Raw genomic sequence first — 54065 nt, forward strand, 5'->3', positions numbered from 1 at the left:
AACACCATCAATGTGAGGGACGACCGCCCGCCTTCCAGGCAGGTCGCGCGAAGCGCGCCACCCAACACCGCCGTAGCAAGCGCGGCTTGCCTGGAGGGTGGACCGGGGCCCGTTACCCCATCTACGGAATCATCACGCCAACGCCCGCTGCCCGATGATGGCAAAGCGCAGTTTGCCCGAGATCCAGTCGATGGCGGACACCGCGATCAGGATCATCAGGATCAGGAAAGAGACTTTCTGCCATTCCAGCACACGGATTTGTTCGGCAAGCTGAAGTCCAATTCCGCCTGCCCCGACGATTCCGATAATCGTCGCTGACCGCGTATTCGATTCAAAATAGTAGAGCACCTGACTCAACAAGATCGGAAAAACCTGCGGCAACAATCCGAACCGGACGCTATGGAGATGGTTGCCGCCCGACGATCTGACCCCTTCAGCGGGGTTCTTGTCGGCAGCCTCGATAGCTTCCGAGAATAACTTCCCAAAAGTCCCAAAATCGCTGCAGATGACCGCAAGGATACCTGCAAACGGACCCAACCCTACGACGCCGACCCAGATGAGGGCCCAGATCAAGGTATCGACACCACGGATGGTATCGAGGCTGCGGCGTGTCAAAAGGTGGATGATCCGGTTTGCAACTACATTGCGCGCCGCCAGCAGGGATACCGGTAACGCCAGCAGTGCCCCGCCCAGCGTGCCGAGAAATGCAATCGAAACCGTCTCTCCGAGCGCATGCAGATATTTCAATACTTCCGCCCAGGAACCAGCATTAGGCGGCAACATGAGCCGAACGAATTCACCCAGCCGGACCATTCCGTCAGAGAGTCGGTGAAAGGGAATGTCGAGCTGGACAATCCCGAACAGAAAAAGCGCTATCGCCCCGCCAAAGCCGATTGCGATTTTTGCTCGGTGCCACCAGTCCGGGCGGAAAATGTCCGGATAACGTTCAACGATGCCGGCTCGGTTTTCAAAACTGAAGGAGTTCATGTCGCGGAGCCCTCCAGCCCGAGGAGGCGGTGGCGCACCCGCTCCGTGATAAAGTCGATCAACATGACGGTGACGACAATGAGCAAAAGGATGGCGCTGACATCGGTGTAATAGAATTTGCGGACGGCCTCGATCAAATCCTGCCCGATCCCGCCGGCGCCGACAAAGCCCATCACGGCCGCGCCGCGGACGTTAATCTCGAATCTCAGCAGGGCATAGCTTACGAAGTTCGAGAGAACCTGAGGCACCGCGCCAAACCGGACAATCTGAAGCCAGCTTCCTCCGCTTGCCGCCACCCCCTCGATCGGTTTGCTATCGATATTCTCAACAACTTCGGCGAACTGCTTGCCCAGCGCTCCAGTGGTATGGATTGCGACGGCGAGAACGCCCGGCAGCGGCCCCAGACCAAACGCCAGCACAAAAATCAGGGCAAAGACGATCTCCGGCACGGTCCTGCAAAATTCGAGAACGCGCCGCGTAACAAAAACGGTCGTGCGGGACTTCACGAGGTTGGCCGATGCGAGGAAGCAGAGAACGAAGCCGCATATCGCTCCAGTGAGCGTTCCCATATACGCGATCAGCAACGTGTCTCCGAGAAGTCGCGTCCAGCGAGGCAGTCCCCAAAGCCACTCCGTGAGATCAACCCACGCAGTCGAGAACGAAAATTTAGGGGCGATGCTGGCAAAATAGGCCGGGAAGCGCCAGAAATTCTCGACGAAATTCCCAAAGTTGACATCGCCCATCCAGCCAGCAGCAATCGCCGCGGCGATCAGGACCGCCGAACCTAGCCAAACGCGCCGCCGCTTGGCGGCAACCGCAGCCGCATAGCGATCAGCGAGCTCTCGCAGCCTGGCTTCCGGAAATTCGGGGACTGCTGTTCGCATGGGATGTTCAGGAGAGAGAATGGGCAGATCTCGCGATCTGCCCAATCCATCTGGTCCCTTCGTTCCCCTCAGGATTTCTGCTTGCGAATGCTGTCGACAAACTTAGTCAGATCGATCACAGCCTCATAGGCCTTGTGATCAACCTCCACGAAGGGCAACTGCTTCCCCTCGTAGATCTTGTCGAAAGCGGCTTTGTCCTTCACCGCAATTTCCAGCACTGCCTTCTTGATCGCCGCCTTGAGGTCGGCGGGCAGGCTGCCGAGATACGCCATCGGCGAATTCACAATCTGTTCGGACTTCATGATGATCTTGAAATCGGCGGCCTTCGCCATGCCCTTCCGTTCCATCCGGAGCAGGTTCGACTCCTTCTCATCATTCCACCAGTTGAACGCCGCGTCGCAGGTACCCTGCGCAAGTCCGATCACCGCGTTTTCATGGCTTCCCGAATAGACTACTTTGGAGAAGAATTTTTCCGGGTCGATACCCATCTTGTCCATCGCGAAACGCGGGACGTTGTTGCCTGACGTTGAATTGGGATCGACAAGGCAGAGATTCTTGCCCTTCAAGTCCTTGATGTCCTTGTAGCTCGAATCGCTTTTGACATAGAGGACCGAATAATAGCCTTTGGTTCCGTCGCCATTCACCTCGATCGCGAACGGCTCGACCTTCGCACCGATGATGTAAGCGCGCGCGTAGGACGCCGGGCCATACATCGCTATGTGGATGTTCCCTGCCCGCTGGCCTTCGATGACCGCGGCATAATCGTTTGCGATCCGCAGCGTGACTTTGGTTCCGAGCTCGCGGGACAGATACTCCGCCAAAGGCGTCCATCGGTTGGTTGTGCCCGAGGCATTCTCATCAGGAACTTTTGCGAACACCAATTCAGGATATTTTGCCTTCCAGTCCTGAGCCGTGGCAGCCGAGGCAGAGAATACCAATGCCGCCGCTGCGGCGAAAATCATATGACGGTCTATCATGACGTCTCCTGTTTCGCAGTGATGAAGCTGGCGAGATTTCAGTCCCGCGCCACTCTTGATTTACAGACGCAGCACTCAGGCTGCGGCAACCGTGCCGAGAGCAGGAATCGCCGCGCTGGCCGGCACATGCTCAGGCGCAACGCCCATCACCTCATCTGCCTCAAGATCGTAGAGTTCGCGCGCTATGCGATCGGTCAGCGCCGCGGGCGCGCCGTCGAATACGATTCGACCCGAGGCCATACCGATCAGGCGATCGCAGTAGCTGCGCGCCAGATCCAGCGAATGCAGATTGCAGACCACCGTGATTCCGAAGTGCTTGTTGATGCGCAGCAGCGCATCCATCACGATCCGAGTGTTGCGGGGATCGAGCGAGGCGATCGGCTCGTCGGCGAGTATCATTGCGGGCTGCTGAACCAGCGCACGCGCAATCGCGACGCGCTGCTGCTGACCGCCCGAGAGCTGGTCGGCGCGCTGCGCCGCAATCGAGGCCATGTCGAATTGCTCGAGCGCCGACATCGCAATTGCCTTGTCCTCTTCGGGCCAGAGCTGCGCCAGCGACCGCCATGTCGGCACTGTCGAAAGCCGCCCCATCAGCACATTGGTCAGGACATCGAGCCGGCCGACCAGATTGAACTGCTGAAAGATCATCGCCGAGCGCGCACGCCACTGCCGCAACTCCCTGCCGCGCAGCGCGGTCACGTCAACGCCTTCGAACAGGATGCGGCCTTCGGAAGGTTCGGCGAGACGGTTGATCATCCGAAGCAGCGTAGACTTTCCGGCGCCGGATCTGCCGATCACGCCGACGAAGCTGCCGGGCTGAATCGAGAATGACGCATTGTCTACCGCGGCCTTGGTGCCGAACCGGCACGTCAAACCTTCTACCACCAGCATGTAGTGCTCCAGAGTTCCGGTCGTGGAGCATCGCTAGCGGCTCGATCTTACAGTTGTGTGACACGACTGCTGCGGTGCGGCGTTCGTCCACAGCAGCGGTCGGCGTCATGCATCCGTCATGATCCTGTCATCAAGCGCATCGAAGACGAGCGCACCGCCCTTCCCCGATTGCTGATGGACGTCCACCGATGGCCGGCAAGTTGCTTTCCACTGAACCAACGATCGACCCCACCGCGTCAGTGCGCAACTGCCGGCTCGGCGCCTATACCGAGGTCGGCGCCCGGACCATTCTGCTCGAGGTCACGATGGCCGATTATTCCTACGTCGTGAACGACTCGCAGATCACCTACACGACGATCGGGAAGTTCTGTTCGATCGCGGCCATGACGCGGATCAACCCGGGCAATCATCCGATGCATCGGGCCTCGCAGGCGCATTTCACCTATCGCGCCAGCAGCTATTTTCCGGGCGAGAGCGACGATGCCGAGTTCTTTGCCTGGCGGCGCGAGCATCACGTCCATATCGGCCATGACGTCTGGATCGGCCACGGCGCGGTCATTCTGCCCGGCCGCTCGATCGGCACCGGCGCCGTAGTCGCAGCCGGCGCCATCGTCACCAAGGACGTGCCCGCCTACGCCATCGTTGCAGGCAATCCAGCCCGGCCGGTCAAGCGGCGGTTTCCGGAATCGATTGCCGGGCGGCTCACGGAGCTCGCATGGTGGGACTGGGACCACGAGACGCTTCGCCGCGCCCTGCCCGATTTCCGCAAGCTCGATGTCGAAGGCTTTCTCGAAAAATACCAATCGGCCGAAGCATCCCGCTATCAGCAATTCAATCAGAGTGCCGCATCGTGACCGAATTGTTCATTGAAGGTGGCCGGGCCCTGCTCGGCAATGAAATCGCCGAAACCGGCTTGCGGATCGCCGGCCGCGAGATCGCAGCCATCGGTACGGACAACAGCCATGGCGCACCCGGGATCGACGCTAACCGGCTGCTGGTGCTACCGGGCATTGTCGATCTGCATGGCGATGCCTTCGAGCGGCAGATCATGCCGCGTCCCGGCGTCGATTTTCCGATCGATGTAGCACTTGTCGATAGCGACAGGCAGGCGGTCAGCAACGGGATTACGACCGTCTACCACGCCACCACATGGTCGTGGGAGCCCGGCCTGCGCAGCGCAGACAATGCGCGCAAATTGCTGGAGGCGATCGAGCAGATCCGGCCGCAACTCGCCGCCGACACCCGTTTTCATCTACGCCACGAGACCTACAATCTCGACGCCGAAAGCGAGATCATCGACTGGCTTTCGGAAGGACGCGTCGACCTGTTCGCGTTCAACGATCATATGGACTCGACCGTCGCCAGCCTAGCCAAACCACTGAAACACAGCCGAATGGTTGAGCGCACGGGGCTCACCAATGAGGCGTTCGACCGCCTGGTGGAAAGCGTGGTCTGCCGCGGCCACGACGTGCCGGCGTCGATCAGCCGGCTGGCGCAGGCGGCCCGCGCGGCTGATGTCCGGATGCTCTCGCATGACGATGAAAGCCCGGCGATGCGGCAGGCTTTTCGCGCGCAGGGCGTTGCCATCGCCGAATTTCCGGTCAACGAGGAAACTGCCCGCGACGCTGCCGAAGCCTCCGACTTCATCGTGTTCGGCGCGCCCAATGTCGTGCGCGGCGGCAGCCACACCGGCTGGACCAGGGCATCCGACATGATCGCCAAGGGCCTGTGTTCGGTGCTGGCGTCTGACTATTATTATCCCGCGCCGCTATTGGCGGCCTTCCGGCTTGCGGCCGACGGCGTGCTGCCGCTGGCCGCGGCGTGGCAATTGATTTCATCGGCGCCGGCGCGCGCCGCCGGCCTCGCCGATCGCGGCACCCTCGCCGCGGGACAGCGCGCCGACATCATCCTCGTCGATGACGCGGTGCCGTTGCGGCCGCGGGTAGTCGCCGTCATTGCCGCGGGTCGGCTGGTGCATCTGACGGAGGCGAACCGTCTTGTCCGTTCATCCGTCGTTCCGCGCAAGGCGGTTGCAGCCGCGTAAGGCGGCTCTATTCTGGCGCAATGGCAAAATACCCCCGTTACGCAATCTACTACACCTCGGCACCCGACAGCGCGCTCGACCGCTTCGGCGCCTCCCTGCTCGGCTACGACGCCCATAGCGGCGAAGACCTTCCCTTTCCGGATGGTCTTCCAGCGGACTGGTGCGGCCTGACGCGCGAGCCGCGCAAATATGGCTTTCACGCCACCCTGAAGGCCCCGATAGCGCTGGCCGACCGCAAGGACGAAATGCGGCTTGCCGCGGCATGCGAGTTGTTTGCCGATCTCGCCCGGCCGGTGCCGGTGATTCGGCCGGTCGTCGATTCGATCAGCGGTTTCATTGCGATAATTCCCGCCGAACCGTCGGCAGATCTCGACCTGCTTGCCGCCGAGGCGACCAAGGCATTCGATCCGTTCCGCGCTCCCCTCAGCGCGGAAGATCGCGCGCGGCGAAATCCGGCAGCGCTGACGCCACGGCAACGCGACTATCTCGACCGCTGGGGTTATCCTTATGTCTTCGAGGAATTCCGCTTCCACATGACGCTGACCGGACGACTGCCCACGGAACGGCGCGAGCAGGTCGTGGCGATGCTGTGCGAGAGGTTTGCGACAACCTGCATCGAGACGCTCGCGATCGACGCCATCGCGCTATGCCGTCAGGACGATGCGAGTTCGCGGTTTCGAGTCATCGGCCGCTGGCAATTGCACGATTGACACCGCCGGTATTCACTCCGCCAGCGCTTCCTTGCGCGTTTTCAGGATTGCCGGCGACAGCAACGCCAGCAACAGAATGGCGACGACGCCGAGAATGACCGCGCTGATCGGCCGCGACAGAAAGACGGTGAAATCGCCGTCCGCGATCAGCATCGCGCGCCGGAAATTTTCCTCAAGCTGCGGCCCGAGCACGAGGCCAAGCAGAAGCGGCGCCGGCTCGACGCCGATCTTGATGAAGAAATAGCCGAGCAAGGCGCAGCCCATCATCAACCAAACGTTGAACGGGCTGTTGGCAATGCCATAAGTGCCGATGCAGCAGAACAGGACGATAGCGGGAAACAGCAGGCGATAGGGAATCTTCAGCATCGAGACCCAGAGGCCAATCAACGGGAGGTTGATCACCAGCAACATCAGATTGCCGACCCACATGCTGGCGATGACGCCCCAGACGAGCTTGGGCTGCTCGGTCATGATCTGCGGGCCGGGCTGGATGCCCTGCATCATCAGCGCGCCGATCATCAGCGCCATCAGCGCGTTGGCGGGAATGCCGAGGGTGAGCAGCGGAATGAAGCTGGTCTGGGCGCCGGCATTGTTGGCGGCCTCCGGACCGGCGACGCCCTCGATGGCGCCCTTGCCGAACCGCGAGGGATCGCGCGCGAGCTTCTTCTCCAGCGCATAGGAGGAGAACGGCGGAAGCGCGGCGCCGCCGCCGGGCAATACGCCCAGCACGGAGCCGAGCGTCGTGCCGCGCACCATCGCCGGAAAGGCTGCCCGCAGATCCTCCCGGCTCGGAATCAGGCTGCGGATTGACTGGCTGACGACGCGCCGCTCGGCGGGTCTCTCAAGGTTGGCGATGATCTCGCCGAGCCCAAACAGGCCCATCGCGATCGGCACGAAATCAAGCCCGTCCGAAAGAGCAGCAATGCCGAAGGTCATGCGCGCGACGCCCGAAGAGATGTCGATCCCGACGAGGCCGAGCAACAGCCCCAGCAGCACCATCGCCAGCGATTTGGCGACCGAACCATGCGCGAGGACGACCGCGGCGATCAGGCCGAGCACGAGGAGACTGAAATATTCGACCGCGGTGAATTTAAGCGCGAGCACCGACAACGGTACGCTCAGGACGGCAATCACGATCGTCGCCATCGTGCCGGCAAAGAACGAAGCGATGGCCGCAATGGCGAGCGCGGTTCCGGCCTTGCCCTGCTTGGCCATCTAGTGACCGTCAATACAGGTGACGACCGACGACGTCTCGCCCGGCACATTGACCAGGATGGCGGTGGTCGAGCCGCCATACTGCGCGCCGTAGAAGATGCCGGCCAGCATGATCATGGCGCTCGGGGGCGACAGGCCGAAGGTGAAGGGTAACAGCAACGCCACTGTCGGAATCGGACCGATGCCGGGCAGCACGCCGATCGCGGTCCCGATGACCACGCCGATCAGGCAGAACAGGAGGTTGTTGAGTTCGAGGGCCGTCGAAAGGCCCATCAGCAGATTGTTGAAGAGATCCATATGCGTTGCCTGAAATCGCGCCGGCCTAGCGGGGCCAGATCGGGATCGGCAGGCCCAGCAACTTGACGAACAGAAGCACCGCCGCACCTGAAAGCAGGACGGCAAACGCCACCGTCTCGACGACCCGTCCTTCTCGCGTGGCGAGGCTGGCGAGGATCACGGTGACGACGGAAGCGATGGCGAGGCCGAGGCGCTCGGCTGTCAGCGCGAAAACGCCGACAGACGCCAGGATCGCCAGCAGCGGCCGCAACTGAATCGGCGCGATGCCGACGCGCATGCGCCAGAGTCCGCGCCCCGTGAAGAACAGACCGAAGCCCATCAGCGCGAGCACGACAACGCGAGGCATGTAGCCCGGCCCCATATCGGCGGCGTGGCCGACCGTCAGGTTGCACGTGGCGACGAGCGTACCCGCCGCCACCGCCACCAGAAACAGGCCGAACAGCAGATCCTGAAGGTCGATCCGGGAACGCGTCATCGGCCCGCCTCAGCTACCCTTGATGCCGGCCTCACGGATGATGGTGCCCCAACGAGCCGTGGCATCCTTGAGCCAGTTGCGGAATTCCTCCGGCGATTGGGCCTTCACGACGCCGCCCTGCTCGGCGATCTTCTGCTGAATTTCGGGCTCTGCCAGGATCTTGCGGATTTCAGCGCTCAATCGCGCGACCATGGCGGGCGGCGTTCCGCCCGTCGTCAGGATGCCCTGCCAGGTCCCGGCGGCGCCGCCGGGCAGGCCCGCCTCCTTGAAGGTTGGCAGATCGGGAGCCGACGCCAGCCGCTGCTCCCCGGTGACCGCAAGTCCGGTGAGTTGCTTGTTCAACACGAACGGCATGGTTGCAATAGCGCCGTTGATAATCACGCCGCTCTCTCCGGATACGACGGCGCGCGAGGCGGCAGCGCCTCCCTTGTAGGGAACGTTCTTCCACTGAATCCCGAGTTGCTTCGCCATCGCCACTGCCGTGATGTGGGTGGCGCCACCGACGCCCGAATTGGCGATGGTAAGCTTGTTCGGGTTGGCCTTGGCGTATTCGATCAGTTCCTTCGTTGACTTCGCCGGCACCGATTCATGGACGGCCAGGACGTAGGGGCCGAACATCACCATGGAAATGGGCGCGAGGTCCTTCTCAACGTCGAAAGTGAGATCGGAGAACAGGCTCGGCGCCGTAGCCAGCGATCCGACATCCATCAGCAACAAAGTGTGACCGTCAGGCTGCGCCTTGGCGACGGCGTCGGCGCCAAGATTGCCTGCGGCACCGGGCTTGTTCTCGACCACAACCGACTGCCCGATGGCAGCGGATAGCTTCGGGCCGATCAGGCGGGCCAGGATGTCCGAGGTGCCACCCGGAGCAAACGGCACGATCAGCCGCACCGGCCGCTCGAAATTCTGAGCCACGGCCCCGCCTGGCGCCAGGACACATATCGACACTGAAAGGACAACGGCGGCGATCGCCCGGGCGAGAGATGGCATAGACATCGGTATTTCCTCCGTTTCAAAGCGCAGTTCAGCGCGATCCCGCCGTTTCACCGGCAGGCTGCAGGCCTTCGAGGCTGCGTTGGGAGAATGATAGGTCATGGGCTAGCTCGCCCATGAACTAGTCTGCGGATAGGTCGATACCTTTTTTGGATGGATCGGCCATGTCTCAGCCTATAGAAGCAGGACATCCGGCCGGTCACCGGTCCCTCGTCTCACGTCGAAAATGCGGGTTTCATGTTTGAATTGAGCCAGTTGCGTTGCTTCGTTGCAGTTGCAGAAGAACTGCATTTCGGGCGTGCGGCGTTGCGGCTGAACATGACGCAGCCGCCGCTCAGCCGTCAGATCCAGATTCTCGAACGCGTCCTTGATGTGACGCTTCTGGAGCGCAGCAACCGCGCCGTCCGGCTGACGCCCGCCGGGCACCGTTTTCTGGTGGATGCGCGGCATCTGCTCAAGCTGGCCGAAAGCGCAGCCGTGCTGGCCCGGCGGATGGCAAGCGGCAAGGCCGGATCGATCAATATCGGCTTCACGGCGACATCGGCCTACAGCTACGTGCCGGCTCTGGTTGCGGCCTGCCGGCGTGAACTGCCGGATGTCGAAATATCGCTGAAGGAAATGGTCTCCAGCGACCAGCTCAAGCGGCTCGATTCCGGCGAGATCGATATCGGCCTGCTTCGCCCGCCGATTCCGCGTGGCGGCCTTGACGCCTTCCGCGTGACGGCAGAGACGCTGGTCGCGGCGTTGCCGGGCGGCCATCCTCTGGCGCAGGCAGACCAACTACGCCTGGAGGACCTCGCGAGCGAGCCCTTCATCATGTACGAACCTTATGAAGCTCGCTATTTCCACGATCTCCTGGTCGAGCTGTTCTCGCGCGCAAGCCTGGTGCCGAATTACGTGCAGCATCTTGCCCAGATCCATTCGATCCTCGCCATGGTGCATTCCGGCGTCGGCGTGGCGTTAGTCCCCGAAACTGCGCTGAACCTGCGCTTCAGCGGCGTGGTGCTGCGGCCCGTGCTGATGCAGTGGCAGCGGCCGGCCGAATTGTTCTTTGTTTGGCGCGGCGACAACGACAACCCGCTTCTTCCCGTCATTGCCGGCATCGCCCGCGGCCTCGCCGCTCAGGCGGGCTCGATCCAATCAATGGATCGATCGATACAGTGATTGGTCTCCATATGTGACCCTCTTGCATTAATCCTTCAGCGCAAGCCGCTGAAGGATCAGATCATGAGCAGGATGACCCCCAAGGAGATGGCCAGCCAGATCGGCAATGGCCTGCTGTCGTTCCCCGTCACGCCATTTCGGCCCGACAACGCGTTCGACGAAGCCCGCTACCGCTCCAATCTGGAGTGGCTGTGCGGCTACGAGGTGGCAGGTCTCTTCGCCGCCGGCGGCACCGGCGAATTCTTCTCGCTGAGCCCGGCCGAAGTCCTGAAGGTGGTGGCAACGGCGGTGGACGAAACCAGGGGACGCGTGCCGGTGCTCGCCGGCGTCGGTTACGGTACGGCGATGGCGACGCAACTTGCCATTGGAGCCGAGGCGGCAGGTGCCGACGGTTTGCTGCTGCTGCCGCCCTATCTGGTCTTCTCCGAACAGGAGGGGCTGGCCGCCCACGTCGAGGCGGTGTGCAACTCAACCAAGCTCGGCGTCATCGTCTACAACCGCGATAATGCGATCCTGAACGAGGATACGCTGGAGAGATTGTGCCAGCGCTGCCCCAACCTGGTTGGTTATAAGGACGGCATCGGCGACATCGAACCGATGACCCGAATCCATCTGCGCATGGACGACCGGCTGACCTATATCGGTGGGCTGCCGACCGCTGAGACCTTTGCGCTGCCCTATCTGGAAATGGGCGTCACCACCTATTCCTCGGCGGTATTCAATTTCGTTCCGGGGTTCTCGACCAAGTTCTACGCGGCCGTGCGGCGACGCGACCGCGAGACGGTGCAGGCGGGGCTGCGCGACTTCATCCTTCCCTTGATCGCAATCCGCAACCGCAAGCGCGGCTATGCCGTCTCGATCATCAAGGCGGGCATGAAGGTGATCGGCCGTGACAGCGGCCATGTCCGCTCGCCGCTGACGGACCTGACGCCGGCCGAGACCGAGGAACTGGCGGCACTCGTCGCGCGTCTCGAGACGTGCGAGTTCGCCAAGCGCGAGCTGGCAGCCGCCTAGATCGGGATGAGGTGGAGTCGGAATCGATTCGCCGTTAGTGCGAAGCACGATCTCGTGTCCCGGACGCAGTGCAGATACTCTTCGGCGGTACACCGCAGGATGCGGACACAAAATCGCGAAAACAACCCCATGCAAAGTAGAATCGGCCTCGGTCCGCAGCACTTTGGCCGCTTGCGTCCGGGGCCCGAGATGGTCCGTCGTCACGGCCCAACCTCATCTCATCCTGCTCTAGCCGCCAGCCGCCCTATCGCCGCTGGTTATAGACGTCGAGGCAGACGGCGCCGAGCAGCACCAGGCCCTTGATCACCTGCTGGTAGTCGATGCCGATGCCGAGGATCGACATGCCGTTGTTCATGACGCCCATGATCATGGCGCCGATCACGGCGCCACCAACCTTGCCGACGCCGCCATAGGCCGATGCTCCGCCGATAAAGCAGGCCGCAATGACATCGAGCTCGAAGCCGGCGCCGGCCTTCGGCGTCGCCGTATTGAGCCGCGCGGCAAACACAAGGCCGGCCAATGCCGCCAGCACCCCCATGTTGACAAAGGTCAGAAACGTCAGCCGTTCGGTCTTGATGCCGGACAGGCTGGCCGCCCTGGCGTTGCCGCCGATGGCGTAGATGTGACGGCCAATCACGGTGCGGGTAGTGACGAAGCCATAGAGCGCGATCAGCACCGTCATGATGACAAGCACGTTGGGCAGGCCGCGATGCGAGGCGATCAGGCCGGCGAAGAACACGATCACGGCGAACAGCACCGCGCTCTTGGCGACGAAGAACCCAAAGGGCTCGACCTCGATGCCATGCGAGGCCTGCCGCGCCCGGCTCTTGGCGCTGGTATAGACCAGCGCCACCGCCAGCACGGCCCCGATCAACAGCGAGGTCGGATAAAGCGTGCCGGCGCCGGGAAACAGTTCGGGAATGAAGCCCGACGACAGTTTCTGGAAGGTCGGCGGAAACGGTCCGACCGACTGCCCCGCCAGAATCGCGAGCGCAAGGCCCTTGAACACCAGCATGCCGGCCAACGTCACGATGAAGGACGGGATCTTGAAATAGGCAACCCAATAGCCCTGCGCGGCGCCGATCAGCGCGCCCACCAACAGGCAGGCAAGGAAGGCCAGCGGATAGGCCACATGATAGCGCACCATCAGCACCGCAGCGACGGCGCCGACGAAGCCCGCCACCGAGCCGACCGAGAGGTCGATATGGCCGGTGACGATGATCAGGAGCATGCCGAGCGCCATGATCACGATGTAGCTGTTCTGCAGCACCAGATTGGTCAGGTTGAGCGGCTGCAGCAGCGTGCCGTCGGTCATGACCTGGAAGAACAGCATGATCGCAAACAGCGACAGCAGCATGCCGTAGTTGCGCAGATTGTTCTTGATGAAGCCGGTGTGCCCGGGCAGCGCAACCGCCTTGTCGGTCATGGCTGCAATTCTCCCTGAAGTACCTTCTTGTCCATTTCCTTGTTGCGCATGATAGCGCGCATGATCCTTTCCTGGGTGGCCTCGGCAGCGGCGAATTCACCGACGAAGGCGCCGTCATTCATCACCAGGATGCGGTCGCAGACGCCGAGCAGTTCCGGCATTTCCGACGAGATCATCACCACCCCCTTGCCCGCCTCGGCAAGCTCATTGATGATACAATAGATTTCGTACTTTGCCCCGACGTCGATGCCGCGCGTCGGCTCGTCGAGGAATAATACTTTCGGATCGGTCATCAGCCATTTCGACAGCACCACCTTCTGCTGGTTGCCGCCGGAAAGCTGGCCGGTCTCCTGATAGACGTCGGAACAGCGGATCCGCATCCGGTTGCGGTAGTCGCTCGCGACGCGCAATTCGGACATGTCGTCGATCACGCCCTGCCGCGCCACGCGCCCAAGGCTCGCCAGCGTGATGTTCTTGCGGACGTCGGCGTCCAGGATCAGGCCAAGTTCCTTGCGATCCTCGGTGACGTAAGCGAGACCGGCATCGATCGCCGCTGCTACGCTGGATAGATTCACTTCCCTTCCATCGAGCCAGACACGCCCGCTGATCCGCTCGCCCCAGGCGCGGCCGAACAGGCTCATGGCGAATTCGGTGCGGCCGGCGCCCATCAGCCCGGCGATCCCGACCACCTCCCCGCGCCGGACCTCGAAATCCACGCTCTTGATTGTCCGGCGATCCCGGTGCAGCGGATGATGCACCGTCCAGTCCTTGACGGTGAAGACCGGCTCGCCGATCGCGGCGGTGCGCTGCGGAAAACGATGAGCAAGGTCGCGATTGACCATGCTGCGGATGATCCGGTCCTCTTCCACCGGTTCAGCCCGGCAATCGATGCTGTCGACGGTGCGGCCGTCGCGCAGCACCGTGATCCGGTCGGCGACGCGCGCGACCTCCGACAATTTGTGCGAGATCAGAATCGAGGCGATGCCTTGAGCGCGGAAAGCCAGCAGGCGATCCAGCAGCGCCGCGCTGTCATTCTCGTTCAGGCTGGCGGTCGGCTCGTCGAGAATGAGCAGTCGCACCCGCTTGGACAGGGCTTTGGCGATTTCGACCAATTGCTGCTTGCCGACGCCGAGATCCGTCACCAGTGTATCGGGCATCTCGGTAAGGCCGACCTGGGCGATCAATTCCTGGGTCCGGCGGTAGACGGTGTCGCGGTCGATCACACCGAGGCGTGACGGCGGATGCGACAGAAAGATGTTCTCCGCGATCGACATCAGCGGAATCAGCGCCAGTTCCTGGTGAATGATGATGATGCCGAGCGCTTCGGAATCATTGATGTCGCGAAAGCGCCGCTCCTCGCCGTCGAAGATGATGCTGCCTTCGTAGTCGCCGTGGGGATAGACGCCGCTCAGAACCTTCATCAGGGTCGACTTCCCGGCGCCGTTCTCGCCGACCAGCGCGTGGATCTGGCCCGCCTCCACCGTGAAGTTGACATCTCGCAGGGCCTGCACCCCGGCAAAGCTCTTGCTCACGCCGCGCATTTCGAGAATTGCGGTCATCGCGCCATCGCATCCCTTGTCTCAACCGCTGCCATCGGCGGCGCCAGCCATCGCCGGCGCCGCCGTTCCGCTTAGTTAATCTGCGACTTCTTGTAGTAGCCGCTGTCGATCAGCACCTTCTCCCAGTTGCTCTTGTCGACGACGACCGGCTTCAGGAGATAGGAAGGGACCACCTTGACGCCGTTGTTGTAGGTCTTGGTGTCGTTGACGGTCACTTCCTTGCCGCTGAGCGCGGCGTCGACCATGTCGGCAGTAACCTTGGCGAGATCGCGGGTATCCTTGAAGATGGTCGAATATTGCTCGCCGCGCAGCATCGACTTGATCGACGGCACCTCGGCGTCCTGGCCGCTCACGATTGGCATCGCCATGTTGCCGCTGCCATAGCCGACGCCCTTCAGCGACGAGAGAATGCCGATGGAGAGGCCGTCATAGGGCGAGAGCACGGCATCGACCCGCTTGCGGCCGTAGAACGCGCTCAGCAGGTTGTCCATGCGGGCCTGGGCGGTGGCGCCGTCCCAGCGCAGCGTCGAGACCTTGTCCATGCCCTTCTGGCCGCTGCCGATCACCAGCTTGCCGCTGTCGATATAGGGCTGCAGCACCGACATCGACCCGTTGTAGAAGAAGTAGGCGTTGTTGTCGTCCGGCGAGCCGCCGAACAATTCGATGTTGAAGGGGCCCTTGCCTTCCTTCAAGCCCAGCGCCTGCTCAATCGATTGGGCCTGCAGCACCCCGACCTGGAAATTGTCGAAGGTGGCGTAGTAATCGACATTGGGCGTGTCGCGGATCAACCGGTCATAGGCGATCACGATGATCCCCTTGGCCTTGGCCTGTTTCAGCACGTCGGACAGCGTGGTGCCGTCGATTGCCGCGATCACCAGCACCTTGGCGCCCTTGGTCACCATGTTCTCGACCTGGGAGAGCTGGTTTGGAATATCGTCCTCGGCATATTGCAGGTCGGTGCCGTAGCCGCGCTCTTTAAGGATCTTGACGATGTTATTGCCGTCGTCGATCCAGCGCGCCGAAGATTTTGTCGGCATGGCAATGCCGACGGTTCCCTTGCTCTGGGCGAAAGCGCCGGTCACCGCCGTTGCGGCCATGGTTGCCGCCAGCGCAAGCGCCGACAATGTGGTCTTCAGACTAGTCATGCTTCACTCCCTTGATATCAGAGGATCTTTGGTTCCCTGGATTGTCGGACCGCTGAACTGCGGTTCTTGAAACTCGCTTGGTCTTTCGCGCTTGTGCCGCGCCTCATCTCCTCCATCAACCCGTCGCAAGTTTGACGTCCGGTTCGGCGCGGCCGCGCACGGCGACATCGAGCACAAAGGTGCGACCATGGTCGGGATCGGCCCGCTTGGCGTCCTCAGCCATTCCCTGCCAGGCCGAGGTAACCAGCAGACGCGAGAGATCCTGGCCGACAAAAGCGGGACAGCTCGATTGCCGCGCCGGAACGCGGATCGTGCGCAGATGCACGCCTTCCGGGCTGTAGACGTCAATGCAGCCGCCGCCCCAGCGCGCGTTCCAGATCAGCCCGTCGGCATCGACGACCGCACCGTCGATACCGCCGCCGTTACGCCGGGTGACGAGCGCAGCCGGCTCGCCACGCGGCAGGCCGGTCGCCGGATCGAGCTCGACGCGGAACAACACGTTCTTTCCGGTGTCGGCGAAGTAGCCGATAGTCCCGTCCGGCGAGAAGCAGATCGCGTTCGGAATCGAGATGTGGTCGTAGAGCTGCGACAGCTCGCCGCGATGCAGCGCATAGATGGCGCCCAGCCCCCGCTCGGCGTTGCGGCCCATGGTGCCGATCCAGAAGGTGCCGGACGGATGCACCCTTGCATCGTTCGAGCGCGTGGCGGCGTTGTCGGCTTCGAGCGGACGGTACAGCGCCATCGCTCCATTCGCAGGCTCGCGGATATAGAGGCCGTCATCGGCGACGAGGAGCTGGCGATGCGCATCGATCCGCCCAAGCGCGCTGCCCATCACGCCGAGCGAATGGATGGTGGTCTGCCCGGTGTCGAGCCGCGCCTCGAACAGCCGGCGCCCGAGGATATCGAACCACCAGGCCGTGTCGGTGGCGGCGTCGTAGGTCGGTCCCTCGCCAAGATGGCAGCGCTCGCCGCAGAGAACGGTCGTCGCCACCTCCTCCATCCTCTGACCACCAATCATCGCCCGCTCCTTCCGGGCAACTCTACCTCGGATTGTGTCCCGATTGCGCCCTGGTTTGTATGCGTAAAGCGATACAGGGTGGTGTGGCGATAGACCTCACCGGGCGCCAGCCGTGCGGTCGGGAAGTCGGGCCGATTGGGCGTATTGGGCCAGGCGTGCGGCTCGAGGCAGATGGCGTCGGATTGGCGATACAGGCGACCGCCCTTTCCGCCGGTGGAGCCGTCGAGAAAGTTTCCGGAATAGACCTGCAGGCCGGGCTGGTTGGTGAACAGTTCAAGTACCCGTCCGGACGCAGGCGCCGCGAGCCGCGCCGCGAAGCGAGGTTCGCCGCCTGGCGGGGCGAGGCAAAAATTATGATCGTAGCCGCGGCCAACGCGGAGCTGCGGATGGTCGTCGCGAATCCGCGCGCCGATCTCATTCCCTGCACGGAAGTCGAATGGCGTGCCGGCCACCGCCATAGGTGGCTGCGGTAGCGGGATCGCGCCGGCATCAATGGCGAGGAAATGATCCGCCGCCACGGTGAGATGATGGTCAAGAATTTGCCGGCCAGAGCGTGCGCCGGACAGATTGAAAAAACTGTGGTTGGTGAGATTGACCACGGTGGGGCGATCGGTTCGCGCCGTCATATCGAGGGAGAGGTCCATCGGTCCGCTGAGGCGCCAGGTTACCTCCACATCCAGCGTGCCGGGATAGCCCTCCTCGCGATCGGCGCTGGTATAGGCCAGCGTCACGGCCGGCTGATCTCCATCATCGATCCGGACAATGCGCCAGTTACGGCGATCGAAACCCTCCAGCCCGCCATGCAACGCATTGGCCCCGTTATTGGCCGCGAGCTGCACGTTGGCGCCGTCGAGCACAAAGCGCGCACCGGCAATGCGGTTGGCGTAGCGCCCGACCGTCGCACCGAAGAATTGCCGGCGGGCCAGATATCCTTCGAACGTGTCATGACCGAGCACGATGTCGTCGGGACGTCCGGCGATATCCGGCACCAGCAACGCCTGTAGGCTCGCTCCATAGGTGATGAGGCGTGCTTCTAGTCCGCCATCCCATTGCAGGACGATGCGCTCGACCTCACTGCCGTCAGGCAGGACGCCGAAGCGGGAACGCGCGACGCGAGAGACGGACGGACCGCTCATGTCGCGTCCTCGAATGGCTCGACCGTGCGGCGTCGGCCCAGCAGGAACGCGTCGGCAACGAGCTGCAACGGCGCGAGATCGACGTCGCTCTCGCCGGTTGCAGTCAGTTTGCGGAAGCGGCGGTAGAGCCCGGCATATTCGGCATCCACGGCATCGACGAGTTGCGCGCCCCCTGCCCTCAGCCTTGCCCCGCCCATGGACAGCGTGACCGGGCCGCCATCGGTTTCGAGATCGATGTCCCAGCTCTGCGGGCCGGTCTGGCGGAAGTCGAATTCGGCCGTGATCTTCAGCCCCTCTGCATCGCCGAGCGCAAGGTTGGCCGCGATCGGTGCGTCGCGGTTGGCGGGAAACGCGAGGTCAGACGAAGTTACGAACAACGGCTGCGGCAGAATTCGCGTCAGGATCGAGAGCGCGTTGATGCCGGGATCGAACACGCCGAGCCCGCCCGCCTCGAAGATCCACGCCTGTCCCGGATGCCAGACCCGAACGTCTTCCTTCCAAGTAATTTTGACTGAAGTGACCTTCCGGCCGGCCAGCAATTGCCGCGCCGGCTCGACGGCCGAGGCGAAGCGCGAGTGCCATGTGGCAAACAACGTGCGCTGCGCAGCGGTGGCTGCAACCGTCAACGGCCTGATTTCAGCGACCGTGGCGCCCGGCGGCTTTTCCAGCATCACGTGCTTGCCCGCGGCAAGCGCCATCGCCGCCTGGGCGTGACGAACCTGCGGCGGCGTGCATAGCGCCACGGCGTCGATCGGCGGACCGTCGCGCAGGAGCTCATCGAGCGTCGCCGCATGCGGCACGCCTGATAGCGACGCATTGCGGCTGGCGATGGCAACCAGCTCCACGCCGTCAGTCGCAGCAATCGCCGGCACGTGTTGGTCGCGCGCGATTTTGCCGAAACCCACGATGGCGACGCGAAGCGGGCTCATGATTGCGCTCCAGGCTCGGCTGCAGGGACCGCAGGCGCGGCCCCGGATGATGCCGGTGTCCCCTCGTGGCGCCGCAGCCCATTATAGATCACCTCGGCCATGGCCGCGGTCGCCGCCTCGGCATCGCCGCTCGCGATCGCATCGACAATCCGCTGATGCCACAGCAGCACCGTCTCTCGATCCTGTGTCTCCACCGGCGCGCTGAGCAGGAACGAGGCGCGCAACGCCGCCTCGATGACATTGCCGATCGAGCGCATGAACAGATTGCCGGACGCGTTGGCGACGGCCAGATGCAGGGCAAGATCACCATCGGCAAAACCAACGGAGTCGGACGCCTCGCGCCGCATCCGCTCCATGCTCCGATTGAGTTCGGCGATGTCGGCTTCCGACCGGCGGGCCGCTGCGAGCGCGGCGGCGCGCGGCTCGACCGCCAGGCGAATCTCGGCGAGATCGTTGAGAAAGCGCCGGTCGATGCCGGCATCGAGATGCCAGGCCAGCACATCGGCGTCGAACATGTTCCAGGCGCCACGCTCGCGCACCACGGTGCCGACCCGCGCCTTGGTGGTGAGCAGGCCCTTGGCCACCAGCGTTTTAACACTCTCACGCAAGACCGGCCGCGACACGCCGAACATCGCCGTGAGTTCGGCATCGCCAGGCAGGCGGACGCCCTCGGCGTAACGGCCGGCGATGATGTCGATGCCGATGCTGCGGGCAACCTCGGCGTGGTTGGAGTGCGCACGCCGCGTCGGGATGACGACAAGCCGGGAGGTCATGATTTCAGGACTCCTGCCTTGCGGGAGCCGGCGCGGCGGGCGATGCCGAGCATGGCCTGCTGCAAGGCGATGAAAGCGAAAAGCAGGATACCGGTCACGATCTTGGTCCACCAGCTCGACAGGGTTCCATCGAAATTGATGTAGGTCTGGATCAGGCCCTGAATCAGCACGCCGAGCAATGTGCCGACCACCGAGCCCTGGCCACCGGTCAGCAGGGTGCCTCCGATCACCACGGCCGCGATCGAATCGAGTTCGACGCCGACGGCCGACAGGGAATAGCCCGCCGCCGTGTAGAAGGAGAACACGATGCCGGCGAGCCCGGCAAGCACGCTCGACAGCATATAGATGCGCACCGTCATCGATCCGACCGGAATGCCCATCAGCGCCGTGGTCGCCCGGCTGCCGCCAAGCGCGTAGACGTTGGCCCCGAAGCGGGTGAAGTGCAGCAGCACCGCTCCGGCCGCGACCACCGCAAGCATGATGAGGGCGATGGCGGTGAGCCGGCCTCCCCCGGGCAGTCGCAGCGCGAAATCCGACACCGTCGAATAGAGCGGCGCTGATATCGGCGTCGATTCCGTCGACATCAGGAAGCTGGCGCCACGGGCGAGGAACATGCCGGCCAGCGTGACGATGAAAGGCGGCATGTCGAAGAAATGGATGATGGCACCCATGGCCGCGCCAAAGGCGGCGCACAGCAGCAGAATTGCGGCGAAAGCGACCAGCGGCGGCACGCCGAGGCGCTCGATCGCCAGCGCGACGAACACGGTGGTGAAGCCGATCACCGAACCGACCGACAGGTCGATGCCGCCGGAAATAATCACAAACGTCATGCCGGTGGCGACGATGCCGAGGAAGGCATTGTCGGTCAGCAGATTGGCCGCCACCCGGGTAGACGCGAAATTGGGGAATTGCACCGTACAGAGCGCAAATCCGACGACGAAGACAATGGCCGTGATCGCAACCGGCGGCAGCCCTCTCATTGGCGCGTCCTCCCCAGCACGGCCCCGGCATTGGCGAAGCGCGGCGACTGCAGCAGCAGGACGACAAGCACGACGGCCGCCTTCACGAGGAGATTGAACTCCGGCGGATAGCCCGACAGCAGAATGCCGGTGTTCATCGCCTGGATGATCAGCGCACCGACCATTGCCAGTATCAGGCTGAAGCGTCCGCCGAACAGCGAGGTGCCGCCGATCACGACCGCCAGAATGGCGTCGAGTTCGAGCCAGAGCCCGGCATTGTTGGCGTCGGCGCCCATGATGTCGGCGGCGGCGATCACGCCGGCGAGCGCCGCGCACAGGCCGCACCAGACATAGACCGCGAGGATCATCGCGCGCGTGCCAATGCCGGCCAGTTCGCTCGCCCTTGCGTTGCCGCCGGTCGCCTCGATCAACAGACCGAGCGCCGAGCCACGGACCACCGCGCCGGTGATGATCAGCATGCCCAGCACGACCGCGACCGGCGTCGGCACACCGAGCACGGCGCCATTGCCGAGCCAGACAAGATCGGGCGCGGTGAAGGTGACGATCCGCCCCTCGGTAATGAGCTGCGCGACGCCGCGTCCCGCCACCATCAGGATCAGGGTCGCGACGATCGGCTGGATGCCGAGCACCGCAACAAGGAAGCCATTCCACAGCCCGCACAACAACCCGGCGCCGAGCGCGGCGGCGAGCGCGAGCGGCAGGCCGTACGCGTCGGCGAGACTGGCGGCAATGGCGCCTGATATAGCCATCACCGCACCCACCGACAGGTCGATGCCCCGCGTCGCGATAACCAGCACCATCCCGAGCGCCAGCAGCGCGACGGGTGCGCCGCGGTTGAGGACGTCGATCAGGCTGCCGAACAGCCGTCCGTCCTGCATCCGCAAATCGAAGAATTGCGGCGAGACGGCCCGGTCAATTGCAAGGATCACCAGCAAGGCGACGATCTGGGCAAGGCCTCGGCTTTGCAGCAGTCTTTGCAACAGTCCTGGCATCATGCTTGCCCGGCTTCCGCACCGGCGGCAATCGCCGCCAGTATATTGGAGACGTCGATGGCTTCCCCTTCCAGCTCATCAACATGGGCGCGATCGCGCAGCACGATTACCCGATCGGAATAGGTCACGATCTCATCGAGCTCGGAGGAAATCACCAGGAGCGCGAGGCCGTCGTCGCAGAGTTCGCGGATCAGGCGAATGATCTCGGCGTGAGCGCCGACATCGATGCCGCGGGTCGGCTCGTCCAGCACCAGAACGCGCGGCGCGGTGGCGAGCCAGCGGGCGAGCAGCACCTTCTGCTGGTTGCCGCCGGACAACAACCCGATCGGCCGCTCCGGCTCCGGCGGGCGAATGTCGAGCATCCGGATGAAACGCATGGCGATCTCGTCCTGCTCGGCGCGAGACAGCGGTTTTGCGAGGCCGCGCTTGGCCTGCAGCGCCAGCACGATGTTTTCGCGCACGGTGAGATCGGCAATGATGCCGTCGGTCTTGCGCTCTTCCGGGCAATAGCCGAAGCCATGGGCGACGGCATCACGCGGCGATTGCAGCCGGACCGGCTTGCCTTCGACCGTCGCGCTGCCGCTGTCGGCGCGCTCGGCGCCAAACACCAGCCGTGCAGTCTCGGTGCGGCCCGACCCCAGCAGGCCGGCCAGCCCAACCACCTCGCCGCGACGAAGCTCAAGATTGAATGGTGCAACATAGCCGGCCTTGCCGTAGTCCTCGAAACGCGCGCAGGTCTCCCCTACCTGCCGCGCCTGCGCTGCCGCGCGCTCACTCGTCGTCTCGGCAAGCTCGCGACCGAGCATCATGCGGATCAATTCGATCCGCGGCAGTTCGCCGGTGGTCCGCTCGCCGATCAGCCGGCCGTTGCGCAGCACCGTGATACGGTCGCAGATCTCGTAGACCTGATCGAGGAAATGCGTGACGAAGATGACGCCGATCCCGCGCGTAGCGAGCTTGCGCATCACGGCGAAGAGGATTTCCACCTCGTGGCGATCGAGGCTCGCTGTCGGCTCGTCGAGGATCAGCACGCGTGCCGACTGGTCGACGGCGCGCGCAATTGCCGCGATGTGTTGCACCGCGACCGAATAGTTGCCGAGCGGCTCGGCGACGTCGATATGCAGATCGAATTCGGCGAGCAGCGCGGTGGCGCGGCGGCGCATCTCGGCCTCGCGCACCAGGCCGAACCGCGTCGGCTGCCTGCCGAGATAGAGGTTTTGCGCCACCGACAGGTTTTGGAGCAGATTGACCTCCTGATAGACGGTCGCAATCCCCGCATCGACCGCGGCCTTGGCCGAGCGTGGCGCCACCTCGGCGCCGCCGAGCCTGACAATACCGGCGTCACGTGGGAAGACGCCCGTCACGGCCTTGATCAAAGTGGACTTGCCTGCGCCGTTCTCGCCCAGCAGCGCGTGGATTTCGCCGGCCCGCAAGGTGAAATCCACCGCCTGCAGGGCGCGCAGCGTGCCAAAACTCTTGCTCAGGCCCCGCACTTCCAGCAGAGCCGGGCCAGGGTTGGAAGCTGCATTCATGCCGGCATCACTCCCACCGACGTTCGCATCGCGCGCGAACGCCTGGCATGTTCGCCTTGTGAGGCGGATTCATCGAGAAGGGTGGTGCCGCCGGGTCCGGGGCTGACTTGAAACCCGGCGGCACAAGGCCGGACGGTCAGTAGCCCAGGCCCTTCTTGCTGTCGTAGATCTTCTGCGGATCGTCGGCGGCCGTATAGAGCTTCGATTCCGTCTGGATCCACTTCGGCGGCACCGTTCCCTTCGCCTTGTAGGCCATGATCGCATCGAGCGCCGGACCCGCCATGTTCGGCGTCAGCTCGACGGTCGCATTGGCCTCTCCGGCTGCGATCGCCTTGAAGATGTCAGGCACCGCGTCGATCGACACCGTCAGGATGTCCTTGCCCGGCTTGAGGCCGGCCTCCTTCATCGCCTGGATCGCGCCAACCATCATGTCGTCGTTATGGGCATAGACCGCGCAGATATTCTTGCCGCCGCCTTCGGCCTTGATGAAGCTTTCCATCACCTCCTTGCCCTTGGCGCGGGTGAAGTCGCCGGTCTGGCTGCGCACCACCTTGAGGTTGGCGTTCTTGGCGACCACGCTGTCAAAACCCTTCTTGCGGTTGGCCGCGACGCTGGCGCCCACTGTGCCCTGCAGCTCGACGACGTTGCACGCCTTGCCGGCCACCGCCTTCGCCAGCCATTCGCCAGCGACCGCGCCTTCGTGCACGCTGTCCGAGGTGACGGCGGTGAGATAAAGCTCCTTGCCCGACGGATCGATGTCACGGTCGAGCAGCACGACCGGAATCTTGGCTTCCTTGGCCTCCTTCAACACCGCATCCCAGCCGCTCGACACGACAGGCGCGAGGAAGATGGCGTCGACGCCCTGGGCGATGAAGGAGCGGATCGCCTTGATCTGGTTCTCCTGCTTCTGCTGGGCGTCCGCGATCTTGAGCGTGACCTTGCGCTTGGTGGCCTCCGATTTGGAGACCGAGGTTTCCGCCGCCCGCCAGCCGGATTCGGACCCGATCTGGGAAAAGCCGACGGTGAGTTCGGCGGCAGTTGCCGGCAGTGCGAGGGTGAGAGCGACCAGCGCAGTGGCCGCAAGAAGGGCTTTGGAGGTCATGAGGCGCATTCTCCCAAATGTTGTTCAAGGTGCCCGCATCCCCGATTTCGGTATCAGGGCACCTTTTCGCTGCCCGTTGGCGGCAGCGTGCGGAATATTTCACGGAAGGTTGGCGCTGACTAGTCATATTATTTGACTATTTGGTTCCAGCCGTCACTCCCTCGTGGGTTGGCTCACCCTCCCTCTATGCGACGACTTCCTCGCCCGGCGGTGGCTTGATCGCACCAGCGGTTTGACCTTGTTTGCCCGACGCATGCGGCGCAGTTACGCGTGGTCTGATGCCGACAGCACCCCGAGGATTCGACATGCAGCCCGCCGCCGCGAAACCGCTCTACATCCGCATGCATGCGGACGATAACGTCGCGATTGTCGCGAACCGCGGCGGTCTGCATCCGGGTGCCGAATTTGCCTGCGGCTTGCGGCTGATCGAACAGATTCCGCAGGGCCACAAGGTTGCCCTCGCCGACATCGGCAAGGACGAAGCCATTCGCCGCTACGGCGAGGTCATCGGCCATGCCGCAGCGCCGATCGCCAGAGGTAGCTGGGTCAAGGAATCGCTGGTGCAGATGCCCGATGCGCCCTCCTTCGACAATCTGCCGCAGCCGAATGGCGGCGCGATCCGGCTGCCGCCGCTGGAAGGCTACACGTTCGAAGGCTATCGCAATGCCGACGGTTCGGTCGGCACCCGCAACATCCTCGCGATCTCGACCAGCGTGCAATGCGTCGCCGGCACGGTCGAGTTTGCGCTGGAGCGGATTCGCAAGGAACTGCTGCCGAAATATCCCAACGTCGACGACGTCGTGGCTGTCACGCATGCCTATGGCTGCGGGGTCGCGATCAACGCGCCGGGCGCCGCGGTGCCGATCCGCACGCTGCAGAACCTGGCCCGCAATCCCAATTTCGGCGGCGAGGTGATGATCGTCGGCCTTGGCTGCGAGAAGCTGCAGCCCGAACTGCTGCTGCCCGAGGGCATGAGCGCCGATGACGAAATCATGCGGATGCAGGATGAAGGCCTCACCGGCTTCGGCGAAATCGTCGAGGACATCGTGCAGATGGCCGACGCGCGCCTCAAGATATTGGACCAGCGCCGCCGCGAGACCTGCCCGGCCTCGGCGCTGGTGGTCGGCATGCAATGCGGCGGCAGCGATGCGTTCTCGGGGGTAACAGCCAATCCGGCACTCGGCTTCGCCGCCGATCTTCTGGTTCGTGCCGGCGCCACCGTGATGTTCTCCGAAGTCACGGAGGTACGCGACGCCATCCATCTGCTGACACCACGTGCGGCGAACCAGGAGGTGGCGGATGCACTGGTGCGCGAGATGGCCTGGTATGACCGCTATCTCGCCGGCGGCGAGGCCGACCGCAGCGCCAACACCACGCCAGGCAACAAGAAAGGCGGCCTCTCCAACATCGTCGAGAAGGCGATGGGCTCCGTCATCAAGTCCGGCACCGGCCCGATCGCGGGCGTGCTGGCGCCGGGCGAGCGTGTCCGCGAAAAAGGGCTGATTTTTGCGGCGACCCCGGCCAGCGATTTTGTCTGCGGCACGCTGCAGCTTGCCTCGGGCATGACGCTGCACGTCTTCACCACCGGCCGCGGCACGCCCTATGGACTTGCCGCCGTCCCCGTCATCAAGGTGTCGACGCGCAGCGAGCTCAAGCAACGCTGGCACGATCTGATCGACGTCGACGCCGGCAGCATCGCCACGGGCGATGCCACGATCGAGGACGTCGGCTGGGAGATCTTCCGCCTCATGCTCGACGTCGCGAGCGGCCGCGAGACCTGGGCCGAGCACTGGAAGCTGACCAACGCGCTGGCGCTGTTCAATCCCGGTCCGGTGACCTGACGCGATGCAGGGGCGAGCCGTCGTGGCTGACGGCGGCTAAGCCGCCATCAGCCTTTCGATCTCGGGTATCGGATGAGAGGTCAGTTCCTTCGGAACTTCGGCGACGATGCGCTCCGCCACTTCGGCATGAAAAGCCTGCCGGAGATTGCCCAGCACTTTCGCGGGCGCAACGACGACCAGTCTGTCGAAGTGGTTGCCGTGAGCCAGGCGATAGAGCGCTTCGGCAATGGTGCCGGCGAACCGCTCCTCTGCGAGGTAATGCCAGTCGGCCTGCTCCATTGCGCTTCGGGCCGTACCGACGCTCTGGATGGAACGGCCGGGACGATCCGTCCCCTGCTCGCGCGTTGCCGGATTTTCCTGCTCGAGAACCTGCTCGACCTCCAGATTGAGTCGCTGCGGAGTGCCTTTGTTGCGGAGAAAAAGCGCCTTTCGTCCATCGCCGATGAGCATCAGAGTGTTGTGAGAAATGTGGGGTTTTTGTCCAGCGGTCATTGTTATCCTTGCTCCATGCGGGCCTAACGCATGAAGTGCCGGGTTGGTTGCCTACCGGACACAAGGAAGAGAAGCGGCCATCCCAGCCGCTTCCCTCCTCGACATATTTAGACGTATTTACATGTCAGTCGTCGTCGATTTCCTCGATGATCCGGCGTTCGCCGGGCTCGATGATGTAGGTCCGATCGTCTCGCTCGATATAGCGATACTCCCGCAGCCGCGGAGATTCCTGATATACCTCATCAGGGAATGACCGGATCACGACCGAGTCCGGCAGGCGATCGCCAACGCGAATACGCGTGGAGGTCGCGCTGCCCGTGGTGCGCTGCTCGACCCTGTTCGAACGCTGCTCGGTTCTGGACGAACGCGCATGCTTGCGAACGACGTCCCGTTCGCTGTCCGAGAAAGTCGACTTGCGCGGTGCCGGCGCAGCCGCGGTCGATCGGCCGCCGCGTGGCAGCACGTCGACGATCTTGTAGGTCGAGGGTTCGATGATCACGATGTCCTCGCGAACCACGATGAAGTTGTAGCCGCGATATTGCGGCATCACCTCGACCACGTCAGCCGGCAGCGGCTGGAAATGCACATTGCGGGGCACGACCGTGCCCACCGACAATGAGAAGTTGACGTTGGTTACCGGCCTGGCGTTCAGCCGGCTGATGGATGTGCTGACGCGGGTGCGCTGACTCTCCGTCAGATTGGCCGAGACGTTGACGTTCGTCCGCGACTGCGCGGCGTTGGTCTGCGCGTTCGAAGGCTGAGCCGCTGTATTGGTCGAACCCTGGCAGACCCGGTGCTCGGTGCATTGTTGGTCGCATTCGTCGGACCGGTCGATGGCTGCGTGCTTGTCGACTGGTTATTGGCCGGTGGGGCCGTATTGGTCTGCGCCTGCGAAGGTTGCGAGGACGAGCTCGGCTGTTGAGCCGATTGCGCCTGTGACGGTTGCTGCGAAGGTTGCTGAGCCTGCTGCTGCTGCGCCGGCGGGTTGGCTGTATTGCCATTAGATCTCGCCTGCGGCGTCGCGGCTGGCTGATTTGACTGGGCCTGCGGACGTGGCGAATCGGCCGTCGCATTGGTCGGCGGTGGCTGCGCGTTCGAACTACCGCCTTCGGTATTTTGTCGGGTCGAAGGTGATGGCGACGCCTTGGGCGACTGGCTTTGCGCGGATGGCGCATTGGTTCTTTGTTGATCGCTCGGCGATTGCGCGAATGCGCTTGTGCCCAGCATCAGTCCGGCGACGGCGCCGGCCAAAAGACTATGTTTCATGTTCCGCTCCTTGTTCCGTTCTTGGAAGATTTGTGTCACCGCCGGACTAACCCGGCGCGGCTCAGCGCCGTTCCGCCGGCTCGCGGGCCCCAACCTTCCGGAACCTCCCGATCGTTCCACTCACTGCCGGAACCAAAGCGGGGGCGATGCTTTGAGCCCCCGTAGGGCAGCATTCGAATGAGGAGGAACTTATGAGGAAGATTGCAATCGGCCTGCTGGCCGGCGCGGGCGCGCTCCTGGCCGGCAGCGCAAATGCGACTGACGTCTACACCGAGAACGAATACACCAACTCCGATCTGATACAGCAGGTCCGCATGGTCTGTGACGAAGATGGACGATGCTATCGCACCCGCGGCGGCAGTCGCGTGATCGTGCGCGATTCCTATGCTTATGCGCCGCGCGAGCGCTATATCGAACATCGACGCTATCGCGACTGGGACGAACCGCGAGCCGGCGTCGGCATTCGAGCACCCGGCGTCAGCGTGGGCGTCGGCATCGACAGCAACCGCTGGTAAGACAATTGAGGGGAGGCTTCGGGTGCGGTCCGAAGTCTCTCCAGCACTGCCTGAATATTTCATGTGTTTCACGGGAACGGCGACCTGCGGTGCCTGTTAGCGGGTGAAGCAACCGGCAAACGGAGAGGCATATGAAAGTTTCCGATGTGATGACATCCGAGGTCCAACTCTGCACCCCCGATGACACCCTGAAGGACGCCGCGCAGGCGATGGCGGCGCTCGGTGTCGGGTTGCTGCCCGTCACCGACAACGACCGTCTGGTCGGCATGATCTCCGACCGCGATATCGCAATCCGCGGTATCGGCATGGGCCGAGGCCCCGAGGGACGAGTCGGCGACGTGATGACGGCCGACGTCAAATATTGCTACGACGATCAGGACCTCGAAGAGGTGAGCGCCAACATGGGCGACATTCAGGTCCGCCGCCTGCCGGTGCTCAACCGCAACAAGCGGCTTGTCGGCATCATTGCGCTGGGCGACATCGCGCTGGTCCAGCGCGGCAACGGCACGGGCGCGGCGCTGTGCGCAATTTCACGCCCCGGCGGACAGCATGCCCAGGTCTGAGCTACGCAAGCCTGAGCTACGCAAGCCGTCGGAAAGCTCTGTGACTGACCGGCCATGAAGCGCTTTGAAGGGAAAGTTGTCATCGTGACCGGCGCGGCCTCCGGCATTGGCGAGGCTACCGCGCGGCGCTTCTCGTCCGAAGGCGCGCGTGTCGCTTTGGTGGATCGCAACGAAATGCCGCTGGCCACCGTCGCGAAAGACCTGCCGGCGCAACTCACCTTGGCCCATCTCGCCGACGTCTCGGATAGCGAATCCGTTGATGCCATGGTGAAGACCGTGCTGAAGCGCTTCGGGCAGCTGGATGTTCTCGTCAACAATGCCGGCGTCTACGAGGGCGGCGACCCGGTCGAAATCAGCAACGAGCAGTGGCGCAAGGTGATGGCCACCGATCTCGACGGCGTCTTCTTCGGCTGCCGCGCGGCCCTGCCCCATCTCGAGAAGACCAAGGGCTCGATCGTCAACACAGCTTCCGTATCGGGAACCGGAGGAGATTGGGCGGCGAGCCCCTATAACGCCGCCAAGGGCGCCGTTGTGAACCTGACGCGGTCGCTGGCGCTGGATCTCGGCAGAAAGGGCATTCGCGTGAATTCCGTCTGCCCCAGCCTGACCCGGACCGGCATGACGGCCGACACGATGGAGGACGAGGCACTGCTGGGGAAGTTCCGGGAACGAATCCCGCTGGGTCGGGTGTGCGAACCCCGTGAAGTCGCCGCCGTCATTGCGTTTCTTGCCAGCGACGACGCAAGTTTCGTGACGGGTGCCAACGTCGCCGTGGATGGCGGCGTTTCTGCTTCCAATGGCCAGCCGCCACTGGCGTAGCCGTTTTTCACACTGTCACAGGAACCCTGGCCAGCTGCTCACCGTTCTAATTCCCATCATACGGATGGGGGAACGCCGACGGAGCGGCGAGGACCGATGGCACCGACACCCAAATCAACATTCCCTCGAAACCGCAAAACCTCACCGCGAAATCTCGAGCGCTATCGAATTCGAGCGCTCGATGATTTCGGAGACGAACTGCTGGACGACTGGATGGTGGCCTATCCGGCCGCCGATCTGGCGCGGTCGGATTGACCCGTTTAAGACTTCTTCGCGCGCTTCTTCGAACGTTTCTTTGAACCTTTCTTGGGTACCTTGGCGCCCTTCTTTCGTGCTTCCGACAGGCCGATCGCGATCGCTTGTTTCCTGCTCTTCACCTTCTTGCCGGACCGACCGCTCTTCAGCGTGCCGGACTTACGCTTCTTCATGGCGCGGCCGACCTTCTTCGCCGCCCCCTTTGAATATCTGCGCTTCGTTGCTTTCTTCGCCATCTTGTTCATCCTCACCGTTCAGATAATTCACACGGACTCGGCTCTGCCGGCATTCCGCGCGCCCATTGCGCCCATTCCTTGCGCCTCCTAGTGCTTGCCGACCGTCTTTCCCGCCGCCATCTCCTGCGCCATTTGGAGATGGTGGCGCAGCGTCGGAAGCATCTTGTCCGCCCACTCCTTCAGTTTCGGATGGTCGCCGCCTTTGGCGTAACGCTCGAACAGCGACACGGCGTCCTTGTGACCACTGACCTGTTGGATCTGGTACCGGGAGCTGAAGTCGCCGCCTTTGAGCGATTTCAGCTTGTCGATCTTGCTCTGGTGGGTGCTGTCGAGCTGGGTCGGGAGCGTCACCTTCAGGTCCCCGCCGGAGACCATGGACTTCAAGTCACTGGTCGTCTTCTCGTGATCCTTGATCATGGCGGCGGCAAAGGTTTTCTCGGCAGCATTGCCCCGCTCCTGCGCGAGCTGGCTGGACTGGATCTCGAACATGTCGCTGATGGCGGCCTGCTTCACGAAATCTTCCGTCGCCGGCGTGATGCCAAGCGTTGAATTAACTCCGGTCTTCTCTCCGATCGACTGGGCCATGGCAGGCGTTGCCAGGAGAACGAGGGCAAGGCATGGGGCAAGGTATTTCATTTTCATATTCCTTCGTCGCCAGGTTCGGCCCGGCATCTGTCTTATCAATCAGCTATCCTCCTCTATCGTTCCCTTTGCACGCCGCCGCTGCGAGCCCGTCGTAACGTCCGGTCAGGCCTCGCACTGCGGCAATGCCCCGTTTCGAGCCATTATTTCCCGCAACCGTGTGTCAGGGATCGGACAGACGAGAACTCGCTTGCAGGCTATTTTTGACGCGAGCAATGCCCACTTGCCGGCTGATCGGACTGTGAGTGTAGCGCGACCAAAGCCAGTATTCCGCATCGGGGAAACTGCACCGTTCACCGGTCAGGCCGCCGGCATGAACCTGACTGTCATTCGGATTGCGATGCAGATCGCGATGCCATGCGCGCTCATCGCCGTCGGCGCCGCCGGTCTCTTCCTTGTGGTCAGACATGTGACGTGGGTCGGATGATGTTACTGCCCGCGATTTTCACCCTGGACATCGATGGACGGCCCACGCTTGCTTTCGAAGCCAAGAACTTGCGCGAGTCCCAGCAACTCTGTCACGAGCACTGGCTGCGTCAGGACATCGCCGTCTTGATGTCGAACGGCGAACCTCTATGGGATGGCAAGGCGCGGCTCCGGGCACGGCGTTCGACCGAGAACGAAATTGCCGCCTACCGGGAAGCGGCGCGGGATTCCAAGCAGACGGAAGGAGACCTGCTGCTGGCCTACCTCGTCGAGCTCGACGATCTCCAAGAGACCCCCTTGAAGAGATCCCCTGACCACGGACATAGCGGCCTTCGGAAAAGCTGAACGAGATCTCATCGGCTACGCAGGCCGCGCTTGCCGTCCCTCGCTCTCCTGGCAGATGCAGGAACAACTCATCTTCGCCGATCATTACATCCTCGCCCAAGCGCGACATTCGCTGCGCATACCGTTCACGATGCGAAGGAAGACGGCACCAAGGTCGTCCTGAAGCCGTGATGCCAAGAGAGACACCATGCCACGCGTCCTGATCGGCACCTCAGGCTGGCACTACGATTCCTGGCGCGGACCGTTCTTTCCCAGGGGATTGCCGCTCAAGGAGCAATTGCCGTATTACGCCGGCCAATTCCCGACGACAGAACTGAACGGGGTGTTTTACCGGACGCCGACGCCGGAAGCGGTAAAGGGCTGGCGCGCGCAGACCGGAAGCGATTTCGTGTTCGCCTGGAAGGCATCGAAATTCATCACGCATTGGAAGCGGCTCTCGGAGAATTCGGTCAACAGCCTCGAACTGCTGGAAAGCCGTCTGTCCCTGCTCGGGAAGAAGGCGGGGCCGATCCTGTTTCAGCTGCCGCCGAACTTCCACGCTAACGCCGACCGCCTGGCGTCCTTCTTCAAACTGCTTTCGAACAAGCGACGCTACAGCTTCGAATTCAGGCATCCGAGCTGGTACGAGCCCAAGGTCATCCGGCTGCTGCGCGAGCAAAACATCTCGCTTTGTATCTCCGACCATCATGACGCCCCGGCGCCGTGGAAGCGTACGGCCGATTTCGTCTATGTCCGCGGGCACGGGCCCGGAGGCCGCTACAAGAATCACTATGGCGAGGCCGCCCTTGCCGATTGGGCCCGCCGCATCAGGTCCTGGAAGAAACAGGGCTGCGACGTGTTCGTCTACTTCGACAATGACCAGAAGAGCGCCGCACCGGCCGATGCCCGGCGCCTGATCGAGCTATTGTGACAGGGCCGAGCGCGATGCAGCGGAGGAACCAAGACCTCGGACTGCCGTTGGCCTTTCGATCAGGTTCTTCAGTTATCGGGTTTTCGGATGAGCCATTTTGCGGACCGGCGTAGCAGGTCGTTATGGATGGAAGTCGAGGTCGCGCCCAACGCAACCCGCTTGCAGGGCGATAAGGAATGCGACGTCGTCATCATTGGCGCGGGCATTGCAGGAATCTCCACCGCCTACGAGATCGCCACCGAAGGCGCGCGTGTCCTGGTGATCGATCGCGGCAAGATTGCCGGCGGCATCACGGCGCGAACCACGGCCCACCTCGCCCCGCTGTGTGACGACCTGACATCGGCGATGATCGGCCTCCGCGGCGAGGAAATCTCGCGCCTGTTCTACGAAAGCCAGGCGGCTGCGATCGATCGCATCGAAGAAATTCAGAACAAAGACTCCATCGACTGTGATTTTCGCCGCCTCGACGGCTATCTCTTCCAGGCACTGAATACCGACTCGAAAATTATCGAGGACGAGTTGGATGCCGTCCGCAAGGTGGGGGCGCCTGTCCATCGGCTGGTCGGCGTTCCCTTCTCCCACTGCGAGCAGCAGCACGTGTTGCGTTACCCGGGCCAGGGCACGTTCCATCCGCTAAAATATCTCAAGGGGCTTGCCGCGGCTGTCGAAGCAAAGGCCGGGACATTCCACGCCGACACGGTCGTCGAGTCCATCGAGGAGCGTGACGACGGCAAGGTGGTCGTCTCAACCGCAGGCGGCAAGGTCGTTGCCCGCGCGGCGGTCGCGGCGACGAATTCGCCGATTATGGATCGATTTGTCCTGCACACCAAGATGGCGCCCTACCGCTCCTATGCGATGGCGTTTTCGATCAGGAAGGGCGCGATCCCGGACGCACTCTACTGGGACACGCTGGACCCCTATCACTATGTGCGGCTGCAGCCTGGCGAGGGACAGACCGACCATCTCATTGTCGGCGGCGGCGACCACAAGAGCGGCGAAGCCGACGATGCCGAGGTGCGCTTTCAGGCGCTCGAGGCCTGGACACGCAACCTCATCCCCGAGGTCCAGGACGTCACCCACCGGTGGTCGGGACAGATCCTCGACACCATCGATTATGCCGGCTTCATCGGCAAAAATCCCGGCAGCGAGAATATCTATGTGCACACCGGCGATTCCGGCCAGGGCATCACCCACGGCGTGGTGGGCGCCATGATCAATTCGGCATTGATCCAGGGCCGCGGCAGCAAATGGGCCGAAGTCTACGCCCCCTCGCGCAAGACCCCTGCCGCGATCGGCAACTTTGTGAAGGAGAACATCACGGCAGTGAAGAATTTTGCCGAATATCTCGCGCCGGGCGAACTGAGCGCAGTGAGCGATCTGAAAGCCGGACACGGCGCCATTATCCGGCACGGCCTCAGCAAGATCGCCGCCTATCGCGATTCCGCCGGCAAACTCTATGCCCGCTCCGCAGCCTGCACCCATATCGGCTGCCACCTGCACTGGAATTCGTTCGAGACGTGTTGGGACTGCCCGTGCCACGGGTCTCACTTCGCATTCGATGGCACGCCGCTCAATGCCCCCGCGGTCAGCCCGCTGGCCGCGCACGAGATCGAGGATAAGCCGTAAAATTCCATCGCCCGTCGTCAGCGAAAATTGCGCGGCAAACCATTATGGATATCGGTGGCGGCGACGGCAGCGTGGCCCGTTGCCACCGCGATCTGGTGCAGGTCTGAAACCGCGTCTCCCACGGCGTACAATCCCGGCACATTCGTCCGTTGATGTGCATCGACCTCGATACATCCGACATCGTTGTGCCGGGCACCGAGGTTCTTTCCCAGCTCCGAACGCACCTCGCAGCCCAGCACCGGATAGATCACGTCGAAGCTTTCGATCGTCCCGTCGCTCAGAGACGCGATCATTTGCTTGCCCCGTCTGCGAAATGCCAGGGCGCGGGCCTTGGGAATGCGAATACCTGCTTCCGACAATTCGCGGCCGGGCAGTTCGTCGCAAGACTTGCCGTCCAACGTCAACAGCGTGACGTGCCTGGAATAGGTGCGCAGAAATAGCGCTTTCGCGGCCGCGTCATTGGCGCTGCCCAATACCCCGATCCGAAGGTCGGATGCTTCGAACCCGTCGCATATCGGGCAATACCGGACCAACCCGCTGCCGACGGCCTCTCGCAGATCGGAATTGGCGAGGTCGCGGTCAACCAATCCGCTTGCCAGCACGGCCCGTGCGGCTTCGATGGCTCCTTGCGAGCAGATCGCCTCGAAGCCGCACCCGGCGCGCCGCAAATCCGTAACCCGGTCGGCGATGATTTCGACACCGTAATTCTTGGCCTGCGAAGTCAGCGCCTCGAGCAGCCTTGGACCGGAAATTCCATCGGCAAACCCTGGATAGTTATGCGTTTCGGGGATCAGCGCCGCCCGGCTTTGCCTGCTATCGATGACGACGGCCTTGCGTCGGTACCGCGCCAGATATATCGCGCAGGTCAGCCCCGCCGGCCCGCCACCGATGATCAGCGCATCGAGTCCTCTTGGCTCAAATCCCGACATCACCTTCTCTCCTCGGAGAGCCAATCGCGAGGCGTGTCGCAACGTTCCTCTCGTTTGCGCGGCCGCGTGGTCCCGGTGCCGCAGGAACGAAGGCCGCGGCCGGACATTGACCCGGACCAGCCCGCGACATCACAGGTCACGACCATGGGCACGATCAAACGAGCGATCCGCCGGGTTGCGGGGAAGACCAAGGAAGTCATCGCCGAAGTCGTTGGCGACGGCAAGCTGTAAGAGGAAGGCCAGGCGGAACAGCGCAAGAGCGAAGAAGAGGACAAGGAACCCGGCACGCTCAATCCGCTGGGAAATCTCCACCGTCTCACTTGAGCCGCAGCACTGAACACCCGCGTTAGCAGCGCCGTCTTTTCAGGGAGAGATACAATGCTGCACTACCCGCGCCCACCATTTCCCAGCCAGCACCAGCCGATGCCGGGCACGACCGGCGCCATGAACCCGCTGCCGGATCATGGCGAAACATCCTACAAGGGCAGCGGCCGGCTCAAGGGCAAGAAGGCCATCATCACGGGCGGCGATAGCGGCATCGGCCGCGCGGTCGCCATCGCCTTCGCCCGCGAGGGAGCCGATGTCCTGATCTCCTACCTCGAAGAGCACGACGACGCCCGCGAGACCGAGCGACTGGTAACGGACGCCGGCAGGAAGGCCGTTCTTGTTTCGGGCGACATCCAGCACCCCGATCATTGCAGGGCTGTCATCGCCAAGGCAGCGTCTGAACTCGGCGGCATCGACATCCTCGTCAACAACGCAGCACACCAAGCCAGCTTCAAATCCATTGAAGACATCAGCGATGAGGAATGGGAATTGACCTTCAAGGTCAACATCCACGCCATGTTCTATCTGACCAAGGCAGCCGTCGCTCACATGAAGGCCGGAAGCTGCATCATCAACACCGCCTCGATCAATTCGGATGTGCCCAACCCCACTTTGCTGGCCTATGCGACCACCAAGGGCGCGATCCACAATTTCACGGCGGGGCTGGCGCAGATGCTGGCCGAGAAGGGCATTCGCGCCAATGCGGTCGCCCCGGGGCCGATCTGGACCCCGCTGATTCCTTCGACCTTGCCCGAGGACTCCGTGAAGAATTTCGGCAAGCAGGTCCCGATGAAACGCCCGGGCCAGCCCGTCGAGTTGGCCACCGCCTATGTCATGCTGGCCGATCCGCTTTCCAGCTACGTCTCCGGCGCGACGATTGCGGTCACCGGCGGAAAGCCGTTCCTCTAGCGTAGGGCCGCAGACGGGATTCGCCGCGACGCCGCTCCAGTCTAGTCGCGAGCGGTGGTCTGCACACGATTGCTCAGATATTGAACGAGAATGACCGTTTTGGCGTCGACGATTTCGCCGGCTGTGATCATCGCGGCAGCTTCATCCAACGTGGCCTCGACCACCTCGATGTCCTCTCCCTCCTCCTTGAGCCCGCCACCGTCCGACACTCTGTTCTGCGGCGAATAGGTACAGGTGAAGAAGACGATCTTCTCCATGATCGCGGCTGGACTGACGTAGAGCTCGAACAATCGTTGCACGTTCATGATCTTGTAACCGAGCTCTTCCTGCATCTCCTTCACAATACGTCGTTCGGCGCTTTCGCCATCGAGCTTGCCGGCGCATGCTTCCACAGTTCGCTCGACGCCATTCTGCAGAAATATCGGCAGCCGCAATTGCCGGGTCAGCAGCACGGTCTTGCGGGCGGGATCATAGGGAAGAATGACGGCCGAGTTGCCGTTGTCGTAGATTTCGCGCTGGCGCCGCTGTTGCTCGCCGTCGCGCCTGCGCTGCTCGTAAGTCACGCAGGTCAGCTTGCCCTTGCCCTGGGCAAGGGTCTCGACGTCGCGGATGTGTACCGTCTCACCGTCCATTGTCGCGGGGCGTGCAAACGCACGAATGGCGCTGCCTTGCAAGCAACGGCAATCGTAAGGATCTAACGGCCACCGGGCTGCGGACCAGCATTGTCAACCTGCCCTCAGATAAAGGGCTCCCAGATGAACACGGACCTGTCATCAGGCCGACGCGAGCACCGGAGGCATGGACTGCTTCCGTAAGAATTGCTGATAGGCCGTGATGGCCCTGTTGGCGAGCATCAGTCGCCGCCGCTCGCCACGGCGTACCATCAACTCGATCGCGTCGCTGAGGAAGCGGCCGGCCACCATCGCATCGCCCAACTCTCCCGTACGTTCGAGATAGTCCCAAGCGATCGCAATCGAACTCTCGATCAGTAGTGGCAGTGGTTCCGTCATCTTGCGTTCAATCCGTTTGTTGGAAAACGTCCGGCGCCCCGCTCCGTTCCTGATACGGCTTGCCCGGCTGACGGCGGGCCGTTACGGCCCTCCAGCACCGGCGCCTGCAATCACCATTACGAGATCGTCGAGATCGATCTTGCCCTTGACGACGAGACCGTCGGAGCTCTCGATGCTGAGCGATTTCGGATCATTTGCCGCTTGCCTTTTCAGCTCTGCGACAATCGACTCCTTCAGTTTCTCTTCGAGCATTCGCAATCCTCCATCCACCGGGGGCAGCGCCCGGCCACTGACGCCGGTCTCTCCAGATCGGGTTTGAAGATCCGAAGGTGGAAGCGGCAAGCTCACGATTTGGTTCCTGGGGGAATAACCCTCCACCTCTGGTTCCAACGTACGGAACCGAACAGACAGGCGAAGGCCCCGCTCCTACGCTTTTCGGATGGACAAAAGGAAGGACGACGTCCGGCCCCAACACGAGTTGCAAACCGAGGCGCTGGCGGCCTTGGAGCAGGCGCGCGCGATGCCCCATGGTCCTGCCCGAAGCGAGGCGCTGAAGCGCGCAGGTCTTCTCCAGAAGGCCGCTGACATGCAAGGACTTCTGTTCGCGAAACGCGGGCGTCCACCTAAAACCTGATCCGTCCTTCGCCAAGACACGCCCGCGACGCGGCAAGCCTGCACGCGTGATGTCTCCGTGTGACAGGCTATCGGAACGGTGAACGGGCTTCCACGTTGCCCTTGCGAACAGCAAGGAGGCTTCGATGGGATTGGCCGAATACATGATCATTTCCAAGCCGGACGGCTGGACTGTTCTCCACGACGGGAGTGCGCCGCACAGTTACGATACCAAGGAAGCAGCGTTCGAAGCGGCCGTTGCGGCTGCCTCACTCGCGATCCGGCAGGGTCACGAGGTCCATGTCAGCGTCCCCGGTCGCGACGCCGGCAACAAGACCGCACTCGGCGCCAAGGACTCCCAAAGCGTGCCGTGATCAGGATCAGTAAGCCCGGATAAGCGCAGCAATATCAGGGATAGTCTCGGCGACTATGTCCCGGATGTCGCTCCGCTCATCCGGCTACGAAGCCGTCACTCCTTGTCTCCCCGCGCGTCAGCCCTGATTCTGCCGATACCGCTCTCGCACGATTTCCTCGCCCGCGTCCGTTGCCGCCCTGTTGCGATAACGATAGCTCAACGTTCCATAGATCAGCGCGGTAAGAAGCACGAACGCTCCGATGAAATACACGGCCTCAAGTCCCATCACATTCTCCTAAATTCCGTCGATTACCCGATTATGCCTTTTCGCTCGTCTGCCGCTCCATCTCGCGGTTGCCTGGAATCAATCGGGCGCGGGAGCGACGGTTCCATTTGACGCTCAATTTAGCGCGGCTTCTCACGGATACCGTGGAACACCGTTCGCCAGATCGCGTTTGCGAGCATGCAGATCGGTGAGCGCTCAGGGAGGATTTCATGGGCGACTTCAGAGACATTCAGCACGGCGTCAACGATCCGGTTGACGGCGTCGACGTGAAGCGACGATTCAACGACAACCAGACTCCGCACGAACGAGCCCAGTCCGCGGCGGACGTCCGCGCCAACGCTGTGCCCGACCCAGACGAGGAGTTTTTGCCGGAAGCATTGCGGCGGCGGCCGACGGGTCCGCTCAATCCGCGCACCGGCCGTCGCCCTGCGCCGTAGACAAATCGATTCACGCGCGCAATTCGCCGGGGACAGCGCTGTCGCGACAATCATCGGCTCGGCAACCAGAGGTAGCGATTCAACGTCTCATTCGGCGCGAGGGAACCGATTCAATTGTCAAAAAAAGATCGTGATAGGTGACGCAGGCCACATTCAGGCGTGACCGTTGGCCGTAATGCGGTGGTGCAAGCCACACTGCATTTCGAACCAACGGAGTTTTCCATGAAGCGTCTGTTGATTTCCGGATTCGTGGCAGTCGCCCTGCTCGCTGTCGTAACCACGATGCGCTCGTACTCAATTTCCCATGAACGTTCTACCGTAACCACCGGCGTGGCGTTGTCGAAGAAATCTCCGGCCTCCGCGGGCGTAACCAAGCTTCCGATCGAGGAATACGAGGATATGTCGCTGGTCTTCTCGGCGCCCGTGAAACATTTGACGCAACCGGAGTAATCGCCGCGCCGCTTCGCGCTATCGCTTTGTCGCCCGTTCGAGGAATTGCACCAGCGCGGCGCGATCCTGCTCCGAACCGATACGCTGCTCCGGCATCTTGGTGCCGGGCGTGTAGGCCTGCGGCCCGACCTCGAACAGTTTGGAAACCGTCTCCGGCGTCCAGACGATATCGAGTTGCTTGAGCGCCTCGGAAAAATTATAGCCCGGCGCGGTCGCGATACGCCGGCCGAAAATTCCGGCAAGCGTAGGACCTGCGCGGTTGGCCTGATCGGCGCCAAGCGTATGGCAAGCGACACAGGCGCGAAAAATCTCCGCGCCGCGATCGCCAGCATAGGCGGCGAGCGGATCGCCCGCCGTCTCCATGAGAATCGGATCGACCGGCTCGCCCGTCGCCGCGTTCCAGCGCCGGATGATGTTATCGGCGCCGCCGGTGAGCAGCGTGCGGCTGTCCGGCGAGAAGGCCACCGACCAGACCGGCAGCCCCGGACCGACCAGGGTCCGCGCCAGCGTGCGCGTCTTGCGATCGATCACCGCGACCGTGCCACCGATGCTAGCAGCGGCCACATGCGCGCCGTCGGGCGAAATCGCAATCGAGATCACCGGCCTTGGCCCTGCGGCGACCTCGCCGGCGCGCGCGGCGCTTGCGGTCAGGAAGTAGATTTTGCCGTCGGCGCCGCCGACCGCGATTTCACCGTCGGCGCCGGCGGCCACGGCGTTGAGTGGAGTGGGCATTGCCACGACAGTCGGCGGCTGCGCGCCTGATAGCGGCCAAATGCGAACGCTGAGGTCGTAGCTGACACTGACCAGAGCGCGGCCATCGGGCGTAAACGCCACGCCGTTGACGTTCTGCGTATGCTCATCGAGCACGCGCGGCGCGCCGCCCGCGAGCGGCCAGAGCCGCACCGTGCGATCCCACGAGGCCGATGCCAGCGTTGCGCCATCGGGAGATGTTGCCAGCGCGACGATTGGCGCCGTGTGCCCCTCGAACACTGCGTCGGGTTCGGTCTTGCCAAACGTCCAGATCGCAATGCGGCCATCGGCACCGGCGGTTGCCGCGCGTTTGTCCCCGAGCAGCGCGACCGCGTTGACGGCGTCGGCATGGAAACGAAGCACCTGCTCGGCCGCATTGCGCGTCAGGGACCAGCGGATCGCGGTCGAATCGAAGCTGCCGGAGATCGCGCTTTGCCCGTCGGCCGAGATCGCCAGCGCCCGCACTGGCCCACCATGTCCGCGCATCTGCGCCACGGCGGCCGTTGTACAGACCGGCAGCGCGATCCACCCGGCTAAAAGCACCAAAAGCGCCGGCCGGCCAATGTTGCGATGGGAAGCTTTCGCCGAATCCCTGGCTGCCATTCCCGCCGGCCCTCAGCGTACGCCCGGCCTGTCGCGGTCGAGCCCCTTGGCCTTGAGGTCGTCGAGATAATCCTGAAAGCGCCGTTCGGCATTGAGGCCGAGTTCGCGCAGGAACGTCCAGGAGTAGATGCCGGTCGAGTGCATGTCGTCGAATCCTATTCTGACGGCATAATTACCGACCGGATCGACCGAAAGAATGGCGACGTTGCGTTTCCCGCCGACCGTCTTGCGTTCGGCCTCGGAATGCCCCTGCACCTCCGCGGACGGACTGGTCACCCGGAGCAATTCGGCGGCAAGGTCGAAGGTGCGGCCATCGTCAAAGGCTACACGCAAGGAGCGGCGGTCCTTCGGCAACCGGATCTCGACCGGCCACGCCAGCGCAACGTCAGGCACGCCCACCGCCGGCGTCAGCCCGGGCCGATCAGATTATGGCCGGGATCGCCGACCCTGGCGCCGCTGGTGGTAAAGGCCACGGAGCTCGATTCCTGAAAGGAGTTGAGCACCATCGCGACGCCGACCGCAGCGACGACTGCGAATGCTACAGCCGCAACAAAGGATTTCATGTCACTTCACCTTTCACTTGAGCCGGGCCGGATCATTCGGCCGGCACGGCCCGGGCGCTATCGGCGGGCGCATTGGCCTTGCGCTGCTCTTCCTCGACCCAGAGCGCGTGGTGCTCCTTGGCCCAGTTGAGATCAACCTCGCCCGTACCCATCGCGTCGAACGCCCCTTCCATGCCGATCGAGCCGATATAGATGTGCGCCAGCATCGCGGCGATGAAGAGCATCGCGATCACGGCGTGGATGACCGTCCAGAACTGAAGCGCGGTGACGTTGCCAGGCAGATACGGGAAGAGCAGGAACCAGCCGGACACCGACATCAGCACGCCGCCGATGATCACGATCCAGAAGATGCCCTTCTGGCCGGCGTTGAAACGCTTGGCCGGCGGATGCTTGCCGTTGGACAGCAGCCCCCCGCCCTGCTTGATCCACTCCAGATCGAGCTTGCCCGGGATGTTATTCTTGATCCAGATCAGGAACATGATCAGGACGCCCAGCATGAACGGGAACGCCAGATAGTTATGCGCAAGCTTGGCCCAGGCCGACATGGCTGCAAAGGCGTCCGGACCGAACAAGGGCAGGATCAGGGTGCGGCCGAAGCTGACGTTCAAACCTGAGAGCGCCAGAACGACGAAGCAGCTTGCCGTAAGCCAGTGGACGAAGCGTTCGAAGCTGTTGAAGCGCAGAATCGTCCTCCCCGAGAACCCCTGCTGCACGCGAATTCGCCCGCGCACCATCAGGAAAATCGCCAGCGCAACGATCATTCCCAGAATGGCAATGCCGCCGATCCACGGCAGCTTGCTGCGCTGGAAGTCACGCCAGTCGCGCCCGGCGGGCTGGATCAGGTTGGCGGCATTTCCATCGGGGATCGATACGCGCCCGGAGATCTTGTCGCCCTCCTTGAGCGCGTTCAGAAGCTTGTCTTCCTGAACAGCCTCGGCGGTGGGCTTGAACGAGATCTGCGCGGCTGCCGGATGCGCGAGCACGAACAGCAGAGCGAACGCGGCGAACAGCGGTTTGAAGACCGCGAACCTGAGAATTGAAATTGAGCCTGGCATTTGCACAACGCCTTTCGATTATCGGAATTACGCTTGTGCCGCCGCGCCGGGGCGCGGCGGCCGTAGCATCAGCCGGTCGGTGAATCGCTGTAGGCCGTCTTCCAGCCCCACATGCCCGAGCCGTAGCCGCGCTTCATCACCCGCTCCTTGTAGATCTCGGCGATGATCGCGCCGTCTCCGGCGAGCAGCGACTTGGTCGAGCACATCTCGGCGCAGATCGGCAGTTTGCCCTCGGCCAGACGATTGGCGCCGTATTTGGCGTATTCGGCCGGCGTCGAGTCGGCTTCCGGCCCGCCCGCGCAATAGGTGCACTTGTCCATCTTGCCGCGCGATCCGAAGTTGCCGACCTTCGGATATTGCGGCGCGCCGAACGGACAGGCGTAGAAGCAGTAGCCGCAGCCGATGCACAGGTCCTTGGAATGCAGCACGACGCCGTCGGCGGTGGTGTAGAAGCACGACACCGGGCAGACCGCGGCGCACGGCGCGTCCGTGCAATGCATGCAGGCCATGGAGACCGAACGTTCGCCGGGCTTACCGTCATTGATGGTGACGACGCGGCGGCGATTGATGCCCCACGGCACTTCATGTTCGTTCTTGCAGGCCGTCACGCAGGCGTTGCACTCGATGCAACGGTCGGCATCACAAAGAAATTTGACGCGAGCCATGATCTATTCTCCTCTCACGCCGCTTGAATCTGGCACAGGGTCACCTTGCCCTCGTGCATGCCGGTGACCGGGTCGTAACCGTAGGACGTGATCGTGTTGACGCTTTCGCCGAGCACGATCGGATCGGCACCCTTCGGATACTTGCCGCGCTGGTCGACGCCCTGGAACCAGCCGGAGAAGTGGAACGGCATGAACGCCACGCCCTTCCCGACCCGGTCGGTGACCAGCGCCTTGACGCGGGCCTTCGAGCTGTTTTCGGGGCCGTAGACCCAGACCCAGCCGCCATCCTTGATGCCACGCTCGGCGGCATCCGAGGTGTTGACCTCGACGAACATGTCCTGCTGCAACTCGGCGAGCCACTTGTTCGACCGGGTTTCTTCGCCGCCGCCTTCGTATTCGACGAGGCGTCCCGAGGTCAGGATGATCGGGAATTGCTTGGCCAGTCCCTTCTCCACCGCCGCCTTCTGGATCGAGAAGCCGAGATTGGCCATGCGGAACTGACGCCCGTCCGGACGCGTCGGGTATTTCGCGACCAGATCGGGCCGCGCCGTGTAGATCGGCTCGCGATGCACCGGCACGGGATCGGGCAGATTCCACGCCACCGCGCGGGCCTTGCCGTTGCCATAGGCCATCACGCCATGCTCCAGCGTGACGCGAATGATGCCGCCGGACAGATCGACCGCCCAGCCGACGCCATCAGGATTGTTGCCGCCGATCTTTTGGATGGTGGCAAGTTCATCCGCGGTGAGATCCTTGTCCCAGCCGAGCTTCTTGAGCACGCCGTAAGTGAACTCGGGGTAGCCGTCGGTCAGTTCGGAGCCCTTGCTGTAGGAGCCTTCCGAAAGCATGTTGACGTTCTTCACCGAACCGTCCGGCTGCTTCTCTTCATAGACCACGCCGAAGCGGGCGCGGAACGTGCCGCCACCGTCCTTGGCGTGAAGGTTGGTGTTGTAGAGCGTATGCGTGCCCGGATGCTTGATCTGCGGCGTGCCCCAGCACGGCCACGGCAGGCCGTAATAGTCGCCGCCGATCTCGGGCTCGTCCGCCTTGGCGCGCAAGGTCACCAGGTCGAACTTGCCCTGATTCTTCATGTGCGCCTTCAGCCGCTCCGGCGACTGGCCGGAATAGCCGGTCGAGAAGCCGCCGCGGTTGATTTCCCGCAAGAGGTCCTCGGGCGACGGACGGTTGTTCTCGACCTTGATGTTCTTGAACATCTTGTCGGCGAAGCCGAGCTTTTCCGACAGACGGTAGATGATCTCGTAGTCGTCCTTCGATTCGAAGATCGGCTTGACGATCTGCTCACCCCACTGCAGCGAGCGGTTCGACGCCGTGCGCGAGCCCGAGGTTTCGAACTGGGTGCAGGCCGGCAGCAGATAGGTGCCGTTCTTGCGCTCGGAGATCGCGGCGAAGGTGGTCGGATGCGGATCGGCGACCACGAGTAACTCGAGTTTTTCGAGGCCCTTCACCATCTCCGTCATGCGCGGCACGGTGTTGCCGCCGTGCCCCATGATGACCACGCCCTTCACGGCATCGCGCTGGTCGACGTCGTCAGGGTTGGCAAGCGTCGCATCGAACCAGCGGGTCCACGGGATGCCCGGCAGCTCCATGTTCTGCTTGCGGGTGCGTGCCGGACGGCCCGCCTTCGCCGGGACTTCGTCGAAGCGCGACTGGAGATAATCGTATTCGACTTCCCAGACCCGTCCCCAGTGCTTCCAGGCGCCCTCGACGAGGCCGTAGTAGAGCGGCAGTGACGTGATATCGAGGCCGATATCGGTCGCGCCCTGCACGTTGCAATGGCCGCGGAAAATGTTGGCGCCGCTGCCGAACGAGCCGACGTTGCCGGTCGCGAGCAGCAAGTTGCAATATGCGCGGACGTTGGCGGTGCCGACGGTGTGCTGGGTGCCGCCCATGCACCAGACAATGGTCGATGGCTTTTGCTTTGCGAAGGTCTCGGCAACTTTCTTCAGTTGCTCGCCGGGAATTCCGGTAACGCGTTCGACTTCTTCCGGCGTCCACTTCACGACTTCGGCGCGGATCTGGTCCATGCCGTAGACGCGTTGCTTGATGAATTCCTTGTCTTCCCAGCCATTGTTGAAGATGTGGTGCAGCATGCCCCATATCACGGCGATATCGGTGCCGCCGCGGAACCGGACATATTCGGTGGCGTGGGCCGCGGTACGCGTAAAGCGCGGATCGAGCACGAACACGTTGGCGCGGTTAAGCTCCTTGCCGGAGAGGATGTGCTGCAGCGACACCGGATGGGCTTCGGCCGCGTTCGATCCCATGAAGACGATCGTCTTCGAGTTGCGCATGTCGTTGTAGGAATTCGTCATCGCGCCGTAGCCCCAGGTGTTGGCGACGCCGGCGACGGTGGTCGAATGACAGATGCGAGCCTGGTGATCGATCGAGTTGGTGCCCCAGAACGCCGCGAACTTGCGGAACAGGTAGCCGCCTTCGTTGGAGAATTTCGCGGAGCCGAGCAGGTAGACAGAGTCCGCGCCCGACTTGGCGCGAATCTCGAGCATCTTGTCGCCGATCTCGTTGATGGCCACGTCCCACGACACCCGTTGCCACTCGCCGTTGACCAGCTTCATCGGATATTTCAGCCGGCGGTCGCCGTGAACGAGTTCACGCACGGCGGCGCCCTTGGCGCAATGCGAGCCGCGGTTGATCGGGCTGTCCCACGCCGGCTCCTGGCCGACCCAGACGCCGTTCTGCACTTCGGCGATCACGGTGCAGCCGACCGAGCAGTGCGTGCAGATGTTCTTTCTGATTTCGGTCGGCGCGCCAACCTTCTCAGGGCCGGCCTGCGCCTTGCGCACCGAGCCGAGCGGCATCAGGCCGATCGCGGCGCCCGCACCGGCCGCCAGACCGGAGCGCCGCAGGAACGTACGGCGGTCGAGAATATCAGACGCGAGGCCGGCGGCGATTCCCTGCAAACGCGCCCTGCCCGCGGATCCATCTTTTCGCTTCATCAACATGTGCGTGGTCCCATCAATAGCGGTTGACGCGATAGAAGTTCTTGACGTGATCGGTTTCCTTGTAGCGGGCCTTGACGCGCTCGGCCTGCGACTCGTCCGCTGCCGCCTCGCCGCCAGTGAGCGGCACAACGGCTGCTGCAGCGACCGCTGAACCGCCCATCAGAAACAGGCTGCGCCGATCCACCCCTGTGGCCCGTGACTTGCCCTTGCTGTCAGATGGCTTGCTCATTGCGATCTCCTTCATAGTTCTTGCCTTTCGCCGTCACTCGGACAGCGTGAAGGCCTCGGATTCCAATTCGATGAAGACACGGCCGGCGCGGCCGACGGCGCGGTAGAAGCGCGCCGATGGCGACATTTCCAGATCGGCGAACATCCGCGCCGCCCATGGCTTGAGATGCCGTTCGAAAAAACGTGCCTGTTCGGCGAACTCAGCCTCGAAGTCGCTGCGTGCGAGGCCAGCCATGACCTCGAGCAGAATGGCGATGTGATCTTCCGGCTCCCGCGAGGTGCCGGCGCGCTCGATCCCGAGCATCCGCAGATCCTCGCGCACCCGCGCCAGCGGGCGCTCGTGAAGAAAGCCCGTCAGATAATAGGAGGCATAGGGCAGCAGCTCGCCACGACCAATCCCGATGAAAAGATCGAAGAACTCCTTGCTGACGGCGCGATCATCGGTCTGCGCTGCTGCCGCTGCGAGTTCGATATGCGCCATGCCGAGATCGGAGCCGTCGCCCTTCAGCGTGGCAACCCTCCTCAACGTGTCCGCATCCGGCGCCTTGCCGAGCAGCAGCGACAGCAGGCCGTATTCCGCGGCACGCAGTTGATCGATCTCGTCAATTTCCGGTTTCGATGTCACCTGATGCTCGGATGATCCATAGAGATCGGGCCGCAGGACGAAACGTTCCACCTGCGTCAGCGCCTCGACGGCGAGAACCCGTTCTGCGGGAATGCGCGACCAAGCCGAGACCGACGGCTGAGCAACGCCCAGTCCCCGCGCCAGCGACCCAACGCCACCTGCTGCTTTGATAGCTAGTTCCAGTCCGGCATCACGCATGGTGCTACCGATTTCTCCCCGCCCACTCGCGCCCACCCGTGTCCCCGGGCAAACAAACTTAGAACTGGAATTATTCCAAGTAGGGAATCTCTAACATAGGCTTGGGCTATGTCCGCAAAAACTTTTGTCTAAACAATCGGTTTCGCGGTGCCATGACGTCGCACTGGTTGCTGCGGCGCAACAGGTTGCACCGGCTGGGTTTCTTCGGCCGGCGCGGGTTTGCTGGCATCATTATTGACCGAAACGGCTTCCATCTCCGCCGTCGGTTCCCCGGACCGTCTGAGCGCCGGCGCCGGGAGATCTTCTTGCGGTTCTGTCGGCGGTTCCCGTTCGGTCAGCTCTGCCGGAGAGCCTGCCGCCTCATCTTTGGAACTTGCACCGGAACTTGTCGTTTCGGCCGCAGGTCCGCCCATGATCTGCGCGACCAGACGCGCCACATCGACGCCCGGACCGAGCTCGCCGCCGCCGGGCACCCCACCCGGCGCATTCCAGTCATAGGCATAGTCGAGTGCGGGGCTGACATAATTGCGAATCGCTGGATCGAGCGCCCAGGATTTTCGCAAGGCCGCATTCCGCAACTGTTCGGGAACGCCCTTGCGAAGAAAGGAGGTGATATCGGTGGTTTCCGTCAGCTCCTCGAGCTTTGGCAGGGACGAGAGATCAAACTCGGGCTCCTTGGGTTGCGCTGCCGGCGGATCTGACGTTTCGACGGCTTGCGGAGCCGGCGCGTCCGGCTTCGGCTCGGCCTGTTTTGCCTCCAGCTTGCGCTGCGACCATCGCGCCAGAAAGCCCTTGTCCCGATCGCCCTCATCCGGACCACTCATTTGCGACCCGTCCTCTCATCCGGCCCGCCGCCGGGCACACGCGGCCGATCGCCGCTGGCGCGATCCCGCTTGCGCTTGTGGAACACGCGTTCGACATGAAATTCATCGACGAACGCAGCAATCCATGCGGCGATTTCCGGCGGCATCGGCACTGTGCCGATCACGTCGCAGCCGCTTTCGAACATCGCCTCCCCTTCAGTCGGGTCGGCGGTCACTTTCGTCAATTCGAGTTCAGCGCCGCCGTCCTGGCGGCGCAACGCGACCCAGATGCGCGGCGCGCCGTCGGCGAGGTTATCGCGATAATTCGCCGTCTCCGCACTGAAGAGATCAATGCTGGCTGCCCCCGCATAATATGTCGTCGCATCGGCCTCGGTGGACAGCGCGGTCCACGGCGCGGTCGCAGGCACCTCGTCCAGAATCATCGCCGGCGACCACAACTGGTCGATCCAGGGATTGTCGATCGAACGGCGTCGCACCACCACGCCGACCTCCCGGGATGCTTCGGTCATACCGGATCCTCCCTTCGGTGGATCATGTGGCGTTCGCAGTCGCCGCAAGCGGCAGACCCGCAACCAAATTTTGCGGCTTTAGCCGCACCACCTTGTCCGCGCCCATGGCGAGGATGAGATAGACGGGCTTGTTGCCGACCCGCTCATCCACCAGCCGCGCATCTTCGAATGTCAGCCGCATCAAGGCCACGATGCGCTCGGCGACGCCGCCCTCCAGCCGCTCGCCGCGCCACAGCGCATTGCCGATCCGCGTCGCCTCGCTGTCGAGGCCGATGAACCAGCGCCAGTCGCGGTCCTCGATCGAAACAATGGTTTCGACGTTGACGGTAACCCCGAGGAGATGGCCGATCCAGCGTTCGATGACCCGGCACAGCCCGGCGCGCGCTTTCTTGTTACCGCCGAGATTCATGACCATCGCATGCGCATCCGACCGCGACCAATAGGTCCAGGCGTTTTCGTCGTCCATGACGTCCATCTCGCCGAAGGATTTCGGCTGCTGCAGCATAGCCGTCAGCGGCGATGAATGCAGGTCGTGCTGGGCGTGCTGCTCGGCCTCGATCACCTCGGCATCGGCCAGCAGCAACGTGCCTTCGTGAATGGCCGCGAGCTGGCTGCGATAGAACAGTTCGGCCGCCCGCAAAATGTAAGGGTCGTCGCAGCCTTCGAGCGCGTTGCGCAGGATCAGGTGGCACAATTGCGACAGGAAGATCGGCGGCAGATCGCCGGCGCCCTTGCGGGCCAGTGCGACATAAACCGCCTCCAGCGACGTCGCAGCCATCAGCCGGTCGCGGAAATTCACCATGAAGGCCCAATTTTCGCGCGCATCCGCGTCGGCGAGCGCGGCGATATCGGTGCCCGACACCGGGCGCAGCGGATCGACCATCAGGCTCTCATGCAGGCGTCGCTCGGCCTCGCAGGCGTCGGCCGGTGGCAGCAATTCGGGCCGCGCCAGATAGGCCATGATGAGTTCGGGCGTCGCCACCAGCCCGCCGTGATCGGCGCGGCGCGTGAGGTGATGGCCCGAGGCGACCCAGAATTCTCTCATGTACGATCCGTCGTCTTGCCGTCGGTTCTGATCAGTCCGCGAAGATCGACCTCATCAGCAGGTTCATCATCGCCTTCGACTTCATGGAAGGTAAAGGCGCTGGCATGGGCGTGCAACCGGTCGGCATCTGCGGCACCTAAGCGCGGCTTCAGCGTCCGAAAGCGTTCGCGGATTTCGCCATTCTCGACGCTGCGCTGCACGGCCAGCAGGGTCTGCGGCGGATGATCGCAGAGCGAGCCTGCGAACGCGATCTCCTCCTCGGCCGCAAGACGCGCGGCATGCGCATCAGGCGCGCCGAATTTATCCATCAAATGCCCGGCGAGCCGCTCGATCATCGCCTGCCGTTCCGCTTCGGTTGCTTCGGTGACGACGGCAAGGGTCGACCATCCGAGACTGTCGATCCCAAGAAAGCCCGAACGGAGCGCCACGCGCTGCTTCTGGCCAAGCGTCGCCGGATCCCGGTTCCAGTATATGAACGCGCCGGAAACCGCCCATTCGCCGGGTTCCGCCGCTCGCTCGAAAACAAAGGTATCGGACGGGTCCAGCCTGATGGTTCGCGGAAACTTCAACATGTCCGCCTCATTCGAATTTCGGACCCCGCGCCTGCGGATCATACCAACTGGCCCTCGCCAGCGCATCCACGAGGCTGCTCCGCTCCGGCGCTGCGCTGCCGGCAGGCGGCCTCACCAGAAGATCGCCATTGACGTCGATGCCGCGGCGCTCACCGGCTTTGTTCTTGGGAAGCCGCTCCAGATAGTCCCGCGCGATCGCCTCGAAGCCGCGCTCTTTCCAGCGGTCGAACGCGGTCATCAAATGGCGGCTGAAGCTTTCGATGATCGCATCGGTCTCTACCATCTCGAAACCTTCGCTCAGCAGGGACACGCCGGAGGCGGCCTGCACCTCCGGGATATGCGCCATGGCGGCCGCGCGCAGGATCACGCCGAACACGAGCCAGCCCGGCACCTCGTCTTCGGCGCAATCCGAAGGCCAGGCCAGTCGTCCGCCGCCGAGCAACCCGGCGTCGAACCTGATAGCGTCGGGCCAATCGAACGCGACCTCGCGTTCCGGCGGACAATGGGCGGCGATCGCATCCGCCAGCGCATTCATGCCGGCAAAGAACGCCCGGCGCGCCGAGCTGAGCGGCTCGTCCGGCTCAAGCACCACCGCGAACTCGACCAGATCATAGCGGCGCACCCATACCAGAGTCCCGGCCCCCGCCTCCGCCGCGATCTCGCGCGCATGGGCAAAGGCGTCGCCGAGCTCGCGCAACGCGACCAAAGTATAACCGGGCGGCAGATCGAGCGTCTGTTCCGTATCCCCGAGACGAGCGATCACGAAGAACTATTCCCTCATGGCTTCAAAGGCCGTTTGTGTATGCTACCCCGCACTAGCTGGCGGCGCGAGCGACCTTATATCTTGCAGATATCCGCCCGAGCGGTTACCGCAGAACCACAGGGTGAAGCAACCGCCCCGCTTGGAGCAAGGTTCAAGGTAGTTCAACATGAGTGCGGCGACGTCTCGTCTCCTGATTTGCAGTTGCGAGAAGACCATGCCGCTCGATGCGGAAGCGATCGGCCGTGGCTGCACGGGCAAGATCACGCAGGCGAACCAGCTTTGCGGCCTCGATCTCGACCGCTTCAAGGAGGCGCTCGCCGCAGGCACGCCGATCACGGTTGCCTGCACCCAGGAAGCGCCATTGTTTCGGGAAGTCGCGGAAAATTCGCCGCAAGCCGAGCTTACCTTCGTCAACATCCGCGAGACCGGCGGCTGGTCGAAGGATGCCGCTTCCGCCGGCCCGAAAGCTGCCGCGCTGATTGCTGCTGCCGGCGAAGAGATGCCGCCGCTACAGCTGGTAACGCTGGAGAGCAGCGGCGTTGCGCTGATCTATGGCCGGGATGAAATCGCAATCGAGGCAGCGCAACGTCTCGCCGACCGGCTCGACATCACTGTGCTTCTGACCAAACCCGGCGACGTGACCCCACGGCGCACGAACGAATTTCCCGTGCTCAAGGGCACGATCCGCAACGCCCGCGGCCATCTCGGGCAATTCGAGCTTGCTATCGACGATTACGCGCTGCCGTCCCCGTCCTCGCGCGCAAAGCTCGTGTTCGGGCCTTCGCGCGATGGCGCGACGTCGACGTGCGATCTAATCCTCGATCTTTCGGGCGGCACGCCGCTGTTTCCCGCGCATGAATTGCGCCCCGGTTATTTGCGCGCCGATCCGCGCGACAAGGCCGCCGTCGAACGCGCGATTGCGGATGCCGGTAACATGGTCGGCACTTTCGATAAACCGCGCTTTGTCAATTTCGAACCGTCGCTCTGCGCGCATTCGCGTTCGTCCATCACCGGATGCACGCGCTGCCTCGATTTGTGTCCGACCGGCGCGATCACGCCGAACGGCAACGCGGTTGCGATTGACGCCAATGTCTGCGCCGGTTGCGGCTCCTGCGCTTCCGTATGCCCAACGGGTGCTGCGTCCTACGCATTGCCTAGCGCCGACGCCCTGATGCGGCGGCTGCGGACGCTGCTGCAGACCTATCGCAAGGCCGGCGGCAGCGATGCGGTAGTGTTGTTTCACGACGGCGAGCACGGCGAGGACATCATCGATGCGCTGGCGCGGTTCGGCGACGGCTTGCCGGCCAACGTATTGCCGCTGCGTGTCAACGAGGTGACGCAGATCGGGCCGGAGATCATTGCTTCCGTGTTCGCCTATGGCGGCTGCGGCGCCGCGCTGCTGACGCGCGCCAAGCCGCGCCACGATATTACAGCCCTTCGCCGTGCGGCCGAAACATCGGACACCATCATCTCGGCGCTCGGCTTCGGCACCGGCCTGGTCCGGATCATCGAGACCGACGATCCGGACCAACTGCGCGCCGCGCTGGATAGCGCCCCTCGCGGGATCGCCACGCAAAGGCCGGCCGGCTTCATGCCGCGAGGCGCGAAGCGCGGCGTGCTGGAGACGACGTTTCGCGAGCTTCACCTCGCAGCTCCCACGCCGGTCGACGTCGTGCCGCTGGCGCCCGGCGCGCCGTTCGGCACCGTGAACCTGAATGTCGACGGCTGCACGCTGTGCCACGCCTGCGTCACCGCCTGCCCGACCGGTGCGCTATCGGACAATCCCGATCGCGCGATGCTGCGCTTCACTGAAAGCCTGTGCGTGCAGTGCGGGCTGTGCCAATCCACCTGCCCCGAGAAAGTCATCAGCATCGAGCCGCGTCTGGACTTCCAGGCCTGGAATACGCCGCAGCGCGTGCTGAAGGAGGAAGAGCCGTTCAACTGCATCGCCTGCGGCAAGCCCTTTGGCACCAAGAGCTCGATCGATCGCGTGCTGGCCAAACTCGGCGGCGAGCGGCACTGGATGTTCCAGGGCGCCAATGCGAAACGTCTCGACGTCATCAAGATGTGCGCGGATTGCCGCGTCGAAGCCGTGGTGAACGAAAGTTTCGACCCGCATGCGGTGCCGCAGCGCCCGCCTGTCATGTCGACCGAAGATTATTTGCGCGCGCGCGAAGCAAAGAAGGACGATCCGCTTGGATCGTGAGCAGCCAGTGCCCGCCACCCCGCCAGATCTGAAGGCCCGCGCGACGTCGAAAGCGGCAGGCATTCCCGGCGTCAAGCACGTCATCGCGGTTGCCTCCGGCAAGGGCGGCGTCGGCAAGTCCACCACCTCCTGCAACCTCGCGCTCGGCTTTGCCGCGCTCGGACTGAAGACCGGCATTCTCGACGCCGATATCTACGGTCCGTCGCAGCAAAAACTGTTCGGACTGCGCGGCAAACCGCGCCAGCTCGGGCCGCGCATGCTGGAGCCATTGGAGCGGTTCGGCGTCAAGGTGATGTCGATCGGCTTTCTGGTCGAGGAAGACAACGCCATGATCTGGCGCGGGCCGATGGTGATCTCGGCCATTACGCAGTTGCTGCGCGAAGTCGCATGGAACGATCTCGACCTTCTCGTGGTCGACCTGCCGCCCGGCACCGGCGATGCGCAGCTCACTATGGCGCAACAGGCGCCGCTCGCCGGCGCCGTCATCGTCTCGACGCCGCAGGACCTCGCCCTGATCGACGCGCGGCGCGGCATCGCGATGTTTCAGAAGGTGAGCATCCCGATTCTGGGCGTGATCGAAAACATGTCGAGCTTCTGCTGCCCGACCTGCAACCACGTCACGCCGATCTTCGGTCACGGCGGCGCGCGGACGGAAGCCGAAAGCCGCGGCATTCCCTATCTCGGCGAAATCCCGCTGGATATGCAGATCCGCCAGACCTCAGACGAGGGCCGCCCGATCGTCGCGGTAGAGCCCGACGGCGTCCACGCCAGGCATTACATCGCCATTGCACGCGAGATCTGGACTTCGATTGTCACCGGCGCGGCACATCGGCCGCCGCCGCGCATCGTCATCGAATAGACGCTCGCGCGTCGGCAATTCACGGGCTCATGAAGACCGGATTGACCTGCTCCGCTCCGTCGACAAAGCCGAGCGCTTGCAATTCATCGCGGTATACATCGATCACGAGAATCGACAGCAGCAAG

At 63.2% G+C, this 54065-nt stretch carries 59 protein-coding genes and 2 pseudogenes (1 of these 61 running past the window's edge); 19 read left to right on the top strand and 42 right to left on the bottom strand.

Annotated elements, in window-relative coordinates; all coding sequences use genetic code 11:
- Positions 1–132: 132 nt before the first annotated feature.
- From phnE (AC0QUY_RS18275) to phnC, 4 genes are all read right to left on the bottom strand, one after another.
- Positions 133–987, bottom strand: a complete 855-nt coding sequence (gene phnE / locus AC0QUY_RS18275; RefSeq protein ID WP_161853224.1) for a phosphonate ABC transporter, permease protein PhnE — start codon at positions 985–987, stop codon at positions 133–135.
- Positions 984–1871 carry a phosphonate ABC transporter, permease protein PhnE gene (gene phnE, locus AC0QUY_RS18280; RefSeq protein ID WP_161853223.1) on the bottom strand — a complete coding sequence of 296 codons (888 nt, stop codon included), beginning with the start codon at positions 1869–1871 and terminating at the stop codon, positions 984–986. The genes phnE (AC0QUY_RS18275) and phnE (AC0QUY_RS18280) overlap by 4 nt, the downstream gene beginning before the upstream one ends.
- 68 nt (positions 1872–1939) lie before the next feature.
- The gene (phnD, locus tag AC0QUY_RS18285) at positions 1940–2848 is read right to left on the bottom strand and encodes a phosphonate ABC transporter substrate-binding protein (RefSeq protein WP_161853222.1); all 909 of its coding nucleotides are present in this window, start codon (positions 2846–2848) and stop codon (positions 1940–1942) included.
- 75 nt (positions 2849–2923) lie between these two features.
- Positions 2924–3739: a phosphonate ABC transporter ATP-binding protein gene (phnC, locus tag AC0QUY_RS18290; protein WP_475387824.1), complete on the bottom strand. Its 816-nt coding sequence runs from the start codon at positions 3737–3739 to the stop codon at positions 2924–2926.
- 188 nt (positions 3740–3927) lie between these two features.
- Here phnC and AC0QUY_RS18295 point away from each other — a divergent pair, with 188 nt between their 5' ends.
- From AC0QUY_RS18295 to AC0QUY_RS18305, 3 genes are read left to right on the top strand one after another with little or no spacing between them, the layout of a single operon-like run.
- Entirely contained in the window at positions 3928–4593 is a 666-nt protein-coding gene (locus AC0QUY_RS18295) for a transferase hexapeptide repeat family protein (protein WP_475387825.1), read from the top strand.
- Entirely contained in the window at positions 4590–5783 is a 1194-nt protein-coding gene (locus AC0QUY_RS18300; protein ID WP_475387826.1) for an alpha-D-ribose 1-methylphosphonate 5-triphosphate diphosphatase, read from the top strand. The genes AC0QUY_RS18295 and AC0QUY_RS18300 overlap by 4 nt, the downstream gene beginning before the upstream one ends.
- A gap of 20 nt (positions 5784–5803) precedes the next feature.
- Complete coding sequence (locus tag AC0QUY_RS18305) at positions 5804–6493, top strand: DUF1045 domain-containing protein (RefSeq protein ID WP_475387827.1); 690 nt, start codon at positions 5804–5806, stop codon at positions 6491–6493.
- A gap of 12 nt (positions 6494–6505) precedes the next feature.
- On the opposite strand, the pseudogene AC0QUY_RS18310 reads toward AC0QUY_RS18305, so the two are convergent.
- From AC0QUY_RS18310 to AC0QUY_RS18320, 3 genes and pseudogenes are all read right to left on the bottom strand, one after another.
- A pseudogene (locus tag AC0QUY_RS18310) lies at positions 6506–8005 on the bottom strand (tripartite tricarboxylate transporter permease).
- A 25-nt stretch (positions 8006–8030) separates the two neighbouring features.
- Positions 8031–8480, bottom strand: coding sequence for a tripartite tricarboxylate transporter TctB family protein (locus tag AC0QUY_RS18315; RefSeq protein WP_475387828.1), 450 nt, complete (start codon positions 8478–8480; stop codon positions 8031–8033).
- 9 nt (positions 8481–8489) lie between these two features.
- Positions 8490–9476, bottom strand: coding sequence for a Bug family tripartite tricarboxylate transporter substrate binding protein (locus tag AC0QUY_RS18320; RefSeq protein ID WP_475387829.1), 987 nt, complete (start codon positions 9474–9476; stop codon positions 8490–8492).
- Between the two features lie 234 nt (positions 9477–9710).
- Between AC0QUY_RS18320 and AC0QUY_RS18325 the strand changes: the two genes are divergently transcribed.
- Both AC0QUY_RS18325 and kdgD read left to right on the top strand, forming a co-directional pair.
- Positions 9711–10637: a LysR family transcriptional regulator gene (locus AC0QUY_RS18325; RefSeq protein WP_475387830.1), complete on the top strand. Its 927-nt coding sequence runs from the start codon at positions 9711–9713 to the stop codon at positions 10635–10637.
- 63 nt (positions 10638–10700) lie between these two features.
- Positions 10701–11651 carry a 5-dehydro-4-deoxyglucarate dehydratase gene (gene kdgD, locus AC0QUY_RS18330; protein WP_475387831.1) on the top strand — a complete coding sequence of 317 codons (951 nt, stop codon included), beginning with the start codon at positions 10701–10703 and terminating at the stop codon, positions 11649–11651.
- A 244-nt stretch (positions 11652–11895) separates the two neighbouring features.
- Here kdgD and mmsB read toward each other — a convergent pair whose 3' ends face one another.
- The 11 genes from mmsB to ytfQ form a co-directional block, all read right to left on the bottom strand.
- The gene (gene mmsB / locus AC0QUY_RS18335) at positions 11896–13077 is read right to left on the bottom strand and encodes a multiple monosaccharide ABC transporter permease (protein ID WP_475387832.1); all 1182 of its coding nucleotides are present in this window, start codon (positions 13075–13077) and stop codon (positions 11896–11898) included.
- Positions 13074–14636 carry a multiple monosaccharide ABC transporter ATP-binding protein gene (gene mmsA / locus AC0QUY_RS18340; protein WP_475387833.1) on the bottom strand — a complete coding sequence of 521 codons (1563 nt, stop codon included), beginning with the start codon at positions 14634–14636 and terminating at the stop codon, positions 13074–13076. The genes mmsB and mmsA overlap by 4 nt, the downstream gene beginning before the upstream one ends.
- A gap of 71 nt (positions 14637–14707) precedes the next feature.
- Positions 14708–15781 carry a multiple monosaccharide ABC transporter substrate-binding protein gene (chvE, locus tag AC0QUY_RS18345; protein WP_161853211.1) on the bottom strand — a complete coding sequence of 358 codons (1074 nt, stop codon included), beginning with the start codon at positions 15779–15781 and terminating at the stop codon, positions 14708–14710.
- Positions 15782–15896: 115 nt separating this feature from the next.
- The gene (locus tag AC0QUY_RS18350) at positions 15897–16781 is read right to left on the bottom strand and encodes an SMP-30/gluconolactonase/LRE family protein (protein ID WP_475387965.1); all 885 of its coding nucleotides are present in this window, start codon (positions 16779–16781) and stop codon (positions 15897–15899) included.
- A gap of 14 nt (positions 16782–16795) precedes the next feature.
- Entirely contained in the window at positions 16796–17935 is a 1140-nt protein-coding gene (locus tag AC0QUY_RS18355) for an aldose epimerase family protein (RefSeq protein ID WP_475387834.1), read from the bottom strand.
- On the bottom strand, positions 17932–18864 hold the full coding sequence (locus AC0QUY_RS18360; protein WP_475387835.1) for a Gfo/Idh/MocA family protein: 933 nt from the start codon (positions 18862–18864) through the stop codon (positions 17932–17934). Before AC0QUY_RS18360 ends, AC0QUY_RS18355 begins: the two co-directional genes overlap by 4 nt.
- The gene (locus AC0QUY_RS18365) at positions 18861–19637 is read right to left on the bottom strand and encodes a FadR/GntR family transcriptional regulator (RefSeq protein WP_161853208.1); all 777 of its coding nucleotides are present in this window, start codon (positions 19635–19637) and stop codon (positions 18861–18863) included. The genes AC0QUY_RS18360 and AC0QUY_RS18365 overlap by 4 nt, the downstream gene beginning before the upstream one ends.
- Entirely contained in the window at positions 19634–20617 is a 984-nt protein-coding gene (yjfF, locus tag AC0QUY_RS18370; protein ID WP_161853207.1) for a galactofuranose ABC transporter, permease protein YjfF, read from the bottom strand. The genes AC0QUY_RS18365 and yjfF overlap by 4 nt, the downstream gene beginning before the upstream one ends.
- Complete coding sequence (locus AC0QUY_RS18375; RefSeq protein ID WP_161853206.1) at positions 20614–21609, bottom strand: ABC transporter permease; 996 nt, start codon at positions 21607–21609, stop codon at positions 20614–20616. Before AC0QUY_RS18375 ends, yjfF begins: the two co-directional genes overlap by 4 nt.
- The gene (locus AC0QUY_RS18380; protein ID WP_475387836.1) at positions 21609–23141 is read right to left on the bottom strand and encodes a sugar ABC transporter ATP-binding protein; all 1533 of its coding nucleotides are present in this window, start codon (positions 23139–23141) and stop codon (positions 21609–21611) included. The genes AC0QUY_RS18375 and AC0QUY_RS18380 overlap by 1 nt, the downstream gene beginning before the upstream one ends.
- 136 nt (positions 23142–23277) lie before the next feature.
- A complete protein-coding gene (ytfQ, locus tag AC0QUY_RS18385) occupies positions 23278–24243 on the bottom strand; it encodes a galactofuranose ABC transporter, galactofuranose-binding protein YtfQ (protein ID WP_475387837.1) in 966 nt (321 codons plus the stop codon).
- A 305-nt stretch (positions 24244–24548) separates the two neighbouring features.
- Between ytfQ and garD the strand changes: the two genes are divergently transcribed.
- Positions 24549–26084, top strand: a complete 1536-nt coding sequence (gene garD / locus AC0QUY_RS18390; protein ID WP_475387838.1) for a galactarate dehydratase — start codon at positions 24549–24551, stop codon at positions 26082–26084.
- Between the two features lie 36 nt (positions 26085–26120).
- On the opposite strand, the gene AC0QUY_RS18395 is transcribed toward garD, so the two are convergent.
- The gene (locus tag AC0QUY_RS18395) at positions 26121–26576 is read right to left on the bottom strand and encodes a host attachment family protein (RefSeq protein WP_161853201.1); all 456 of its coding nucleotides are present in this window, start codon (positions 26574–26576) and stop codon (positions 26121–26123) included.
- Positions 26577–26700: 124 nt separating this feature from the next.
- Positions 26701–27186, bottom strand: coding sequence for a DUF1236 domain-containing protein (locus tag AC0QUY_RS18400; RefSeq protein ID WP_475387966.1), 486 nt, complete (start codon positions 27184–27186; stop codon positions 26701–26703).
- Between the two features lie 847 nt (positions 27187–28033).
- Between AC0QUY_RS18400 and AC0QUY_RS18405 the strand changes: the two genes are divergently transcribed.
- From AC0QUY_RS18405 to budC, 3 genes are all read left to right on the top strand, one after another.
- The gene (locus tag AC0QUY_RS18405; protein ID WP_475387839.1) at positions 28034–28357 is read left to right on the top strand and encodes a hypothetical protein; all 324 of its coding nucleotides are present in this window, start codon (positions 28034–28036) and stop codon (positions 28355–28357) included.
- A gap of 131 nt (positions 28358–28488) precedes the next feature.
- Complete coding sequence (locus AC0QUY_RS18410) at positions 28489–28920, top strand: CBS domain-containing protein (protein WP_161853199.1); 432 nt, start codon at positions 28489–28491, stop codon at positions 28918–28920.
- A gap of 54 nt (positions 28921–28974) precedes the next feature.
- The gene (gene budC / locus AC0QUY_RS18415) at positions 28975–29739 is read left to right on the top strand and encodes a meso-2,3-butanediol dehydrogenase (RefSeq protein WP_161853198.1); all 765 of its coding nucleotides are present in this window, start codon (positions 28975–28977) and stop codon (positions 29737–29739) included.
- A 260-nt stretch (positions 29740–29999) separates the two neighbouring features.
- Here budC and AC0QUY_RS18420 read toward each other — a convergent pair whose 3' ends face one another.
- Together AC0QUY_RS18420 and AC0QUY_RS18425 are read right to left on the bottom strand one after the other, a co-directional pair.
- Positions 30000–30230 carry a DUF6496 domain-containing protein gene (locus tag AC0QUY_RS18420; RefSeq protein WP_161853197.1) on the bottom strand — a complete coding sequence of 77 codons (231 nt, stop codon included), beginning with the start codon at positions 30228–30230 and terminating at the stop codon, positions 30000–30002.
- 87 nt (positions 30231–30317) lie between these two features.
- On the bottom strand, positions 30318–30815 hold the full coding sequence (locus AC0QUY_RS18425) for a DUF4142 domain-containing protein (protein WP_475387967.1): 498 nt from the start codon (positions 30813–30815) through the stop codon (positions 30318–30320).
- On the opposite strand from AC0QUY_RS18425, the gene AC0QUY_RS18430 reads away from it, so the two are divergent.
- From AC0QUY_RS18430 to AC0QUY_RS18445, 4 genes are all read left to right on the top strand, one after another.
- Complete coding sequence (locus AC0QUY_RS18430; protein WP_475387971.1) at positions 30718–31299, top strand: hypothetical protein; 582 nt, start codon at positions 30718–30720, stop codon at positions 31297–31299. The genes AC0QUY_RS18425 and AC0QUY_RS18430 overlap by 98 nt on opposite strands.
- Positions 31299–31643, top strand: a complete 345-nt coding sequence (locus tag AC0QUY_RS18435; protein ID WP_475387840.1) for a hypothetical protein — start codon at positions 31299–31301, stop codon at positions 31641–31643. Before AC0QUY_RS18430 ends, AC0QUY_RS18435 begins: the two co-directional genes overlap by 1 nt.
- A gap of 187 nt (positions 31644–31830) precedes the next feature.
- Positions 31831–32553 carry a DUF72 domain-containing protein gene (locus AC0QUY_RS18440; RefSeq protein ID WP_475387841.1) on the top strand — a complete coding sequence of 241 codons (723 nt, stop codon included), beginning with the start codon at positions 31831–31833 and terminating at the stop codon, positions 32551–32553.
- Positions 32554–32679: 126 nt separating this feature from the next.
- Positions 32680–34179 carry an FAD-dependent oxidoreductase gene (locus AC0QUY_RS18445; protein ID WP_475387842.1) on the top strand — a complete coding sequence of 500 codons (1500 nt, stop codon included), beginning with the start codon at positions 32680–32682 and terminating at the stop codon, positions 34177–34179.
- A gap of 17 nt (positions 34180–34196) precedes the next feature.
- On the opposite strand, the gene AC0QUY_RS18450 is transcribed toward AC0QUY_RS18445, so the two are convergent.
- Both AC0QUY_RS18450 and AC0QUY_RS18455 read right to left on the bottom strand, forming a co-directional pair.
- On the bottom strand, positions 34197–35108 hold the full coding sequence (locus tag AC0QUY_RS18450) for an NAD(P)/FAD-dependent oxidoreductase (protein WP_475387843.1): 912 nt from the start codon (positions 35106–35108) through the stop codon (positions 34197–34199).
- 129 nt (positions 35109–35237) lie between these two features.
- Positions 35238–35420: a hypothetical protein gene (locus tag AC0QUY_RS18455; protein WP_475387844.1), complete on the bottom strand. Its 183-nt coding sequence runs from the start codon at positions 35418–35420 to the stop codon at positions 35238–35240.
- 66 nt (positions 35421–35486) lie between these two features.
- Here AC0QUY_RS18455 and AC0QUY_RS18460 point away from each other — a divergent pair, with 66 nt between their 5' ends.
- The gene (locus AC0QUY_RS18460) at positions 35487–36344 is read left to right on the top strand and encodes an SDR family oxidoreductase (protein WP_475387845.1); all 858 of its coding nucleotides are present in this window, start codon (positions 35487–35489) and stop codon (positions 36342–36344) included.
- 41 nt (positions 36345–36385) lie between these two features.
- On the opposite strand, the gene AC0QUY_RS18465 is transcribed toward AC0QUY_RS18460, so the two are convergent.
- The 3 genes from AC0QUY_RS18465 to AC0QUY_RS18475 all read right to left on the bottom strand — a co-directional run bounded on the left by AC0QUY_RS18465 (position 36386) and on the right by AC0QUY_RS18475 (position 37606).
- Entirely contained in the window at positions 36386–36976 is a 591-nt protein-coding gene (locus AC0QUY_RS18465; RefSeq protein ID WP_475387846.1) for a GDP-mannose pyrophosphatase, read from the bottom strand.
- 141 nt (positions 36977–37117) lie between these two features.
- The gene (locus AC0QUY_RS18470) at positions 37118–37354 is read right to left on the bottom strand and encodes a hypothetical protein (protein ID WP_161853189.1); all 237 of its coding nucleotides are present in this window, start codon (positions 37352–37354) and stop codon (positions 37118–37120) included.
- A gap of 81 nt (positions 37355–37435) precedes the next feature.
- A complete protein-coding gene (locus tag AC0QUY_RS18475; protein ID WP_475387847.1) occupies positions 37436–37606 on the bottom strand; it encodes a hypothetical protein in 171 nt (56 codons plus the stop codon).
- A 506-nt stretch (positions 37607–38112) separates the two neighbouring features.
- Here AC0QUY_RS18475 and AC0QUY_RS18480 point away from each other — a divergent pair.
- Positions 38113–38340 (top strand): hypothetical protein, encoded by a 228-nt coding sequence (locus AC0QUY_RS18480; RefSeq protein ID WP_057837033.1) that lies wholly within the window; start codon positions 38113–38115, stop codon positions 38338–38340.
- A gap of 117 nt (positions 38341–38457) precedes the next feature.
- Here the strand turns inward: AC0QUY_RS18480 and AC0QUY_RS18485 are convergent, their stop codons facing one another.
- Positions 38458–38607 carry a hypothetical protein gene (locus tag AC0QUY_RS18485; RefSeq protein WP_161853187.1) on the bottom strand — a complete coding sequence of 50 codons (150 nt, stop codon included), beginning with the start codon at positions 38605–38607 and terminating at the stop codon, positions 38458–38460.
- A gap of 209 nt (positions 38608–38816) precedes the next feature.
- On the opposite strand from AC0QUY_RS18485, the gene AC0QUY_RS18490 reads away from it, so the two are divergent.
- Together AC0QUY_RS18490 and AC0QUY_RS18495 are read left to right on the top strand one after the other, a co-directional pair.
- The gene (locus tag AC0QUY_RS18490) at positions 38817–39044 is read left to right on the top strand and encodes a hypothetical protein (RefSeq protein WP_161853186.1); all 228 of its coding nucleotides are present in this window, start codon (positions 38817–38819) and stop codon (positions 39042–39044) included.
- Between the two features lie 222 nt (positions 39045–39266).
- Positions 39267–39494, top strand: coding sequence for a hypothetical protein (locus AC0QUY_RS18495; RefSeq protein ID WP_475387848.1), 228 nt, complete (start codon positions 39267–39269; stop codon positions 39492–39494).
- Between the two features lie 18 nt (positions 39495–39512).
- Here AC0QUY_RS18495 and AC0QUY_RS18500 read toward each other — a convergent pair whose 3' ends face one another.
- The 13 genes from AC0QUY_RS18500 to AC0QUY_RS18560 all read right to left on the bottom strand — a co-directional run bounded on the left by AC0QUY_RS18500 (position 39513) and on the right by AC0QUY_RS18560 (position 50875).
- Entirely contained in the window at positions 39513–40847 is a 1335-nt protein-coding gene (locus AC0QUY_RS18500) for a c-type cytochrome (RefSeq protein WP_475387849.1), read from the bottom strand.
- A 12-nt stretch (positions 40848–40859) separates the two neighbouring features.
- The gene (locus AC0QUY_RS18505; protein WP_202639022.1) at positions 40860–41240 is read right to left on the bottom strand and encodes a gamma-butyrobetaine hydroxylase family protein; all 381 of its coding nucleotides are present in this window, start codon (positions 41238–41240) and stop codon (positions 40860–40862) included.
- A gap of 14 nt (positions 41241–41254) precedes the next feature.
- Positions 41255–41410, bottom strand: a complete 156-nt coding sequence (locus tag AC0QUY_RS18510; RefSeq protein ID WP_202639021.1) for a hypothetical protein — start codon at positions 41408–41410, stop codon at positions 41255–41257.
- A gap of 32 nt (positions 41411–41442) precedes the next feature.
- Positions 41443–42465 (bottom strand): formate dehydrogenase subunit gamma, encoded by a 1023-nt coding sequence (locus tag AC0QUY_RS18515; RefSeq protein ID WP_475387850.1) that lies wholly within the window; start codon positions 42463–42465, stop codon positions 41443–41445.
- 68 nt (positions 42466–42533) lie between these two features.
- Positions 42534–43130, bottom strand: a complete 597-nt coding sequence (gene fdh3B / locus AC0QUY_RS18520; RefSeq protein WP_028348819.1) for a formate dehydrogenase FDH3 subunit beta — start codon at positions 43128–43130, stop codon at positions 42534–42536.
- Positions 43131–43144: 14 nt separating this feature from the next.
- Entirely contained in the window at positions 43145–46111 is a 2967-nt protein-coding gene (locus AC0QUY_RS18525; protein WP_475387851.1) for a formate dehydrogenase subunit alpha, read from the bottom strand.
- A gap of 13 nt (positions 46112–46124) precedes the next feature.
- On the bottom strand, positions 46125–46340 hold the full coding sequence (locus AC0QUY_RS18530) for a hypothetical protein (protein WP_161853182.1): 216 nt from the start codon (positions 46338–46340) through the stop codon (positions 46125–46127).
- Between the two features lie 33 nt (positions 46341–46373).
- Positions 46374–47162 (bottom strand): molecular chaperone TorD family protein, encoded by a 789-nt coding sequence (locus tag AC0QUY_RS18535; protein WP_475387852.1) that lies wholly within the window; start codon positions 47160–47162, stop codon positions 46374–46376.
- Positions 47163–47290: 128 nt separating this feature from the next.
- Complete coding sequence (locus AC0QUY_RS18540; protein ID WP_475387853.1) at positions 47291–47986, bottom strand: DUF3306 domain-containing protein; 696 nt, start codon at positions 47984–47986, stop codon at positions 47291–47293.
- The gene (locus tag AC0QUY_RS18545; RefSeq protein ID WP_475387854.1) at positions 47983–48495 is read right to left on the bottom strand and encodes a DUF3305 domain-containing protein; all 513 of its coding nucleotides are present in this window, start codon (positions 48493–48495) and stop codon (positions 47983–47985) included. The genes AC0QUY_RS18540 and AC0QUY_RS18545 overlap by 4 nt, the downstream gene beginning before the upstream one ends.
- A gap of 22 nt (positions 48496–48517) precedes the next feature.
- Entirely contained in the window at positions 48518–49540 is a 1023-nt protein-coding gene (locus AC0QUY_RS18550; RefSeq protein ID WP_475387855.1) for a DUF6352 family protein, read from the bottom strand.
- Positions 49537–50112: a DUF6505 family protein gene (locus AC0QUY_RS18555; RefSeq protein ID WP_161853177.1), complete on the bottom strand. Its 576-nt coding sequence runs from the start codon at positions 50110–50112 to the stop codon at positions 49537–49539. Before AC0QUY_RS18555 ends, AC0QUY_RS18550 begins: the two co-directional genes overlap by 4 nt.
- A 7-nt stretch (positions 50113–50119) precedes the next feature.
- Positions 50120–50875 carry a biotin/lipoate--protein ligase family protein gene (locus AC0QUY_RS18560; protein ID WP_246738084.1) on the bottom strand — a complete coding sequence of 252 codons (756 nt, stop codon included), beginning with the start codon at positions 50873–50875 and terminating at the stop codon, positions 50120–50122.
- Between the two features lie 214 nt (positions 50876–51089).
- Here AC0QUY_RS18560 and AC0QUY_RS18565 point away from each other — a divergent pair, with 214 nt between their 5' ends.
- Both AC0QUY_RS18565 and AC0QUY_RS18570 read left to right on the top strand, forming a co-directional pair.
- Positions 51090–53081, top strand: a complete 1992-nt coding sequence (locus tag AC0QUY_RS18565; RefSeq protein ID WP_475387856.1) for a 4Fe-4S binding protein — start codon at positions 51090–51092, stop codon at positions 53079–53081.
- Positions 53023–53940, top strand: a pseudogene (locus AC0QUY_RS18570) (Mrp/NBP35 family ATP-binding protein); the annotation flags it as partial. The gene AC0QUY_RS18565 and the pseudogene AC0QUY_RS18570, both read left to right, overlap by 59 nt.
- Before the next feature lie 19 nt (positions 53941–53959).
- On the opposite strand, the gene AC0QUY_RS18575 reads toward AC0QUY_RS18570, so the two are convergent.
- Positions 53960–54065, bottom strand: partial view of a hypothetical protein gene (locus tag AC0QUY_RS18575; protein WP_475387857.1) — the final stretch only. The gene runs 128 nt beyond the window's last position; the window shows 106 of its 234 coding nt (coding positions 129–234); its start codon lies off the right edge, out of view; it ends in the stop codon at positions 53960–53962.

This window comes from Bradyrhizobium sp. WYCCWR15520 (assembly GCF_056174665.1).

What these genes read in the sequence shown, in the direction of transcription:
- phnE (WP_161853224.1), bottom strand. Translation starts at nt 987, where the DNA reads ATGAACTCCTTCAGTTTTGAAAACCGAGCCGGCATCGTTGAACGTTAT.
- phnE (WP_161853223.1), bottom strand. Translation starts at nt 1,871, where the DNA reads ATGCGAACAGCAGTCCCCGAATTTCCGGAAGCCAGGCTGCGAGAGCTC.
- phnD (WP_161853222.1), bottom strand. Translation starts at nt 2,848, where the DNA reads ATGATAGACCGTCATATGATTTTCGCCGCAGCGGCGGCATTGGTATTC.
- phnC (WP_475387824.1), bottom strand. Translation starts at nt 3,739, where the DNA reads ATGCTGGTGGTAGAAGGTTTGACGTGCCGGTTCGGCACCAAGGCCGCG.
- AC0QUY_RS18295 (WP_475387825.1), top strand. Translation starts at nt 3,928, where the DNA reads ATGGCCGGCAAGTTGCTTTCCACTGAACCAACGATCGACCCCACCGCG.
- AC0QUY_RS18305 (WP_475387827.1), top strand. Translation starts at nt 5,804, where the DNA reads ATGGCAAAATACCCCCGTTACGCAATCTACTACACCTCGGCACCCGAC.
- AC0QUY_RS18315 (WP_475387828.1), bottom strand. Translation starts at nt 8,480, where the DNA reads ATGACGCGTTCCCGGATCGACCTTCAGGATCTGCTGTTCGGCCTGTTT.
- AC0QUY_RS18320 (WP_475387829.1), bottom strand. Translation starts at nt 9,476, where the DNA reads ATGTCTATGCCATCTCTCGCCCGGGCGATCGCCGCCGTTGTCCTTTCA.
- AC0QUY_RS18325 (WP_475387830.1), top strand. Translation starts at nt 9,711, where the DNA reads ATGTTTGAATTGAGCCAGTTGCGTTGCTTCGTTGCAGTTGCAGAAGAA.
- kdgD (WP_475387831.1), top strand. Translation starts at nt 10,701, where the DNA reads ATGAGCAGGATGACCCCCAAGGAGATGGCCAGCCAGATCGGCAATGGC.
- mmsB (WP_475387832.1), bottom strand. Translation starts at nt 13,077, where the DNA reads ATGACCGACAAGGCGGTTGCGCTGCCCGGGCACACCGGCTTCATCAAG.
- mmsA (WP_475387833.1), bottom strand. Translation starts at nt 14,636, where the DNA reads ATGACCGCAATTCTCGAAATGCGCGGCGTGAGCAAGAGCTTTGCCGGG.
- chvE (WP_161853211.1), bottom strand. Translation starts at nt 15,781, where the DNA reads ATGACTAGTCTGAAGACCACATTGTCGGCGCTTGCGCTGGCGGCAACC.
- AC0QUY_RS18350 (WP_475387965.1), bottom strand. Translation starts at nt 16,781, where the DNA reads ATGGAGGAGGTGGCGACGACCGTTCTCTGCGGCGAGCGCTGCCATCTT.
- AC0QUY_RS18355 (WP_475387834.1), bottom strand. Translation starts at nt 17,935, where the DNA reads ATGAGCGGTCCGTCCGTCTCTCGCGTCGCGCGTTCCCGCTTCGGCGTC.
- AC0QUY_RS18360 (WP_475387835.1), bottom strand. Translation starts at nt 18,864, where the DNA reads ATGAGCCCGCTTCGCGTCGCCATCGTGGGTTTCGGCAAAATCGCGCGC.
- AC0QUY_RS18365 (WP_161853208.1), bottom strand. Translation starts at nt 19,637, where the DNA reads ATGACCTCCCGGCTTGTCGTCATCCCGACGCGGCGTGCGCACTCCAAC.
- yjfF (WP_161853207.1), bottom strand. Translation starts at nt 20,617, where the DNA reads ATGAGAGGGCTGCCGCCGGTTGCGATCACGGCCATTGTCTTCGTCGTC.
- AC0QUY_RS18375 (WP_161853206.1), bottom strand. Translation starts at nt 21,609, where the DNA reads ATGCCAGGACTGTTGCAAAGACTGCTGCAAAGCCGAGGCCTTGCCCAG.
- AC0QUY_RS18380 (WP_475387836.1), bottom strand. Translation starts at nt 23,141, where the DNA reads ATGAATGCAGCTTCCAACCCTGGCCCGGCTCTGCTGGAAGTGCGGGGC.
- ytfQ (WP_475387837.1), bottom strand. Translation starts at nt 24,243, where the DNA reads ATGACCTCCAAAGCCCTTCTTGCGGCCACTGCGCTGGTCGCTCTCACC.
- garD (WP_475387838.1), top strand. Translation starts at nt 24,549, where the DNA reads ATGCAGCCCGCCGCCGCGAAACCGCTCTACATCCGCATGCATGCGGAC.
- AC0QUY_RS18395 (WP_161853201.1), bottom strand. Translation starts at nt 26,576, where the DNA reads ATGACCGCTGGACAAAAACCCCACATTTCTCACAACACTCTGATGCTC.
- AC0QUY_RS18405 (WP_475387839.1), top strand. Translation starts at nt 28,034, where the DNA reads ATGAGGAAGATTGCAATCGGCCTGCTGGCCGGCGCGGGCGCGCTCCTG.
- AC0QUY_RS18410 (WP_161853199.1), top strand. Translation starts at nt 28,489, where the DNA reads ATGAAAGTTTCCGATGTGATGACATCCGAGGTCCAACTCTGCACCCCC.
- budC (WP_161853198.1), top strand. Translation starts at nt 28,975, where the DNA reads ATGAAGCGCTTTGAAGGGAAAGTTGTCATCGTGACCGGCGCGGCCTCC.
- AC0QUY_RS18420 (WP_161853197.1), bottom strand. Translation starts at nt 30,230, where the DNA reads ATGGCGAAGAAAGCAACGAAGCGCAGATATTCAAAGGGGGCGGCGAAG.
- AC0QUY_RS18430 (WP_475387971.1), top strand. Translation starts at nt 30,718, where the DNA reads ATGTCGCTGATGGCGGCCTGCTTCACGAAATCTTCCGTCGCCGGCGTG.
- AC0QUY_RS18425 (WP_475387967.1), bottom strand. Translation starts at nt 30,815, where the DNA reads ATGGCCCAGTCGATCGGAGAGAAGACCGGAGTTAATTCAACGCTTGGC.
- AC0QUY_RS18435 (WP_475387840.1), top strand. Translation starts at nt 31,299, where the DNA reads ATGTTACTGCCCGCGATTTTCACCCTGGACATCGATGGACGGCCCACG.
- AC0QUY_RS18440 (WP_475387841.1), top strand. Translation starts at nt 31,831, where the DNA reads ATGCCACGCGTCCTGATCGGCACCTCAGGCTGGCACTACGATTCCTGG.
- AC0QUY_RS18445 (WP_475387842.1), top strand. Translation starts at nt 32,680, where the DNA reads ATGGAAGTCGAGGTCGCGCCCAACGCAACCCGCTTGCAGGGCGATAAG.
- AC0QUY_RS18450 (WP_475387843.1), bottom strand. Translation starts at nt 35,108, where the DNA reads ATGTCGGGATTTGAGCCAAGAGGACTCGATGCGCTGATCATCGGTGGC.
- AC0QUY_RS18460 (WP_475387845.1), top strand. Translation starts at nt 35,487, where the DNA reads ATGCTGCACTACCCGCGCCCACCATTTCCCAGCCAGCACCAGCCGATG.
- AC0QUY_RS18465 (WP_475387846.1), bottom strand. Translation starts at nt 36,976, where the DNA reads ATGGACGGTGAGACGGTACACATCCGCGACGTCGAGACCCTTGCCCAG.
- AC0QUY_RS18470 (WP_161853189.1), bottom strand. Translation starts at nt 37,354, where the DNA reads ATGACGGAACCACTGCCACTACTGATCGAGAGTTCGATTGCGATCGCT.
- AC0QUY_RS18475 (WP_475387847.1), bottom strand. Translation starts at nt 37,606, where the DNA reads ATGCTCGAAGAGAAACTGAAGGAGTCGATTGTCGCAGAGCTGAAAAGG.
- AC0QUY_RS18480 (WP_057837033.1), top strand. Translation starts at nt 38,113, where the DNA reads ATGGGATTGGCCGAATACATGATCATTTCCAAGCCGGACGGCTGGACT.
- AC0QUY_RS18485 (WP_161853187.1), bottom strand. Translation starts at nt 38,607, where the DNA reads ATGGGACTTGAGGCCGTGTATTTCATCGGAGCGTTCGTGCTTCTTACC.
- AC0QUY_RS18490 (WP_161853186.1), top strand. Translation starts at nt 38,817, where the DNA reads ATGGGCGACTTCAGAGACATTCAGCACGGCGTCAACGATCCGGTTGAC.
- AC0QUY_RS18495 (WP_475387848.1), top strand. Translation starts at nt 39,267, where the DNA reads ATGAAGCGTCTGTTGATTTCCGGATTCGTGGCAGTCGCCCTGCTCGCT.
- AC0QUY_RS18500 (WP_475387849.1), bottom strand. Translation starts at nt 40,847, where the DNA reads ATGGCAGCCAGGGATTCGGCGAAAGCTTCCCATCGCAACATTGGCCGG.
- AC0QUY_RS18510 (WP_202639021.1), bottom strand. Translation starts at nt 41,410, where the DNA reads ATGAAATCCTTTGTTGCGGCTGTAGCATTCGCAGTCGTCGCTGCGGTC.
- AC0QUY_RS18515 (WP_475387850.1), bottom strand. Translation starts at nt 42,465, where the DNA reads ATGCCAGGCTCAATTTCAATTCTCAGGTTCGCGGTCTTCAAACCGCTG.
- fdh3B (WP_028348819.1), bottom strand. Translation starts at nt 43,130, where the DNA reads ATGGCTCGCGTCAAATTTCTTTGTGATGCCGACCGTTGCATCGAGTGC.
- AC0QUY_RS18525 (WP_475387851.1), bottom strand. Translation starts at nt 46,111, where the DNA reads ATGTTGATGAAGCGAAAAGATGGATCCGCGGGCAGGGCGCGTTTGCAG.
- AC0QUY_RS18530 (WP_161853182.1), bottom strand. Translation starts at nt 46,340, where the DNA reads ATGAGCAAGCCATCTGACAGCAAGGGCAAGTCACGGGCCACAGGGGTG.
- AC0QUY_RS18535 (WP_475387852.1), bottom strand. Translation starts at nt 47,162, where the DNA reads ATGCGTGATGCCGGACTGGAACTAGCTATCAAAGCAGCAGGTGGCGTT.
- AC0QUY_RS18540 (WP_475387853.1), bottom strand. Translation starts at nt 47,986, where the DNA reads ATGAGTGGTCCGGATGAGGGCGATCGGGACAAGGGCTTTCTGGCGCGA.
- AC0QUY_RS18545 (WP_475387854.1), bottom strand. Translation starts at nt 48,495, where the DNA reads ATGACCGAAGCATCCCGGGAGGTCGGCGTGGTGGTGCGACGCCGTTCG.
- AC0QUY_RS18550 (WP_475387855.1), bottom strand. Translation starts at nt 49,540, where the DNA reads ATGAGAGAATTCTGGGTCGCCTCGGGCCATCACCTCACGCGCCGCGCC.
- AC0QUY_RS18555 (WP_161853177.1), bottom strand. Translation starts at nt 50,112, where the DNA reads ATGTTGAAGTTTCCGCGAACCATCAGGCTGGACCCGTCCGATACCTTT.
- AC0QUY_RS18565 (WP_475387856.1), top strand. Translation starts at nt 51,090, where the DNA reads ATGCCGCTCGATGCGGAAGCGATCGGCCGTGGCTGCACGGGCAAGATC.